The 57,671-nt window shown below is 43.8% G+C and carries 48 protein-coding genes (2 of these 48 cut by a window edge); 18 read left to right on the forward strand and 30 right to left on the reverse strand.

Going from position 1 to position 57,671, the window contains the following annotated elements; all coding sequences use genetic code 11:
* From ABD894_RS02835 to ABD894_RS02870, 8 genes are all read right to left on the reverse strand, one after another.
* A protein-coding gene (locus ABD894_RS02835) for a hypothetical protein (RefSeq protein WP_345209465.1) crosses the window boundary here: on the reverse strand, positions 1–1,622 show its 5' portion. It extends 565 nt beyond the left edge of the window; only the first 1,622 of its 2,187 coding nucleotides appear in the window; its start codon is at positions 1,620–1,622; its stop codon lies beyond the left edge, outside the window.
* 74 nt (positions 1,623–1,696) lie between these two features.
* Entirely contained in the window at positions 1,697–2,452 is a 756-nt protein-coding gene (locus ABD894_RS02840; RefSeq protein ID WP_345209466.1) for a DUF3823 domain-containing protein, read from the reverse strand.
* A gap of 22 nt (positions 2,453–2,474) precedes the next feature.
* Positions 2,475–4,379 carry a RagB/SusD family nutrient uptake outer membrane protein gene (locus ABD894_RS02845; protein WP_345209467.1) on the reverse strand — a complete coding sequence of 635 codons (1,905 nt, stop codon included), beginning with the start codon at positions 4,377–4,379 and terminating at the stop codon, positions 2,475–2,477.
* Between the two features lie 12 nt (positions 4,380–4,391).
* Positions 4,392–7,739, reverse strand: a complete 3,348-nt coding sequence (locus tag ABD894_RS02850; RefSeq protein WP_345209468.1) for a TonB-dependent receptor — start codon at positions 7,737–7,739, stop codon at positions 4,392–4,394.
* Between the two features lie 205 nt (positions 7,740–7,944).
* Positions 7,945–9,123, reverse strand: a complete 1,179-nt coding sequence (locus tag ABD894_RS02855; protein WP_345209469.1) for a FecR family protein — start codon at positions 9,121–9,123, stop codon at positions 7,945–7,947.
* Positions 9,124–9,232: 109 nt separating this feature from the next.
* Entirely contained in the window at positions 9,233–9,820 is a 588-nt protein-coding gene (locus tag ABD894_RS02860; RefSeq protein WP_345209470.1) for an RNA polymerase sigma factor, read from the reverse strand.
* 895 nt (positions 9,821–10,715) lie between these two features.
* Positions 10,716–12,218: a cryptochrome/photolyase family protein gene (locus ABD894_RS02865; RefSeq protein WP_345209471.1), complete on the reverse strand. Its 1,503-nt coding sequence runs from the start codon at positions 12,216–12,218 to the stop codon at positions 10,716–10,718.
* 174 nt (positions 12,219–12,392) lie between these two features.
* Positions 12,393–13,172, reverse strand: a complete 780-nt coding sequence (locus ABD894_RS02870; RefSeq protein WP_345209472.1) for an adenylate/guanylate cyclase domain-containing protein — start codon at positions 13,170–13,172, stop codon at positions 12,393–12,395.
* Between the two features lie 200 nt (positions 13,173–13,372).
* Between ABD894_RS02870 and rnhA the strand changes: the two genes are divergently transcribed.
* Complete coding sequence (rnhA, locus tag ABD894_RS02875) at positions 13,373–13,843, forward strand: ribonuclease HI (protein ID WP_345209473.1); 471 nt, start codon at positions 13,373–13,375, stop codon at positions 13,841–13,843.
* On the opposite strand, the gene ABD894_RS02880 is transcribed toward rnhA, so the two are convergent.
* From ABD894_RS02880 to ribD, 10 genes are all read right to left on the reverse strand, one after another.
* Positions 13,844–14,335, reverse strand: coding sequence for a metallophosphoesterase family protein (locus tag ABD894_RS02880; RefSeq protein ID WP_345209474.1), 492 nt, complete (start codon positions 14,333–14,335; stop codon positions 13,844–13,846). It lies immediately after the preceding gene.
* Positions 14,336–14,355: 20 nt separating this feature from the next.
* Complete coding sequence (locus ABD894_RS02885) at positions 14,356–15,060, reverse strand: tRNA1(Val) (adenine(37)-N6)-methyltransferase (protein WP_345209475.1); 705 nt, start codon at positions 15,058–15,060, stop codon at positions 14,356–14,358.
* 113 nt (positions 15,061–15,173) lie between these two features.
* Complete coding sequence (locus tag ABD894_RS02890; RefSeq protein WP_345209476.1) at positions 15,174–15,563, reverse strand: VOC family protein; 390 nt, start codon at positions 15,561–15,563, stop codon at positions 15,174–15,176.
* Between the two features lie 143 nt (positions 15,564–15,706).
* The gene (locus ABD894_RS02895) at positions 15,707–16,567 is read right to left on the reverse strand and encodes an energy transducer TonB (protein WP_345209477.1); all 861 of its coding nucleotides are present in this window, start codon (positions 16,565–16,567) and stop codon (positions 15,707–15,709) included.
* Between the two features lie 231 nt (positions 16,568–16,798).
* Positions 16,799–17,824 (reverse strand): biotin synthase BioB, encoded by a 1,026-nt coding sequence (bioB, locus tag ABD894_RS02900; RefSeq protein WP_345209478.1) that lies wholly within the window; start codon positions 17,822–17,824, stop codon positions 16,799–16,801.
* 26 nt (positions 17,825–17,850) lie between these two features.
* Positions 17,851–19,200, reverse strand: a complete 1,350-nt coding sequence (gene mgtE / locus ABD894_RS02905; RefSeq protein ID WP_345209479.1) for a magnesium transporter — start codon at positions 19,198–19,200, stop codon at positions 17,851–17,853.
* A 90-nt stretch (positions 19,201–19,290) separates the two neighbouring features.
* Positions 19,291–19,569: a hypothetical protein gene (locus ABD894_RS02910; RefSeq protein ID WP_345209480.1), complete on the reverse strand. Its 279-nt coding sequence runs from the start codon at positions 19,567–19,569 to the stop codon at positions 19,291–19,293.
* A 283-nt stretch (positions 19,570–19,852) separates the two neighbouring features.
* On the reverse strand, positions 19,853–20,467 hold the full coding sequence (locus tag ABD894_RS02915; protein ID WP_345209481.1) for an IMPACT family protein: 615 nt from the start codon (positions 20,465–20,467) through the stop codon (positions 19,853–19,855).
* The gene (locus ABD894_RS02920; protein WP_345209482.1) at positions 20,467–21,279 is read right to left on the reverse strand and encodes an EamA/RhaT family transporter; all 813 of its coding nucleotides are present in this window, start codon (positions 21,277–21,279) and stop codon (positions 20,467–20,469) included. The genes ABD894_RS02915 and ABD894_RS02920 overlap by 1 nt, the downstream gene beginning before the upstream one ends.
* A 47-nt stretch (positions 21,280–21,326) precedes the next feature.
* The gene (gene ribD, locus ABD894_RS02925) at positions 21,327–22,382 is read right to left on the reverse strand and encodes a bifunctional diaminohydroxyphosphoribosylaminopyrimidine deaminase/5-amino-6-(5-phosphoribosylamino)uracil reductase RibD (protein WP_345209483.1); all 1,056 of its coding nucleotides are present in this window, start codon (positions 22,380–22,382) and stop codon (positions 21,327–21,329) included.
* Positions 22,383–22,415: 33 nt separating this feature from the next.
* Between ribD and prmC the strand changes: the two genes are divergently transcribed.
* A complete protein-coding gene (prmC, locus tag ABD894_RS02930) occupies positions 22,416–23,315 on the forward strand; it encodes a peptide chain release factor N(5)-glutamine methyltransferase (protein WP_345209484.1) in 900 nt (299 codons plus the stop codon).
* A gap of 146 nt (positions 23,316–23,461) precedes the next feature.
* Here prmC and xerD read toward each other — a convergent pair whose 3' ends face one another.
* The gene (gene xerD / locus ABD894_RS02935; RefSeq protein WP_345209485.1) at positions 23,462–24,361 is read right to left on the reverse strand and encodes a site-specific tyrosine recombinase XerD; all 900 of its coding nucleotides are present in this window, start codon (positions 24,359–24,361) and stop codon (positions 23,462–23,464) included.
* Between the two features lie 42 nt (positions 24,362–24,403).
* Between xerD and aroQ the strand changes: the two genes are divergently transcribed.
* Positions 24,404–24,823 carry a type II 3-dehydroquinate dehydratase gene (gene aroQ / locus ABD894_RS02940; protein WP_345209486.1) on the forward strand — a complete coding sequence of 140 codons (420 nt, stop codon included), beginning with the start codon at positions 24,404–24,406 and terminating at the stop codon, positions 24,821–24,823.
* A gap of 437 nt (positions 24,824–25,260) precedes the next feature.
* On the opposite strand, the gene ABD894_RS02945 is transcribed toward aroQ, so the two are convergent.
* Both ABD894_RS02945 and ABD894_RS02950 read right to left on the reverse strand, forming a co-directional pair.
* Complete coding sequence (locus ABD894_RS02945) at positions 25,261–26,358, reverse strand: glycosyltransferase family 2 protein (RefSeq protein ID WP_345209487.1); 1,098 nt, start codon at positions 26,356–26,358, stop codon at positions 25,261–25,263.
* The gene (locus tag ABD894_RS02950) at positions 26,358–27,239 is read right to left on the reverse strand and encodes a lysophospholipid acyltransferase family protein (RefSeq protein ID WP_345209488.1); all 882 of its coding nucleotides are present in this window, start codon (positions 27,237–27,239) and stop codon (positions 26,358–26,360) included. Before ABD894_RS02950 ends, ABD894_RS02945 begins: the two co-directional genes overlap by 1 nt.
* 36 nt (positions 27,240–27,275) lie before the next feature.
* On the opposite strand from ABD894_RS02950, the gene ABD894_RS02955 reads away from it, so the two are divergent.
* The 4 genes from ABD894_RS02955 to ABD894_RS02970 all read left to right on the forward strand — a co-directional run bounded on the left by ABD894_RS02955 (position 27,276) and on the right by ABD894_RS02970 (position 32,013).
* A complete protein-coding gene (locus ABD894_RS02955) occupies positions 27,276–27,887 on the forward strand; it encodes a WbqC family protein (protein ID WP_345209489.1) in 612 nt (203 codons plus the stop codon).
* 131 nt (positions 27,888–28,018) lie between these two features.
* Positions 28,019–28,240, forward strand: coding sequence for a hypothetical protein (locus tag ABD894_RS02960; protein WP_345209490.1), 222 nt, complete (start codon positions 28,019–28,021; stop codon positions 28,238–28,240).
* A 63-nt stretch (positions 28,241–28,303) separates the two neighbouring features.
* Positions 28,304–30,478 (forward strand): TonB-dependent receptor, encoded by a 2,175-nt coding sequence (locus ABD894_RS02965; protein WP_345209491.1) that lies wholly within the window; start codon positions 28,304–28,306, stop codon positions 30,476–30,478.
* Positions 30,479–30,723: 245 nt separating this feature from the next.
* The gene (locus ABD894_RS02970; protein WP_345209492.1) at positions 30,724–32,013 is read left to right on the forward strand and encodes a DNA polymerase Y family protein; all 1,290 of its coding nucleotides are present in this window, start codon (positions 30,724–30,726) and stop codon (positions 32,011–32,013) included.
* 4 nt (positions 32,014–32,017) lie between these two features.
* On the opposite strand, the gene ABD894_RS02975 is transcribed toward ABD894_RS02970, so the two are convergent.
* Positions 32,018–32,884 carry a fructosamine kinase family protein gene (locus ABD894_RS02975; RefSeq protein ID WP_345209493.1) on the reverse strand — a complete coding sequence of 289 codons (867 nt, stop codon included), beginning with the start codon at positions 32,882–32,884 and terminating at the stop codon, positions 32,018–32,020.
* A gap of 118 nt (positions 32,885–33,002) precedes the next feature.
* Here ABD894_RS02975 and lepA point away from each other — a divergent pair, with 118 nt between their 5' ends.
* The 4 genes from lepA (at position 33,003) to ABD894_RS02995 (ending at position 37,164) form a co-directional block, all read left to right on the forward strand.
* Entirely contained in the window at positions 33,003–34,790 is a 1,788-nt protein-coding gene (gene lepA / locus ABD894_RS02980; protein ID WP_345209494.1) for a translation elongation factor 4, read from the forward strand.
* Positions 34,791–34,851: 61 nt separating this feature from the next.
* Positions 34,852–35,586, forward strand: coding sequence for a hypothetical protein (locus ABD894_RS02985; RefSeq protein WP_345209495.1), 735 nt, complete (start codon positions 34,852–34,854; stop codon positions 35,584–35,586).
* Positions 35,587–35,590: 4 nt separating this feature from the next.
* Entirely contained in the window at positions 35,591–36,472 is an 882-nt protein-coding gene (locus ABD894_RS02990) for a bifunctional 5,10-methylenetetrahydrofolate dehydrogenase/5,10-methenyltetrahydrofolate cyclohydrolase (protein ID WP_345209496.1), read from the forward strand.
* 23 nt (positions 36,473–36,495) lie between these two features.
* Complete coding sequence (locus ABD894_RS02995; RefSeq protein ID WP_345209497.1) at positions 36,496–37,164, forward strand: DUF6348 family protein; 669 nt, start codon at positions 36,496–36,498, stop codon at positions 37,162–37,164.
* On the opposite strand, the gene ABD894_RS03000 is transcribed toward ABD894_RS02995, so the two are convergent.
* Complete coding sequence (locus ABD894_RS03000) at positions 37,161–37,523, reverse strand: Rieske (2Fe-2S) protein (RefSeq protein ID WP_345209498.1); 363 nt, start codon at positions 37,521–37,523, stop codon at positions 37,161–37,163. The genes ABD894_RS02995 and ABD894_RS03000 overlap by 4 nt on opposite strands.
* 7 nt (positions 37,524–37,530) lie before the next feature.
* Complete coding sequence (locus ABD894_RS03005; RefSeq protein WP_345209499.1) at positions 37,531–38,295, reverse strand: hypothetical protein; 765 nt, start codon at positions 38,293–38,295, stop codon at positions 37,531–37,533.
* 95 nt (positions 38,296–38,390) lie between these two features.
* Here ABD894_RS03005 and ABD894_RS03010 point away from each other — a divergent pair, with 95 nt between their 5' ends.
* Together ABD894_RS03010 and ABD894_RS03015 are read left to right on the forward strand one after the other, a co-directional pair.
* The gene (locus tag ABD894_RS03010; protein WP_345209500.1) at positions 38,391–39,014 is read left to right on the forward strand and encodes a 7-carboxy-7-deazaguanine synthase QueE; all 624 of its coding nucleotides are present in this window, start codon (positions 38,391–38,393) and stop codon (positions 39,012–39,014) included.
* 41 nt (positions 39,015–39,055) lie between these two features.
* Positions 39,056–40,957 carry an OmpA family protein gene (locus ABD894_RS03015; RefSeq protein WP_345209501.1) on the forward strand — a complete coding sequence of 634 codons (1,902 nt, stop codon included), beginning with the start codon at positions 39,056–39,058 and terminating at the stop codon, positions 40,955–40,957.
* Between the two features lie 194 nt (positions 40,958–41,151).
* On the opposite strand, the gene dnaB is transcribed toward ABD894_RS03015, so the two are convergent.
* Entirely contained in the window at positions 41,152–42,711 is a 1,560-nt protein-coding gene (gene dnaB / locus ABD894_RS03020; RefSeq protein WP_345209592.1) for a replicative DNA helicase, read from the reverse strand.
* Positions 42,712–42,983: 272 nt separating this feature from the next.
* Here dnaB and rlmB point away from each other — a divergent pair, with 272 nt between their 5' ends.
* Positions 42,984–43,760: a 23S rRNA (guanosine(2251)-2'-O)-methyltransferase RlmB gene (gene rlmB, locus ABD894_RS03025; RefSeq protein WP_345209502.1), complete on the forward strand. Its 777-nt coding sequence runs from the start codon at positions 42,984–42,986 to the stop codon at positions 43,758–43,760.
* Positions 43,761–43,914: 154 nt separating this feature from the next.
* Here the strand turns inward: rlmB and ABD894_RS03030 are convergent, their stop codons facing one another.
* Positions 43,915–45,000, reverse strand: a complete 1,086-nt coding sequence (locus tag ABD894_RS03030; RefSeq protein ID WP_345209503.1) for a mannose-1-phosphate guanylyltransferase — start codon at positions 44,998–45,000, stop codon at positions 43,915–43,917.
* Positions 45,001–45,233: 233 nt separating this feature from the next.
* On the opposite strand from ABD894_RS03030, the gene recQ reads away from it, so the two are divergent.
* From recQ to ABD894_RS03045, 3 genes are all read left to right on the forward strand, one after another.
* Positions 45,234–47,426, forward strand: a complete 2,193-nt coding sequence (gene recQ / locus ABD894_RS03035; RefSeq protein WP_345209593.1) for a DNA helicase RecQ — start codon at positions 45,234–45,236, stop codon at positions 47,424–47,426.
* A 152-nt stretch (positions 47,427–47,578) separates the two neighbouring features.
* Positions 47,579–50,317, forward strand: a complete 2,739-nt coding sequence (locus ABD894_RS03040) for an outer membrane beta-barrel protein (protein WP_345209504.1) — start codon at positions 47,579–47,581, stop codon at positions 50,315–50,317.
* A 332-nt stretch (positions 50,318–50,649) separates the two neighbouring features.
* Positions 50,650–52,200 carry a DHA2 family efflux MFS transporter permease subunit gene (locus ABD894_RS03045; RefSeq protein WP_345209505.1) on the forward strand — a complete coding sequence of 517 codons (1,551 nt, stop codon included), beginning with the start codon at positions 50,650–50,652 and terminating at the stop codon, positions 52,198–52,200.
* Between the two features lie 21 nt (positions 52,201–52,221).
* Here ABD894_RS03045 and ABD894_RS03050 read toward each other — a convergent pair whose 3' ends face one another.
* The 4 genes from ABD894_RS03050 to ABD894_RS03065 form a co-directional block, all read right to left on the reverse strand.
* A complete protein-coding gene (locus tag ABD894_RS03050) occupies positions 52,222–53,031 on the reverse strand; it encodes a helix-turn-helix domain-containing protein (protein WP_345209506.1) in 810 nt (269 codons plus the stop codon).
* A gap of 88 nt (positions 53,032–53,119) precedes the next feature.
* Positions 53,120–53,959 (reverse strand): SDR family oxidoreductase, encoded by an 840-nt coding sequence (locus ABD894_RS03055; protein WP_345209507.1) that lies wholly within the window; start codon positions 53,957–53,959, stop codon positions 53,120–53,122.
* A gap of 185 nt (positions 53,960–54,144) precedes the next feature.
* Complete coding sequence (locus ABD894_RS03060) at positions 54,145–56,439, reverse strand: glycoside hydrolase family 2 protein (RefSeq protein WP_345209508.1); 2,295 nt, start codon at positions 56,437–56,439, stop codon at positions 54,145–54,147.
* Positions 56,440–57,107: 668 nt separating this feature from the next.
* On the reverse strand, positions 57,108–57,449 hold the full coding sequence (locus ABD894_RS03065) for a tetratricopeptide repeat protein (protein ID WP_345209509.1): 342 nt from the start codon (positions 57,447–57,449) through the stop codon (positions 57,108–57,110).
* A gap of 45 nt (positions 57,450–57,494) precedes the next feature.
* Between ABD894_RS03065 and ABD894_RS03070 the strand changes: the two genes are divergently transcribed.
* Positions 57,495–57,671: the beginning of an electron transfer flavoprotein subunit beta/FixA family protein gene (locus tag ABD894_RS03070; protein ID WP_345209510.1), read on the forward strand. Its footprint extends 561 nt past the window's final position; 177 of the gene's 738 nt are visible here — the first part of the coding sequence; its start codon is at positions 57,495–57,497; the stop codon falls past the right edge of the window.

The following is a 57,671-nucleotide window of genomic DNA, read 5'->3' on the forward strand; positions in this document are numbered from 1 at the left end:
TGCCTGATGATGTGTACCATACCGCTCCCAACCTTAAACTCGTTGTGTGCCGAATCGGGATGAATGGTTAATTGCCTGAACAAGTCTTCGGATGGTGCTTTATAGTTATTGCCTTTAATGTTCCACCATTCCATTACGGTTTGGTAAGGGTCATCATCGCGACCGCAATAAATTAATACTCCCCCTTTTTTTACCCAGGCAGCTATATGCTTATGCACGTCGGCCGTCATGGGTTTCATGTTCGAGTAACTCATTACCAGTACCTTTATATCCTTCAGGGTTTTCTCAAAGGCCAGGTTTTCCATGTGTACGGTTTGTACCGGTATGCCTAACTTAAGCAGCGGCATGGTTTGCCCGTAAAAATTAGAGAACTGCGGATCTTCAAACCCATTATGTGTTGGAAAACGCTGAAACATCAGCGAATTACCCATCAACACACCAATACCGCTCACACCCGATACCTTGTTATCTGATAAAGGCATATCGTTCAACGAATTTACCATCACCTGCATTTGGGTAGAGTAATATTTAGGGATAAGGATGCTGCTATCACTATTGGCAATTTTATACGGACGTGTGTATATACGCTCAGGCCAGGGCATTACCTCATAATCTGCCACCATTGGGTAAAGCAACTTAGCGGTAAATGTGGCCTCGTAATTGCGTTTGTAGTCACTCCAGTCGCGCGGCCAGTCTTCTATAGGGTCAGTCAGGAAAAACACTTTGCGGTTGGTAGGCGCGGTCATTGATACCATTGAACCGTACTCCAAAAAAGCGTTCTCAAATACCCGTTCTTTAGGTAAACCGTTGTAATACGTTGGTTCGCGCGAGGTGCCTGTCCAAACCTGTGCTATGTAACCATCAATACTCGGCAATGATGCCAGGCTGGCCTCGGGGCTCACTATCTTCCACGACGAATAATTTACCAGCGAGTGCGTAGGTATGTAGAACTTAATATGAAGCCCTTTACTTTTACCATAAGCCTTGCCATATATTGATACTTCTTTTATGGCATTATAGTATAAATTGTATTTCAGTTTGCTTGATAAATAAGTATTCTCGGGCGATAAATGTTGCGCCCGCCACGGGAACCCGTAAAATTTCTGCCACTCATCTTTAAAAGAGTTGCTATAACCGGCACGCGCCCAAAACTCAGGTTCTTCAAGGTAAATGGAGGTGATTCCCGCATCTATTACTTTTTTTATAATGGTGTTCTTAAACCATTCCACATAAGAGGGTACGGGCACTATGTAAGGTACGTTGCGGCCATGCCAAATGGTATCGCCGTTCATTTGCACCTGCCCTTCGCCAAGATGGTTTTTGCCGTCGTATTTTCCTAAAAAATAATCCTGGTATTCGCCCCAGGCAATACCTGTCATAAAATGGGTGATATAACCATGGTCGCGCCATGATTTTACACGCTGTTCAAAGGTTAAACCGGGCCGGTCGTTTGAGCCGTAAACAATGGCTATATCGCTGCGCACATCAATTTCGGGTCGCCATGCGCTGCTGGTTTGGAAAGCGGTTTTCTCTTTACCTGTTGTAACCGGCGCTTTTTTGGTTTGCGCGGCGGCAGTTAAGGCAATACAAAGACCGCCGAAAAATAATATACTTTTTTTCATGGCAGATAATTGGTTTATAAAAGTGTGATGGTACAAACAGGTGGGCGCGTAATGCCCCACCTGTTCAAGCCCGTTTAGGGGATGGTGATCTTTTTAACTGTAGAGTAGTTATAGTAGTTTTGGCCATAAGCTATCCTGGTGCCTACCCTCAAATAAAAATCGCGGTGCAGATCGAGCTTACCACTTGATTTAATGGTTACAGTTTGCCCTACCGGCGCCGAATTGCCCGAATAATCTATCCTGGTAGAAAATCTGTCAACCCGGTTATTGTTGGCCACATAAGGCAGGTAATTTACAAACAGGTAGGTATCAGATATATTTTGCTGAAAATTAGGGTTTGATGTTCCCCTGCTAAATTTTATCTGAACACTTACGGTGCTATCGGCACTATTAAAAGTTGGCTCGCCTACCCACTCTACATTTAAAAATGGTTCTACCTGGAAGTTAACGGTGGTAACACCGCTAATATCAACTTCTTTACGGTTATCGGCCACTACAGTCCCCGCTTCGTCTGTTTGCAATAAAGGCACAAACGGACCTTCAACCGAAACGCGGTAATGACCTTTAAAAACTTTAGTATTGTTAAAAGTACCATCCTGCATCGAGGCGAAGTAGGTTGGCGTAGGCGTAGCGCTGTAACTCAGTTCTTCCAGCTTTACGCGTGTGCCGCTGCTGGCACTGGCCTCGGTTTGTATGCCTGCGCCGGTCACCACATCGGTCACACTGCCTCTCAGTGTTTCGGCTGGTTCGGGACTATCATCGTATTTTTTTGAGCATGACGTAGCGGCAAATACCATTAAAGCCAGGCCTGTATATATTAGTTTTTTCATTGCTGTTATTCGTCTAATTAAATTAATAACCCGGATTTTGAATCAAGTTCGGACTTTTTGAAATAGCCGATGTAGGTATTCTCTGGTAATACCAGCGCACATCAAAAGTGTAGCGGCTGTTACGCTCATCCAAACGGGCATCCATAAAATACTTGCTCGCGTTGGCTGCATAAAACGGCATCAGCGTACGATACAATGTACCGTTTTGCTCCTTATCCAATATGCGCCAGCGTTTTAAATCCCACCATATCTTGTTTTCAAAGGCCAGTTCTTTTCTGCGCTCTTTACGTACAATATTGATACTGTTCAGGTCTGCAGCGCTGTTAAGCATGGTAGCGCCCGCCCTTTCGCGAATCTGGTTAATACAAGTAAAAGCATCCTGCTGATAGTTCTCCCCAGTTTCACCCGCGGCATACAGTTCGTAAGCGGCTTCGGCGCGATTAAGCAAAACTTCGGCATAGCGCATCTCTATCCAGGTTTGATCTGAACGGTTTTCCAGCACTTCGGCAGTAGTTCTGTCCGGGTCGATATATTTTCTTACCGAAAAACCCGATACCGCACAGGTGCCGTCACCTGTAAAATAACCGCTTCTGCCTGCCGGGTTCATAGTACTTCCGTCGGGCAAAGTATAAGGTGTTTGGCTGGCGTTTGCAGATGATACGATATTGGCTGTAGGGTAGTTTGACGTAGAGTTTTCGGGCAATAACCTGCTGATACCCCCTGCCACGCTACCGGTATAAATACCCCGGCGAATCTCAATGCTTTCGCCCTTCATAATATCGCCGGGCAACACTACCGATGCACGTAAGCGTGGTTCGGCATCGGCAAAAATATCCATGGTATTATCATACAATACATATTTGCCATTGGCATCAAGTGTTTGTATGGTACCATCGGCATTTTTAGGGAAGCCATCAAACATCTCCACAAAATTAAGTGTAGGGTTTACCTCAGCCGAGTATCCGTTACCCCCCATTAACTGACGCGGCACGTTATAAGCATCATAACCATGCGCCGAGTTCGGATACATGTATTGACGTACCAATATATTTTCAGAGCTGGCATCATCAAAAAACAAGTCGACAAAATTTTGGTACTGCGCTTCTTTATCATTGGCAACCCAGGTCTTTTTATAAAGGGTGTATATGCCATCCAGGCTTTTAGCGGCATCATATGCGGCTTTAAAGTAAGTGGTAGCTTTGGCAGTGGGCACACCACACACCCTTGTTTGCCCATCAAATAAACTTACCTGGTTGTATTTAGCAATAGAGCCTGCATAAAGCATAGCGCGCGATTTAAATGCAGCAGCTACGTATTTATTTGCCCTCCCTACCTGACTTTTAATAGTCATATTGTTAATGGCATAATCAAAATCAACTGCCAGTGAATCCCAAACGGCTTCTTCAGATGCTCGCGGAATCTTCAAATCTTCTATACTCTCATCAGGATAATTAAGCACCCTGTTAACAATAGGTACACCACCGTACCTTTTAACCAGCGCCAGGTAAGTTACCGCACGTACAAAATGCGCTTCGCCCAACCAGTTCTTTACCTGCTCAGGGGTATAATTACTGGCATATTGAGGCAGTGTTTGTATAAAGTAATTTGCCTCGCGCAATAATGGGTAAGCATTATTCCAATAATCGAAGTTCTCGCTTGTAGCATTATTTAAATCGCGGCTAAGTGCTTCACCTGTGTTTGCAGGCATGGGGTTAACCAACCAAAAATCATTAATACCACGCGGTGAGTACCTAAAATCTTCTAAAGGCAATTCGCTGTACATGCGTGCCATATAAATCTGGATACCATTTTCGGTAGGGAAAACATCTTTATCCTGCACCACATTTACAGGAGGGACATCAAGTTTTCGGCAAGCAGAAAACCCAAGGGCTAACGTTGCCAATAAGATATATATTTTGAATTTCATGATGTTTAACGATTAAAATTTAACATTCAAACCAACAGAATACGTTTTATTAAGCGGGTACAAATAGCCATAAGTATCTGAAGGATGCTCAGGGTCAACGTACTTAATATCAGAAAGCGTCCACAAATTGTAGCCGTTCACATATATCCTCGCTCCCTTTATACCCAATTTCGACATCCATCCTGTTGGGAAAGTATAGCCGAACTCGGCGCTTTTTAAACGCAGATATTTAGAGTTCTGCAAGTTGAATGTTGAGTTTTCGTATGGTGTAGTACCTGTATAGGCAAAATGGCCGGGTACCCAAACAGTATTCGGGCTGTAGATATCTGCACTTGGATCTACCGGATGCCAGCGATCAAGAAACTGTGCTAAACCACTACCGCCGCCAAATTGCGCTTCGCGTAGCTGCTCAATGTATGATACGTTAGCCATTGAACTACCCTGAAACAATAAATTAACATCAAAACCTTTATATGAACCGCCAAGGGTTAAACCAAAGTTCATCAGTGGGGCGCCGGTATAGCCTATAGGGTGTATGTCGTTATCATCTATAACACCATCGCCATTCCAGTCTTCATAAGCATAATCGCCAACTATGGTACCGCGGTCAACATATACCGGGCTGTTTACAATAGCATCGTAATTTTGGAATTGCCCGTTTCCGGTGTATCCCCAGTAGGTATTATTGTAACGATTGTTTGAATTATTGCGCCAGTTAGCATAAGAGTTACCCTCCTGCGCACGCTCAACGTACAGGTTTTTAATACGTGTGTAAGATAATATGGCTTTTACAAAATAATTGAAGTTGCCAATTTTATTACGGTGATTAATCTCCAGATCGAAACCACGGGCCAGATCGCTGTTCAGGTTTTCCTGTGGTAAATTAACACCAATTACATCGGGCAAACTTAAAACTCGGGTTGACGGCATACCTGTACGTTCGCGTCTGAAATAGTCAAATGTAAATCCTAACAATCCTCTCCAGCCTTCAAAATCAATACCCGCGTCAAATGTTTTCGATTTCATCCAGGTAAAGTAAGGGTTTGGAATACCTCTGCTCTCCAAAGCGTTGATATACTTACCATCAAACACGTAACCACCAGGGCGCTTGTTGTATTCGCCACTTGCAGGATAAGTATAGCCTGTTACGTATTGATAGGCAAGATTAGCATCATCACCCAACAAACCGTATGATGCCCTAACTTTCAGGTTATCGATAAAAGACAGCGATTTATTATTTTTAATAAAACCTTCTTCAGATACGCGCCAGCCCACAGATCCACCCGGGAAGAAACCATACCTGGAAAGCGGAGAGTTCTTTGATGATCCATCTCTGCGGAAACTGAACTCGGCAAGATATTTGCCTTTATAAGCGTAATTAAACTTACCTACAAAACCTACGGTTGAATAATTATACAACTGATCGACAGACATATTAGCTATTTGTCCATCTGCGTCACCGGCGAAAATATTATCAATAGGTAACGATACGTTACGCTGCGCATTGAAGTTATCACTTTTACGGTTTACATTTTCAAGCAATACCAAACCCGAAATGCTGTGATCGTTACCGATAACCCTATCGTAGTTTAACGACATTTGAGTTAGTATGGTAGGCCGGGTAAAATAATCGCGGTATACACTGCTTGGCGAAGCCTGCATAACAGGGTTATAAACATTCGCGGAAGCATCATAAGTATACTGTGTATACTCTTTCTGATAAGCCTTACCTTCTGCTGTGTTATAATCATAGCTAAATAAGCCTTTTGCTTTTAAGCCCGTTATGCCCGGTACATCGTAAGTTAAGTTGATAGATGACTGGAACCACCTGTTGATGTAGTTTTTGTATCCGGAAATACTCTCATTAGAAAGTGCAATAGGGTTTGTACCGTCAACCGATGGGTTGAACAGGTAATCGCCATTGTTATTGGCATAAATATTATCCAGCGGGTTTTGACGCCAGAATGAGCGGATGATCCACCAGGCATCATTATATGGCTGATGTTTTTGATCGAGGATACCACTGATATTTAAATCGAGCGATAGCCTTTTTGTAAGCTGGCTGCTCAGATTTGAACGCACGTTATAACGCCTGTAATTCAAATCGCCGCTGCGTAAAAAGCCGTCTTGCGCGGTGTAACCCAAACTGGCAAAAAATTTGGTAGTTTCGTTACCACCGCTTGCACTAAGGTTATGTTGCGATTGAGGTACCGAACCTTTTATTACCGGCGTGTACCAATCGGTACTTGTTTTTGCACCGCTTAAATATGGTGCGAAATCAGCATCACTAAAAGCAACCGTTCCACCGTTAACATTATGTTTTGCCGCTTCGTTGCGCAAGGTCATATAACCTATAGCATCCTGTGAACGCGGCAAACCTGACGGTTTTTGTACGGTGAAGGTACCTGTGTAGTTAAACTCAGTACCCTTTTTACCTTTTTTGGTGGTTACCAGCACCACGCCATTAGCTGCCCTTACACCATATACCGCTGCCGATGCATCTTTAAGTACAGATATACTTTCAACATCGTTCATATCAAGGCGGGTAACATTATCGCGCGGCACACCATCAATCACTATTAGTGGCGTTCCAAGTCCCCTGATATCAAAGGTGTTGGTAAATGTACCCGGCTCGGCAGTGTTTTGTACTACACGCACACCGGCAATTTTACCGGTTAGCGCGTTTTGTATATTCTCGTTTTTAGTAGTGGTGATCTCATCACTTTTTATGGATGATACCGCACCGGTTAAGGTCACCTTTTTTTGCGTACCATAACCTACCACCACTACTTCGCTAAGCGATTGATTTTCAACCGCCAGCTGAATATTAATACTGGTACGGTTATTTACGGCTACCTCCTGCGATACGTAACCTATAAAGGTGAACACCAATGTTTCGTTGCCCGTTGGTACATTAATAGTGTATTTACCGTTAATATCGGTAACTATACCGGTTTGCGTACCTTTTATTAATACGCTTACGCCGGGCAGTGCAACTCCTTTTTCATCAACCACAGTACCGGTTACGGTGATGGCTTGTTGTTTTGGAGCATTTACAGCTACAGGTGCTTTACGCTTAATTACAATGGTTTTGTTTTTAACAGTATAATCGAGCGGCTGGCCGGCAAAGGCCATTTTCAATACATCCTCAACAGGTGTGTTCACCACGTTAATGGTAACGGGCTTAGCCTCATCAAGCATTGGAGTGTTGTATAAAAAATTGTAGCCGCTTTGTTGTCTCAATTCGGTAAGTATCTTCTCAAAAGGCGCATCTTTTTCAGACAAGGTGATTTTTTGTCCGAAACTGGCAGCGCTTACTTGCATAAAAGCTACTAATAAAATAGCAAAAGTGATTTTCATAATCAGCAAGAATTTTAATGGGATGCTGTAACCGCGCCCACTATTAAAATTTAGGTATAATTGCATACATTTGATTTGTTTGGGTTTAATAATAGATGGTTAGTAATAAGATGCTCCCTCTGGTTGCCCAGACATTTATCCGGGGGCGCTGCAACGCTCCCGGTGTCTTTCTTTTTTCAACCCGCGGAATTTAAAAGATGTAAACTCACGGCATAACTTTTATCCTCCTTCCTTCCAGGTTGAAATGTACACTTCCCGTTAGTTCAAGCATATCCAGCACTTCGGTTACGTTCTCGAATTTTGATACTGAGCCCGAAAACTCTTTGCCCTTCATATTGCCTGTGTAAACGGCTTCAATATTGTACCAGCGCGCCAGCTTGCGCATAATGCTCTGTATGTTCTCGTCTTCAAATAAAAAGTAACCGTTCTTCCAGGCCACAGCCGCTTCCAGGTTAGCCTTGCGGGTGGTTATCGCGCTGTGCTCATCAGTAACCAGCGCCTGCATACCGGGCTTCAGCATGGCGCTGCCCGCGGTGTTGCTCAGTTTAACGGATCCTTCCAACAGGGTCACTTTGCTTTTCGCCTCTTCCGCATAAGCGTTTACGTTGAAATGCGTACCTAAAACACTTATTTTGTTGCCGTTAAATGTTACATTAAATGGCTTAGCGACATTTTTAGCCACTTCAAAATATACTTCGCCCGTCACCTCCACATTGCGCTCTTTGCCATTAAATACCGTAGGGAATTTTAACGATGATGCCGCGTTGAGCCAAACTTTGGTACCATCCTCTAAAATAACCTGGTATTGCCCGCCTATTGGCGTAGTGATGGTGTTCATTACGGCTGCTAATTCTTCTTCCTTGATCTTTTTACCACCGGTATTGTCTTTGCCTTTTTTGCCTCGCAGATCGTATACCAGTTGGCCGTTAGTGTTTTGTTTTACAGGTACGCCATCCTTATCGGTAACCAAACCTTTTTTATCGTTATCAAGCGGAATCTTTGTACCATCGGCAAGGGTGAGCACAGCTTTGTTACCGCCGGGTTTTACGATGTGTACACGGGCAGCTATATTTTGTCGGGGAATTACATCCTGCCCCTGGCGATATTTATAAAACACCACGCTAACCAGTACCAGCAAGACCGATGCCGCTGCCGACCACCATAAACGTTTTGATGAGGTCGATTTTTTAACAGGTTGTACTTGCGTGGCAAGCCTGTCGTATATTTCATGCTTAATAGCTTCACGGTCGCCCATGGTATCCTCCCAAGGGTGTTCTTTCAGTTCAAAGCCGTCAATATATTTCAGCAAGAGTTCTTTCTCTGCTTCAGTACATTGCCCTGCAAGGAACTTTTCGTAAAGTAAAATATATTGATCCTGATTCATTGTTGTGGTGGAATGATTGGCTATTTACAGAGAGCACTTTTTTATGCCGTACACACATACGAATAATAAAAAAATGCCGAAATGAGATCAAAACAATGTTCGTGCGGTATTATTTATAGAAAACAAACAATAGTATGAGTATAGCCGAGAGGTCTTTCAATGATAAACGCAAGTGGTGGAGGGCATGCGTTAACTGGTTTTCAACCGTACGTTTTGATATACCAAGCATATCGGCAATTTGATCGTTACTTAACTGCTGTTTGCGGCTGAGTATAAATATATCGCGGCAACGCTTAGGCAAAACCTTCAGCTGATTGTCGAGGGTGTCTTCCAGTTCGAGGTGGCGAATATTGGTTTCGCCCGTGTTTATGCTGGTAGCGGTGCTAAAATCTTCCCAATTGTCCACATAATCAACAGGTACAGCACGTATGGCCTTAATTTGCTTATATACATGGTAACGGGCCGAAGCACGCAGATAAGCCGAAAAATTACTAATATCCAATTGCTTGCGTTTGAGCCATATATTCAGAAAAATATCATGCGCAATTTCTTTACAGGCATCCTCATTTTTTAAATAATGATGCGCGGTAGTATACAGCTTATACCAGTACTTATCAAAAAGTACCGAAAAAGCAGCATGGTCATCGTTAACTATGGCTTGCCACAATTCGATGTCAGATAATTGACTCAACGACATAATTAATTGGTTAAAATTATGTATCGTAAAAATATTAAATAAATAGTGGCCGGGTTATCCCGGCGTGTTAATTGGTTCGTTTTTCAACAGCACCCTGCTCGATGTTTAATTGAGTTATTCAGGTATAGAGTAGCATTTCACAATATTTATTTTCACAGGTAAACGGTATATTAAATTCGTTTTTATTATGGCGATGTACCGGTTGATTAAACCTGATACATAAGCGTATCCATCCTATGTATTAACATCTTTAGATAACGCTAATAAAGGATGAACCCCGCCCGTGGGCCGTTTACACAAAAAATTAATATAAGCTAAAGAATTACCCCACCAACTAATGCCGGCCGGGTTGCTGATTTGCTGTGCTTGAATATTTAGCGCCGCGAACAAAATTCGACTTGCGTATACCTTCTTCATAGAAACAGGTAAATGTGGTTTAACTATTGCAAATATATTTTTATAAAGCATAATTACCCATCCCTGTTAACAGATCGTTCTTTGTAAAAAGCATCATGTAAGGTGTGTAATATACGGTTCAGTATCATAGAGACATTTTTGAACATGCACACACATACTTTTTAATGTTTTTTTTATTTTATTGTAAAAAACTAACAAACAGAATGTTACGACTAATTCCAACAGTTACACTTAGTTTCTTTGGTAATATTACGTGTAGTTATCAAAAAAGAATGCTTTCGAACATGATGATTAGAAAGCAAATTGAGCTTTAAGGATAGCTTAAATATAGTTTGTAATATTTTTAATGCAAAGCATGCCCGCACGTACAATTCATGTTTAGAGTGTGTTTCAACCCCATATCCTTCATTATACTGTGACCGTTCTGATAATAATTGATGCTTAATTTTAAGAGTGGTTAAGCTATAAGTGAGGTTTGTTAGCTAAGATCCAACTGACTTAAAAAACTTTCCGCAGCTCGTAAATGGTTCTCCCTTTTTTCATGATCCATTTTATCGAATGTTTTAACCAGCATTCCAAGGCGGGGATTTTGTAAAAAGAAGTTCCGGTGCACATGCATAAACCGCCAGAATAATCCGTCCCATATTTGCTGCCAGTCGCCTTTTGACCAGTCGCCCATTTTCAGTAAATAATTGCTGCCGCTGATGTAAGGTTTGGTCATCATCAAACCGCCGTCGGCAAATTGAGTCATGCCATAGGTATTAGGCACCATTACCCAATCGTAAGCATCAACGTACATTTCCATAAACCAGCGATACACATCGTGCGGATCAAATTCGCACAGCAACATGAAGTTGCCCATAACCATTAACCTTTCAATGTGGTGGCTGTAACCAGTAGCAAGTACTCTTTTTATAACCGTATCAACCGGTAAAACACCTGTTTCGCCCTTCCAAAAACTGTGTGGAATTTTACGGGAGAAGCCCCAGTAATTTTTAGTACGCTGCTTAACCCCTTCGCGTTCATACACAATATGGATAAATTCGCGCCAGCCCATCACCTGCCTTATAAACCCTTCCACCGAATTCAATGGCACTTCATTTTCTGCCGCATAAGCAAGCGCCGCATCGATAACCTGTTTGGGGTTAAGCAGGCCGATATTTAGCATAGGTGTGAGTACCGAATGATACAGGAAGCTTTCTGTTGACAACATCGCGTCTTCATATACACCAAACTGATTAAACCGCTGTCGCAAAAAATCAGTAAACCATTGCCGGGCATCTGCAAAATTAATTGGGTAAAAGCCATTACCTTCTTTAAAGGGCGAAGCTGTAGTACCGTAATTATTGGCATAGTGTTCATCAACCCAATTTCGGGCATGTGTTACATACTCATTTTCGGTAGGAATATCCAAAGCGGGTATAGGCGTATTTTTGGGTATCTTCTTACGGTTTTCGCTATCGTATGTCCACTTGTTCCCTATAGGTTTACCATCGGCCTCCAGCAATATTTTGCGTTGCTTACGCTGCTGAATATAAAAATCTGTTTGAAAGTATGATTGCTTTTCATCAAAAAAATCAACCACGTCGCCTGCACTGTTAAGCCAGTTGGGGCTTCGGTATTCGGCCAGTTGTACACCCAACTTGGCGCATGTTGCATCAAGCCGCTTTTCAAGCCAATCGTCGGCTAAATGAGCATAATGTATTTGCCTGATACCTGCGGCAGCCAGGTGAGGTATCAGATTCCTGATATCGCAAAGCGGATCAGTCGCCTCAATATAATTAACCTCAAAATTTTCACTGCGAAGATGATCTGCATAGCACTGCATTGATGCCCGGTGCAATACAAGCTTTTGTTTATTAAACTTATATTGGTTAAAAAACAATTCTTCCTCTACCAGGTAAACCGGTCGTAACGGCTTCACCGCCGGATGTTCTTCGAATAACTGGTGCGGAAAAATGAGGGTAATGGCAACGTGCATATTATTGCCAACATGCAAGGGCAAAAGCTTGTTTGCACCGTGATAAAAAAGAGTCGCGTAACTACCGGCTATTATAAATTTTACATGATGCCTTTATATACAACCAAAAAAATAATATGATCTTTCTGATCTCATCGGCACGTTTTATATCTCTGTGCTTATAAAGTATATTAATTATCCTGATATGGCCAGTAACCAGTCCAGTTCGGGGCCGCTGGTTTGAGGCGGCAAAGCTTTAGCATAAGGCTTACCTACTAAACGTATGTTTTGTGTTGAAGACAGACCGTGCAAACTAACTGTTCTTCTTTCGTGGCCTGATTCATCAGTACCTAAAAGACTGTATGCTTCTTCAGATATCACCATATCGTTATTATACTGTTTGGTTGCGGCCTGTAAGCGCGCGGCTATATTTACCGGCAAACCCATTACAGTTAAACGCTCCCTTTCATCCAGTCCGAATTGCCCTACCACCACATTACCGGCATGCATGCCTATACCAATCTCTAACGGATTGTTATAATACGGCACGGCATAAGCCTCGTTAAACATGTTGAGGGTTTCAAACATCAGCTTTGCTGATTGAAAGGCATGTGCCGCGGCATCGCGGATACTGGTTTGCAGACCGAAAACAGCATAAAGGCTATCCCCTGCCGTTTCAACCACTTTGCCTTTAAATTTACCTACAATGCCGTTAAACACGGTAAATAAGCGGCGTACAACCTGTATCACCTCCATTGCAGGCCTCGATTCCATCAGGCTGCTAAAGTTGCGGATGTCTAAAAACAGTATAGCAAGTTCTTCTTCGCGATCGGCTACGCGCAGTTGTTTATTATCCTGAGAATTATCAAGCAGGCCCTCTATCAATTGTGGGCAGCAGTTGGCTAATGACTCGTTTTCAACAGGTTGACCGTTTGAAACGATGCCCTGGTTATCTGTGGTGTAATTATTTTCCATGCGGTTAAAATCGTGAGTGTTTAGTTAGATAGACGCAAAGCTCATCAAAACATTTTATTAAAAATGCAGATAATAATTACCTGATGTTTCTATGACGCGAATTGGATTTTCGGGTGACAAAAGACTTATTAGAAGCTTCGATGAGGCCCTACTTATACACAATTTATTTACCCCACGGCGTTTTTTGCTATACTTGCAGCATGATCGAGTTATTTACAGATGGTGCTTCGAGCGGCAACCCGGGTCCGGGTGGCTACGGAGCAATTTTACGTTCGGGCAAGCATTATAAAGAACTCTCTGCCGGGTATCGTAAAACCACCAATAACCGTATGGAACTGATGGCTGTTATTAAAGGGCTTGAAGCCTTAAAAAGTCCTAACCAAACGGTAACCGTCTACTCCGATTCAAAATACGTTATCGACTCTATCGAAAAAAAATGGGTATACGGCTGGGTACAAAAAGGCTTTAAAGATAAAAAGAACAAAGATCTTTGGCTGCGTTACCTCGAACTAAGCAAGCTCCACAATATCCGTTTTGTGTGGGTAAAAGGCCATGCCGGTCACCCCGAGAATGAGCGCTGCGATCAGCTTGCCGTAGCAGCGGGCAAACAAAAAGACCTCCTTATCGACAGTGTATTTGAGGTAGAAAACGCCAAGGTAAACTTGTTGTAGTTATTTGGCCAGTTCGATAATTTGTAAATCTTTTATCTTATCGGCATCTATATTAAACCTTACCAGCGTACGCACCTTTTGCCAGCCGTGTTTACCGGCCGCTCCAGGGTTAATGTGCAGGCAATTGATCTTTTTATCGTAGATAACCTTTAGTATATGCGAGTGGCCGCAGATGAATAATTGCGGCGGGTTAGTATAAATTTCGTTACGGATAGCAGGGTTATATTTATCCGGATAACCGCCAATGTGCGTCATCCAAACATCTATATCCTCACATTTAAAGCGCAGGTGCTCGGGGCAAACCTGCCTTACATCTTTACCATCAATATTGCCATAAACGCCTTTAAAAGGTTTAAATGCGGCCAGTTTATCCACCACTTCAATATTACCAAAATCACCGGCATGCCATATCTCGTCGCAATTTTCAAAATGTTTAAATACCGCGTCGTCAAGGTAGCTATGTGTGTCTGATAGTAAGCCGATAGATGTCATTATTAATAAAGATAGTAACGTTAAAATATGGTAAAAAAGTCTTTTAACAAATGTTGATATTCAGTAGTATACTGTTTTGGTTCACTGTAAATTATAAAATCTTTCTCAATAAATACTTGAGTGCTTTTACTCAATACAATTATCTGGCGGTGCGGTGTATCTTCCGCAAACGACCGGATGTTGATCTGCTCTTGTAAATGCAGTTTATTTTCAGCCGCAAGCGCCTTTACCAATGCAGCTGTTTGCAATGGCAATATCAGCCAAAAGGCACCATCATCACTTAAATGATCAGCTACATGTGCCAGCAAACGTTCAAAAAACGAAGCATCGGCATGTTTGGCTAAATTCTTTTTTTCACCGGGCGATGCCAGCGAGTCGATGTAAAAAGGCGGGTTTGATACGATGAGGTCAAACTTCTGTTGCGGATTTGATTTAAAAAAATCTTCAAAATCGCCGGGGAACAAATTCAACCTGTTGGCAAATGGAGAACCTTCAAAGTTTTTCTTCGCGGTAGCTGCGGCATCACCGTCAATTTCAACAGCATCAATGCGGGCCTCGTTAAAGCGCTGTGCCAACATTAGGGCAATAACACCTGTACCGGTGCCAATATCCAATACACGGCCTGCCTTGCCTGTTGCCATTGCCCCTATCAATACGCCGTCGGTATTGATCTTCATGGCGCAACCGCTTTGGTCAACGTTAAACTGTTTAAACTTAAATATCATGTTTTAGCTGCTGCCAAAGTACAAAGGCACTAAGCGGCAAAAGCAAAGGTAACATTGAAATCGCTTTAAAGCATGGTAATAACGGCTGTAAAATACAAGCGGTTTATCTTCAATTACTTCTCGTAAAATTCTATCGGAAGGCCGTCCGGATCGGCAAAGAAAGTAAAACGTTTCCCGGTGTATTCATCTATGCGGATAGCTTCGGTTATTACACCGTGCGCGTTTACATGGGCAACCGCCGCGTCAATATCATCTACCTCGAAAGCCAGATGCCTTAAACCGGCAGCCTCCGGGCGCGACGGACGAGCGGGCGGATTCGGAAAAGAGAACAGTTCAATCTGGTATAAACCGTCAACTTCCAGATCGAGCTTGTACGACTGCCTTTCGGCACGATAAGCCTCCTGTACAATTGTAAAACCCAATATCCCGGTATAAAAATGTTTTGACAGCGCGTAGTCGGTACAAATAATAGCGATATGGTGTACACGGTTTATTTTAAGCATGAGCAATTATTAGTAAATGTTGATTGTAAAATTATACAAATAGCTCAAATACCAAGCAAATGCCCGGCATCTTAAACAAACAAAGGTCAGGAACTTTCGCTCCTAACCTTTGCCATCTACTCACTCTACTAAAACAGAAACGCCTATTGCGGCGCCTGGAAGTTGATAGGTATCAGATACCTAACACGTACAGGTCTGCCGTTTTGCATACCCGGTTTCCAGGCCGCGGCATTTTTAAGTACACGCAAAGCTTCTTCATCCAAACCATATCCTACACCACGCTCTACTTTTATACTTGATAATTTTCCGTCTTTTTCAATCACAAAACTCAACAGCACCTTTCCGCCTATACCCTGATCTTCTGCCATGCTGGTATAGCGCAGGTTGTTTTGCAAATACTTTTGCCATGCTTTTGCGCCACCTACAGGTTCGGGCATTACGTCTAAGCCATTTAGGCCCACAGGTTCACTACTTGTGCCCTCACCAGGAATTGTACCGCCGCCTTTATCATTGCCATTAGCAACACCCGGAGCCACATTCTCGCCAGGCTTACCTGTACCTTTTATATCTATCGGACCTATAGCAACATTATCCAGTTCTTTTATCGTTGGCGGATTCTCATCTTCTGTGGGCGAAACCGTTATAGGAAGGAATCTTTTAGTATCAACTGGTTCTGACTTTGCAGCTGGCTTAGGATCAGCTCTTTTCACGGCTGGTAATGCTGCCTCAACTTTTTTAGGTGGTGTTACCGGAGGTTTGATTGTTTTAAATTCAACAGGCGTTTCTTTCTCAATAAACGGTGTCACAATTTTGGGTTCAACCCGCATTAAAATACTGCTAACTACAAAAATAGCACCTACTCCTAAAAAAGTAACGCCCATTGCCCTTATCATGTTTCCGGCATAATGTTGCCTTAACTCATAAGCGCCATAATTTTTGTTCCTGTCGGTGAATACAAGGTCGAGCCACTCGGACTTGTACAAATCAAATTTGGTGATAAGCATGATTTATGGTATATAATTTCTTTAATAACGCATAAAGCCTTTTATATATTTTACATGTTCTAACATTTTTTTATAATTAACAATGTGTCAAATACACTTTATTCTGATTGATTTTGTTGCAATAAAACCCATCAAAAACCACCAAAATTACAGGCAAAATAAAAGCCGTATAAAACGGCTCAATATTATAATTCCATAAAAAAGGCCTGCTTATTCGGCAGGCCTGTATTTTTAAAGGTTTACCACCTCGTTTATGCTCATTTCTTTAACGGCCTTGGCTTCGTTATTCGGCCTGCCATTCTTAAATGCCTTGCGTGGTTTAAGGCCTAACAATTCAAACATCGCCATATCCGTATCAAATGATGGATTAGGCGTAGTCAATAGTTTTTCGCCCGCGAATAATGAGTTGGCGCCTGCCATAAAGCAGAAGGCCTGCTCCAATGTACTCATCTCGGTACGGCCTGCCGAAAGGCGTACTACCGTTTTAGGCATAATAATACGTGTGGTAGCAATCATACGCACCATTTCCCATACCGAAACACGTGGCTGATCGGCCAGTGGCGTACCTTTTACAGGCACCAGCGCGTTAATAGGCACCGATTCGGGATGTTTAGGCAGGTTTGATAATGTTTTAAGCATCGATATCCTGTCGGCCTCAGTTTCGCCCAAGCCGATGATACCACCGCTGCATACCGTAATTTTAGCCTTGCGTACGTGTTCAAGCGTTTGCAAACGATCATCGTAGCTACGGGTAGTGATAATACGTTTGTAATCGTCTTCAGATGTATCTAAGTTGTGGTTGTAGGCATATAAACCGGCATCGGCCAGGCGTTGTGCCTGCGCTTCGGTAAGCATACCCAGCGTGCAGCATACTTCCATATCCATTTGGTTAACGGCTTTCACCATATCTATCACCTTATCGAAATCACGGTTATCACGAACTTCGCGCCACGCGGCACCCATGCAAAGCCTCGATGCGCCACCGTCTTTGGCTTTTTGAGCAGCCATAATCACTTCGTGCATCGGCATCATGGCGTGTACATCAACACCGGTGTTATAGCGGGCCGCTTGCGGACAATACGCACAATCTTCGGGACAACCGCCTGTTTTAATTGATATAAGTGAGCTTATTTGTACCTCTGAGTAGTCTTCGTTTTCGCGGTGAATAGTGGCCGCACGGTAAACAAGATCTAACAACGGTGAATGATATATTTCTGCTATCTCTTCCTGTGTCCAGTTATTTCTTACCTCTGTCATCTGTTCAATATTTTGATGGGTCAAATTTATAATAAAAGCTTGGATGCTAACCAAAGTGGCAGCAAAAAGCCGAAGCAATCAGTAAAAGTAGTAATTATTATAGACGATGCCACGGCAGGATCAATCCCTACACGCTTCAAAATCAAAGGGATAGAAGCGCCTGTTATACCGGCTATCAACAAGTTACACGTCATGGCTAAAAACAGCACAAGGCCAAGTTTTGGGTTACCATCGTAAAATAATGCCACACCGAAAACAATCAAACCGTTGCAAGCACCGTTAATCATCCCCACTAAAAACTCTTTTATTACGGTATTATAGGCCTGCCTGTCGGTAAGATCGCTCAACGAAATACGGCGTACGGTAACCGCCAAAGCCTGCGTAGCCGCGTTACCGCCCATACCTGCAATAATGGTCATATAGGCCGATATAATAGAGAGCTTAGCCACCGTTGAATCAAACCCGCGAATAATGGATGCCGCCAAAAATGCCGTAGCCAGGTTGATCACCAGCCAGGGCAGGCGGCTTTTTATCGCGTCCTGCCAGTTACCGCTTAGTTCTTCATCTTCTGATACACCGGAGATCTTCAATATATCCTCGGTATTCTCTTCTTCCATTACGTCGATAATGTCATCAACCGTAATGCGGCCCAGCAATTTCATGTGGCTATCAACCACCGGTACGCTGGTAACATTGTACTGCGATATCAGGCGGGCAACCTCCTCCTGGTCAAGATCGGCGGCTACGTATACAAAATCTGTCACCACCAAATCGCTCACCCTCGCATCGGCACGGGCCTTTATCAGGTTTTTGATAGATACCAGACCTTTCAGCGTATCGGCATCATCAATCACAAAAATGGTATAGAACTCCTCCATCTCTTCCGACTGGCGGATGATCTCGTCTAAGGCTTCTTTTTTATTGAGGTTGATATTTACCTTAATTACCTCGGTGTTCATCAAACCACCGGCGGTATCTTCGGCATAGTTAAGCAGGTTACGGATGTTGCTGGCATCCTCCTGGTCAATATCCCTTAATATTTCATGCTGCTCGTCCTCATCCAGCTGAGAAATGATGTCGGTAGCAACGTCATAGTCGAGCTCTTCAACAATTTCAGAACGTTTTTCGGGATCGAGGCTGATAAGGATATCTTCGGGGTGATGCTCCTCATCCATTTCGGCAATAACATCCGATGCCATAACGGTAGGCAATACGTTGATGATACGCTCTTTAGCTTCCTGCGGCAGCCGCTCAAAAATTATGGCAATCTCCGAAGCATGATACTCTTTCAGAACCTTCTCTAACTCAGCATCATCCCCCTCCAACGCGGTTTTAATGCGCAGCAGATCTGATTTATCAATTTCAAATGATTGCATATCCGACTAAAATAAGCAATTATGCCACAATCAGGAACAAAAAAAGGGTGATTTGTTGTCACCCCGGCATTAAAAATTGCAATACTTTAGTTAAGCCACTTTTTTAAGCTTGTAAGAGGTATTCTCATGATTGATCACCAGTTCGTCTTGTCCGAATGATTCAACCATAATTTTTCGCTCGCCCGATCTGTCGTAATTATGGATAAGCAAATACAAGTGCTCCTCGTTTTTTATCAGCCTGAAAGGCGATACGATGGTACTTGATAATTTAGCGTCCTTAAAATAACTGATTTTTAAAAGATGTTTAACAAAGTCAAACTCGAACCGTTTCTCGTTTTCGAGATAGATTCCCAAAGGCAGGCTGTTCATGATATTAAGGCAGATTTGATGTTTATAATAGTAGCAACATCATTGTTGAGTGATTGTTTTGGGAAATATTTGTTTTGAGATGTTTTTTTTGAATCCTCTCCTTGGAGGGGGCGCGTGAGGCATTGTGTAAAGGCGGGGTGGGTTTCTAAAACATGTTATCTACCGAGAATATCGCATAAACCCACCCCTGCCACCGCTCTGATCCCGCCCGCCCCCTCCGAGGAGGGGATTTGAATAATTGCCTTATCTCACAACCTTCAACTCACAACTCACAACATAAAGCCTACCTGCTATACAAATACTTCACCTTCACCCCATCTACCCCGTTTACTTTGCCTAAAGCCCGGTTTACAGCCGATTGGCGGATGGAGAGCGTTATGGTGCAATCATTATCAAATTGTTGTTCTATGATGGTCAGGTCATCTTCTTTGATGATACGCATGATGTCGTTCATTTGCAGGTAATCGAAGCCTATTGTATAGAAATCGTTTACCGTTTTTTCGATGATGGCGGCTTCCTTAATGGCCTCTTCAGTTGCTGCTTTGTAGGCATTAATTAAACCCGGCACGCCTAATAACGTACCGCCGAAATAACGCACCACTACTACCAGTATATTGGTAAGGTTATGCGACAGCAGAGTGTTTAGTATTGGCCGGCCTGCGGTACCCGATGGTTCGCCATCGTCGTTAACCCTGAAAACGGAACGGTCGGGACTTAAGCGCATGGCCCAGCAATGGTGGTTGGCTTTTGGATGTGCCGATTTCAGAGCGGCTACAAGGTCTTTAATCTCCTTATCAGATGTAATGGGATAAGCAAAAGCCAGGAACTTGCTGCCGCGATCTCTGAATATGCCTTCGGCAGGCTTTTGTATAGTTAAATAAGTATCTTCAAAAAGCATTACACAACGTAGTAAATCGCCACTATGGCTACAATAGCCACTCCTATCCCAATCTTGTTCAGCAGGCTCAGTTTTTCTTTAAACACGAACAAGCCTACCAGCGAACCCAGCACAATTACGCCGATATTCATGGCCGCGAACACGGCCGATGGAGTTACCGATAATGCCCTGTGCGCTTTAAGGTAAAACAGGATATTACCAAAATTGGCTACGCCCAGTATCCAACCGAACATAATGTGCGGCCACGAAAACACAGACCTTTTGGTAGCAAACCTGTACACTAAGCCGATTATGGCAAACACGAACGATACAATGTACACGAGCAACAGCGAGGTGGTGTAAGGCACTTCCTTAAATGCGGCGATTTGCTTGAACAGGATATCGATCACCCCCATCCCCGCGAAAACGAGTAGCAGGTACAGCCAGCCTTTTGCCGGTGTGCGGTGGTAATTATTTTTATCCTGCTGAGGTATGGAAAAGCCAATAGCCGTAAACGCCAATACAATGCCTGCTATTTTACCGGCACTTAACTGCTCGCTGAATAATAAAAACGAAGCTACAACGGGTATGAACAGTGAAAGCCGCTGGGCAATATCCGTACGTACAATGCCCGTTATACGCACTGAAAAGGCGATAATAACAAACAGGAACGGCAACAGTACACCTAATACCAAATAGTTAACATAAGGCGCGTTTTGCAGGCCTTGCAGTTGGGGCTTAAAAAAGAACCAGGTTAACAGTATAGCTATCGAATAATTCCAGGTGATGGCCTGGTAAATATCTATCTGGTAACGCCGGGCAAGCTTCAGCATAACAGATACTATTACGCTGCAGCAAATACTTAAAAAAACGTAAAGCATTAATGGTTAGGCTTATTATATAAAACTCTTAAACGATCATCTCCTATCGCGTCTTCAGCTGCAAGTATACCGTAAATTTTCGGTGCTTTTATACCGTTCAGCAAGTCGGCACCGCCGGTAAAAATACGTGCTTCGTCCCACAAACCGGCCTCAATAAATGAGTTAAGCGTATGCACGCCCCCTTCAATAATTACCGATTGAATATCTTGCAGATAAAGCTGGAACAAAATATACTGCGGCACAAACCGATCAAAATCTTCCAATGCAATATACGTTGTTTTGCCCACCAAATCGGTTTTAATTTCGTTAAACACCAGTGTTTCAATCGAATTATCAAACACATTTAAAGTAGCAGGCAGCTCCAACCTTCTGTCGATAATTACCCGCTTTGGCGATTTGCCTGCCCAGTAACGGTTGTTTAACTGCGGGTTATCAATGGCAACGGTATTTTTACCTGCCAGTATCGCGTCTTCTTCACTGCGCCACTTATGCACCAGTTTGCGGGCTTCTGTACCTGTTATCCAGTACTGGCATTTATCTGCCGGGGCAAAAAAGCCGTCCTGGGTTTGCGCCCATTTTAAAATAATGTATGGGCGATGTTTTTGCACCCTCGTAAAAAAACGACGGTTGAGCCATTGGCACTCGGCCTCTAATATCCCGGTTATTACCTCTGTGCCTGCGGCGATGAGTTTCTCTATCCCCTTGCCGTCAACCTGCGCGAACGGATCGCGGCAGCCTACTACCACTGTGGGGATATGATGTTTAATGATCAGATCGGCACAGGGCGGTGTTTTACCGTGATGCGCGCAGGGCTCTAACGATACATAAATGGTTGATTGAGCCAGCAGGTCGGCGTGGTTCGGGTATTTGGCAATCACCACGTTAATAGCGTTCACCTCTGCATGTGCTTCACCGTATTTATGATGATAGCCCTCGCCTATTATTTTACCTTCATGCACTATAACAGCGCCCACCATTGGGTTAGGGCTAACGCTGCCTATGCCAATTTCGGCCAATTGCAGGCAGCGCTGCATATATTTTTCGTGTTGGGGCATGGTGCAAAAGTAGCTTTTATGTTACTTTGTTGCATGGAAACTGTAAAGGATGTATTTAATAATTTCAGGGAAGCGCTAAACGGACTGTACGACCCGCATGAAACGGAGGCTATTACGCTTACCGTGCTTACCGAAATGCTGGATACATCAAAAGCCCATATCAAAGCTTTCCCCGAAAAGGAACTTGACGCCGCCAATACCCACGAATTAAGCCGCATTTTAAGTGAATTGCAAACCGGCAAACCTTTACAATATGTTTTGGGCGAAACTGAATTTTATGGCTTAAAATTCAAGGTTAACCCTGCCGTACTCATCCCACGACTGGAAACGGAGGAACTGGTGGAGTGGATCTTGGGGTCAGTGGCCGGGCTTGAGGTTTCAGGTTCCGGTGGTGAAGTTAAGATACTGGATATTGGTACCGGGAGCGGCTGCATCGCTATCAGCCTGAAAAAGTACTTGCATGTTGCCGATGTGTCGGCTATGGATATATCACCCGCGGCACTGGCAACGGCTAAAGCAAACGCGGTGTTGAACGAGGTTGAAGTTCATTTTATGGAGGATGATATACTGAACCCTGCGTTTAAGATGGATGCTTTGGGTGTAGATGAAGATCAGTCAAAATTCAGCATTATTGTAAGTAATCCGCCTTATGTTACTTTGGAAGACAAATTGCAGATGCACACTAACGTAACAGATTTTGAACCGCATACAGCCCTGTTTGTGCCCGAACATGACCCGCTGATATTTTACCGGGCCATAGCCGAATTTGCTAATGAAAACCTTGCTGCTAATGGGTTACTTTTCTTCGAGATAAATGAAAGCTATGGTGAACAAACAGTTGATCTGCTCAAACAAAATAACTTCATCAATATCGAGTTAAAGAAAGATATGAGCGGTAGGGACAGGATGATAAAAGCTATTTTGAATATTTAAGTTATCTGCTTTATATTTTAACCACAAAGTACACAGAGATTGACACGGAGTTACACAAAGTAACTTACAACGTAGAAGAGTTATTGTATTCGATATATTGATTTCTTTCACCCGAACCTCGCCCACGAACCTGAAACCTCAACTCATCAATTTCTCGGGTGATACTGAATTATGGTACTTTTCAGGTACTCCCTGTCCAGGTGGGTATAAATTTCGGTGGTGGTTATGCTTTCATGGCCGAGCATTTCCTGTACGGCACGGAGGTCGGCGCCGCCTTCTACCAAGTGGGTAGCAAACGAATGCCTGAACGTATGCGGACCGATGGTTTTATTTATTCCGGCAAGTATGGCCAGCTCCTTGATAATCATAAAGATAAAAACCCGGCTTATCCTTGTCCCCCTGCGGTTCAGGAAAACGATATCGTCCTCCCCCTTTTTCGGGGCAACGTGTACCCGTAGTTCTTTAATGTATATTTTGAGTGCCTTTACAGCGGATTCGCCGATAGGCACCAGTCGTTCTTTATTGCCTTTGCCGGTTACTTTTATAAATTCAATATCGAGATAAAGGTTAGAAAGCCGTAGCTCGGTCAGTTCAGATACCCGCAAGCCGCAGCCGTACAGCACCTCTATGATGGCTTTGTTACGAGGTCCTTCAGGTTTGGAAAGATCAATAGCGGCAATAATTTTATCGATATCTTCAAAGCTCAGCGTATCTGGCAGTTTGCGCTGTATGCGTGGCGATTCCAGCAGTTCCGACGGATCAATGGTAATCATATCCTCCATCAGCAAATACTTGTAAAAAGATTTGATTCCCGACAGTATCCGTGCCTGCGAGGAAGGGATCATGCCCAGCTCAACCACCCATTGTATAAATCGCCGCAGATCGGCCAGGGTAACGGTTTCAGGCTTTAGCTTAAGCTCATTGCTGTCGGCAAATTGGGCCAGTTTTTCTATATCCCTGCTGTAGGCTTCGATAGAATTGGGCGATAAAGACCGCTCCAATTTTAAATACGCCTGAAACCCCTTTATTGCCGATTGCCAGTTCAATTTGATTTTACTTTTAATGTTTTATAGCTAAGTTTGGGCACAATGAATATACAAATAATCAACGGCCCCAATTTAAACCTGCTTGGCGTTCGCGAAAAATCAATTTACGGCGACACCAGTTTTGAAGCCTACCTTGAACAATTACGCACCCGCTTTGCAAACATCACCATTAATTACTACCAAAGTAATGTTGAGGGCGAAATTATTAATAAACTGCACGAAGTTGGCTTTAGTGCCGATGGTATTGTGATCAATGCCGGAGCTTATACTCATACGTCAGTTGCCATTGGCGATGCCATTGCAGGCATTAACACACCCGTTATTGAAGTGCATATATCAAACGTTTACAAGCGCGAAGAGTTCAGGCATTCATCATTACTGGCACGTAACTGCAAAGGTGTAATTGCGGGTTTCGGAATGGATTCGTACCGTTTGGCTATTGAGAATTTGATTAACGGTTGATATATCGCTCCAAAATATTTGTAATTGCTCTAAAGGTTACTAAGTGCGTGAATGTATAAAAGGAGAACAAGCTGAAAGAATACGATTAATAATCAATGATTTATAAATTATCGTCATTGCGAGGCACGAAGCAATCTCTACTTAGGATGTGCTTGTGCTGTAATTAACGTCAGCCTGCTCTTGGGCGCAGTACCCCATTACTTTTGAGGGCAAAAGTAACAAAACCCTTGTCCAGCAAAAGGCTTCTTTGCCGCACTTGGCCATTCCCTGCAAACCGTGCAGAACTTGGGGCTGGAACTTTTGCCCCGCCGCTCATTTCCACCCCACATGCAACAAGTTCAAATGTCCGCCTTTGCGCTCTCTTGGCCACCACAGTTCTGCCCGCTTTCGCCCGAAGCTGTTTGTTGACGGAAAAGCATACCCGCCAATCAACGCCCCTATTTAAAAAAGCGTTCCGCAGGCAAATCGGTAAACTTCGTTTTTTTCCTGACAAAAAACTCGGCTACAATGCTGCCGTTAAACATGCCCGTTAGCGAGCGGTGGTTATCCGGTTTGGCATGGCCGTTTTCGTGCGAGGTACCGTCGGCCAGTTTTTTAATATGTGGTTTACCCGAGCGGCATACCTGTGGACTACGCTTAAACAGGTTGCGGACAAAGTTTTGATGGGCACGGCTTACCGCCCAGGCATCCTTGCGCTTGCCTTCGCTCAGGAAGCGTAAAAGCGCCATTAAATCGAGCATAAAACGCATGCCAATTACAAAAGTCGCCCTGCCAAAGGGCAGGTTCTTTTTAAGCAGCAGCAGATTATTGCGGAAGTTGAGGTATGTTTTAAACGGATTTTCGGTATTCAGCGTGCCGCCGCCTACGTGGAATATGGTTGATTCGGCACAGTACATTATTTTATAGCCCAGGTTCTTTAAGCGCCAGCACAGGTCAATTTCTTCCATGTGTGCAAAAAAACGGTCGTCGAAGCCACCTGCTTCATCCCAGCAATGCTTTTTGATAAACAGGGACGCGCCCGATGCCCAAAATACCTCGCCCGATTGATCATATTGCCCGTGATCCTGCTCTATCTGGTAAAACATACGGCCGCGGCAAAACGGGTAACCAAAACTATCTATAAAGCCGCCTGCCGCCCCGGCATGCTCAAAGCTGTCCTTTTGAGCATAAGAGCGTATTTTTGGCGCGGCGGCAGCCACCTGCGGGTCGGCCTCCATCATGGCTATAACGGGTTCAATCCATCCGGGCTGCACTTCAACATCCGAATTAAGGAGGATAAAGTAGTCGGCCTCTACCTGCTCCAGTACACGGTTGTAACCGCCCGTAAAGCCATAGTTATCGGCATTCTCTATTATTTTTATTGAGGGATACAGGCTTTTTACCATAGCTACCGAACCATCGGTAGAGGCATTATCGCCCATTACAATATCCAGGTTTGGCCAGGTTGATGCTAATACCGACGGAAGAAATTGCTGAAGGTACTTCATGCCGTTCCAGTTTAATATTACTACGGCAACTTTAGGTGTATTACTCATTAATGTTTATCCTCCGGCTTAAACTTCCACCGCCTGTGCGACCATAGCCAGTATTGCGGTTCCCGCCTTATCATGCTTTCTAAATATTTTACGTGCAGCTCTGTTATCTCGTATTCAGCGGTAGCCTTAGGAGTTTCTGTAAGCGGCACAAAGGTACAAGTATAATAGCCTCTTTTCACCCGCTTTATATCACAAAATATCACTACGGCATCCAGCATTTTCGATACCTTTTCAACCCCCAAAAAAACAGCGGTTGGCTGGTTTAAAAACGTGGTAAAGTAATGCGCCTCGTGCTTCACAGGTGTCTGGTCTGCCACGAGTACGCTTATCGATAAGTTTTTACGATACTCGGCCATTTTACGCAGCGTATTACGCATAGCCACCAACGTAGCGCCGAAGCGCGACCGTATCCTGATAAAAAAATCATCATATATCTTATTACTCAAAGGCTTATAGATGATCATCCTGCGCTCTCCGGTTATAAAACTAAACCGTTGCGCCGCTATTTCCCAGTTGCCATAATGCCCTACCGCGCCAATAACGCTCTTACCTTTACCAAAATACTCATCCAGCAATTCGGTATTGAGCACGTTCATACGTGTTAAAATGGTCTTTTCACTTATACTGATGCACTTCACAGTTTCCACCACGAGGTCGGCAAAGTAGCGGAAAAATTTTCGTTCAATCTCCCGGCGTTCGGCTTCACTTTTTTCGGGGAAGGAGTTGGCCAGGTTCTCGCGCACAACGCCTCTGCGATAGCCAATTACATGATATACCAAAACGAATATCACATCGCTAATGAGGTATAAAAACCAAAAAGGCAATAACGATACGAGGTACAAAAAGAAGATACCTATATATGAAAGCCCTTTATTTATCATTTATTTCTGCGAAATTTGACCACAAACATAAAAGATATGATTGATAAAGGCGCAGTGCTTCCATTGTTTTATCTGCCACCGGTAGAGTATTTCACACAATTTAACACTTACAAGCCCCATATATTTATTGAGCAGGAAGAACACTTCCCGAAACAAACTTACCGCAACCGGGCCAACATCTACTCGCCCGATGGCGTGCTAACGCTTGTTGTTCCTGTAATAAAAGGTTCAAAAAATCATACCAAGATAAAGGATGTACGCATCAGTTACGATTTCAGGTGGCAACGCCTGCACTGGATGAGCCTGCAAACCTGCTACCGCCGATCGGCTTACTTTGAATATTACGAGGATGATTTCGTGCCGTTTTACGAAAAAAAGATTGATTTCCTTTTTGATTATAATCAGCAATTGTTTGAACTGCTGCTTAAGCTGTTGAAGATAAAAACAGAGCTCAACTTCACTCCCACTTACGAGGCCGGATATGAGGGTGTAATTGACCTGCGTTCGGCATTCAACGCTAAAAAATCTTACACAGAAGGCCACAAACCCTATTTTCAGGTATTTGATGAACGCAGTGGCTTCATACCCAATTTAAGTATTGTCGATTTGTTGTTTAACCAGGGGCCGCAGGCTTTAAGTTATATTTAACACCGCCATTCCGTTTATTCTGATATTTTTGCGTAGTGAAGTTATTGTGTATCATATTATCTGTTTACGTGTTTTTGCTGTCGGCAAGGCCATGCTGTGCGGATAATGATTGCAATGTAACCTCGTCCATCGTGAAAAAAGAAGCGGCAAACAAACCTACCCAAGATAAAGAATGCCATGCCTGCTCCCCTTTTTTCACCTGTGGCACCTGTACAGGGTTTGTCGCGGTAAAACCATTGGTGCATCAGGCCATCCGTTTGGTTCTATCACCTGTTAAGGCCAATACGGTTTACAGGCAAGCTCATCTTCAGGAGATCAGTCTTTCCATCTGGCAGCCGCCAAAATTAAGTTAACCCTTTTCCTCATCGGACACATTACAGTCCGCATTTACATTGGTTAACTTTATATTCATTCACATGAAAAAATTGATAGTGCTTTTAATGGCACTGCTATATACTGCCGCGGCCTATTCGCAAAATACATTTAAGGCTATTATTAAAGATGCCGAAACCGGCGAAAAACTGACCGGCGCGACTGCTCAGCTGCAAGGCAGCGATAAAGGCGCATCAACCGATACATCGGGTATGCTTACTTTAGTTAACATACCTAATGGGCTACAAATTATACAATTCAGCTTCGTAGGCTATGCCACACGCATTGATACGCTGACATTTCCGCTGGTGCAAACTACGCCTTTAATTATACAACTGAACGCCGAAGGCGAAACCCTTACCGAGGTTACCATTGGCGCTACACGGAGTAGCCGTACCATTGCCAATATACCTACCCGAGTTGAGGTAATATCGGGCGAGGAAATGGACGAGAAAGCCAATATGAAACCCGGCGATATCCGTATGCTACTGGCCGAAAGTACCGGCATACAAACACAGCAAACATCGGCCACCAGCGGCAACTCCAGCATACGCATACAAGGGCTTGATGGTAAATACACGCAGATCATCCGCGATGGCTTTCCGTTGTATTCAGGCTTTTCGGGCGGACTGGGCTTATTGCAGGTAGCACCGCTTGATCTGAAACAGGTGGAAGTTATAAAAGGATCATCATCAACATTATATGGCGGCGGCGCTATCGCGGGTTTGGTTAACCTGGTATCGAAAACACCCGAAGAGCAGCGGCAGCTTAACTTTTTACTTAACGGCACATCGGCCAAAGGCCTTGATGCCAGCGCGTTTTACAGCGAAAAGTATGGCAAGCTTGGGGCTACGGTTTACGCGGCTTATAACCATGGTTCACCTTATGATCCATCAGATATCGATCTGACGGCTATCCCCAAATTCAACCGGGTCACTGTAAATCCTAAACTGTTTGTTTACTTCGATACCAACACCACACTTACGGCGGGCATCAACGCAACTATTGAAGACCGTACGGGCGGTGATCTCCACTTTATTGAAGGCAATGGCGATGCCCTGCACTCCTACTTTGAGCAGAACAATACACAGCGTTACAGTACACAGCTACAGCTCGATCATAACATCAATCCTAATCAAAAGCTGTCTGTTAAAAACAGCGTGAGTTACTATAAACGCGGCATCCGTCTGCCCGATTACCTGTTTTCGGGTAGCCAGACATCTACCTATAGCGAAGCCAATTACACCAGTCACGGCGAAACTACCGATTGGGTGGCCGGGCTCAATTACCTTACCGATAATTTCACCGAGAACCGCAACAGCAATTTCCCGCTGCGCAGTTACCGGCAGAATACCATAGGCGGCTTTGTGCAAAACACCTGGGATGTAAGCAAGGTTTTCATATTAGAATCGGGCTTAAGGGGCGATTATCACAATAACTATGGCTTTTTTGTGTTGCCCCGCATTTCAGGCTTGTGGAAGATCAGTCCGCAGGTATCTACCCGCTTAGGCGGTGGTTTAGGTTATAAAGCGCCTAACGTATTTACTGAAGATGCCGAACGCATCCAATTCAGAAATGTGTTGCCCGTTAACGTATCCGAAACCCGAGCCGAGCGCTCTTATGGCGCCAATTACGATATCAACTACCGCACAGGGCTGTTTAACAACTCGGTTAGCTTTAGCGTTAACCAGTTATTCTTTTATACACGGATAGAAAATCCGCTGCTGCTTAACGCCTTGCCTAACGGTAACCTGCAATATCAACAACCCGGCGGCGATTTAAATACCAAAGGGATAGAAACCAATGTAAAGCTTACTTATGGCGATTTCAAGCTGTTTTTAGGCTATACTTATGCTGATGTAAGCAGGCATATTGGTAATAGCATTGATGCTTATCCGCTGGTATCGCCGCACAGGTTAAATAATGTATTGATGTTTGAGGTAGAAAATCAATGGAAAATTGGTGCCGAGGCCTATTTTTTCAGCAAACAAAAACTTAACGACGGCAGCACCGGCAACAGCTACTGGACAGCCGGTTTAATGGCAGAACGAATATGGGAACGCTTCTCAATATTCATCAACTTTGAAAACCTTACCGATACCCGCCAAACCAAATTTGGCAGCATATATACCGGCAGTATCAGCAACCCTACCTTTAAAGATATTTATGCCCCGCTGGATGGTTTTGTGGTGAATGGTGGTGTGAAATTCAGGTTGTGATTGCCAATAAAGCTATTTTAAGTTCACCAATAAAACGGCTACGAATCTCTATAACCTTTGTGCAAACCTTTGTAACCTTTGTGGTAAAATAAACCACAAAGGTTACAAAGGCGAACCACGAAGAGAGCAAAGTCAAATTTCAGGTTGACGATTATTGAATCTAACTTTTGTAGCTTTCAAACTGATCTAAAAAAACTTATTCACAATACACTTAAATTACTAATATTTTTAGCAATTTTGTTTTTGTGAATCAAAACTCCGTAAATAAAAAAACCGAACCACGGGTACTGTTTGTTGATATGAACAGCTTTTTTGCCCGTTGCGAGCAGCAGGTAAATTTCTGGCTGCGTGGCCGGCCTTGCGGGGTTTGTGTGTACACTGGTAAGTTTGGCTGCGTAATTTCATTATCTACCGAAGCCAAAGAACGTGGCTTAAAGGCGGGCATGCGCCTGAATGATGTAATAGAGCAATGCCCCGATTTTATCCCGATTGAAAGTAACCCGGAACGCTACCGCGAATACCATAAAAGGATAATCAATGTAATTAAGCAGTATTGTAATGATGTGGTGCCTAAAAGTATTGACGAAGCGATCATTAACCTGACCAATTATCCTTATGCCGATCCCTTTACGGTGGCCAAAAACATACAGCGCGATATTTTACAAAAGGTGGGCGACTGGCTTACCTGCTCTATCGGTATGGCGCCTAATGCCTTTTTGGCCAAACTGGGTTCGGTTTATGGTAAAAAGCGAGGCGGATTAATTATGATCACCGAGCAGAACATTGATGATATATTGAAGACACTGCGGCTTGGCGATCTGCCGGGAATTGGGTCGAACATGTCGTACCGGCTGGAACGCAATGGCATTACTACCCCGCTGGAAATGCGGTATGCTACTCCGCAAAAACTGAAAGCTGTATTTAAGAGTATAGAGGGCGTTTACTGGCATTACCGGCTCAACTTTATTGAAACCAATATTGTAGCGCACGATTACCGCGGTATGCAGGCCATGCGGCAGATCTCGGCCGAAAAGCGCAAGAATATTGACTATATAGATCAACTATTCATGACGCTGTGCCTCACCCTCGAAAAGCGGATGGTACACCATAAGTTCTACTGTAAATCAATAGGTTTTACTGCCCGGTACGAGGATAATACCCGCTGGGACGATGCCTTTACCATCAGCACCCCGGTGCAGGATGCCGTAAGCCTGATGCGCATGATCCGTATCCGCATTGATAAATTTGAAGAAGCCACGGGTTCGGCTCCCGTTATGAATACCCAAATTACCCAAATGCGGGTGGCCGTAACCAACTTTATTGGCAATGGCGATAAAATGTACAGTCTGTTTGAAGACATGGACCGCCAGGAAACCGCCCTTAAAGCCATGCATGCCATAAAAGGTAAGTTCGGCAGCGAAAAACTGGTACGTGCCGTTGAACTAACCGATGGCAAGGTGATAAAAGATGTTATTGGCTTTGGTTCGGTAAAAGACCTGACGGATCAGGATTATATGATTACTGATAAACAGTAACGTGTTAAACAAACTGCCTTAAAGCATCGCGTGTTTGACCTACATAACTACCGCCGAATATATTTACGTGTACCAGCAACGGGTATAAATTCCAAAGGTCAATGCGTTGTTGCCAGTTTTTGGCCAGCGGATAGGCTTCGTTATAACTAATATAAAACTCGTTGGCAAAACCACCGAATAAGGTGGTCATGGCCATATCGAATTCGCGGTGACCGTAGCTTACGGCCGGGTCAATCAGGTAGGGTTTATTATTGGCACCCATAATGTAATTGCCTCCCCAAAGATCACCGTGGATAAGTGCGGGCGGTTCTTCATCGAACAGTTCTGGCAGGTGTTTATATAGCGTGTCGAAGTGTTTAACATCTGTTTGATCGAGCATCTGTAAATCAACTCCGAGTTTTACCATAGGTATCAATCGCTTATTAATAAAGAAATCGCCCCAGGTGTTGTGTTGTTTATTCGATTGATTTAGCGAACCCATGTAATTATCATGATCGAGCCCGAATGTGAGCGAGCTGAGCCTGTGCATGGCAGCCAGTTCTGTCCCCAATAATTGTGACGTTTTCTTGTCCGGTCGTTTGGTATCTATCCATTCCAGTAGCAAAAAGTATTCGCTATCGGTTTCATCCTGCAAAACAACTTCGGGGGTAGCAATAGTTTGGGTATCTGCTATCAGGTGCAATCCTCTTGCCTCTGCCTCAAACATTCCTTTAAAGCGGGGCTTACTGTTCGTTTTTACAAAGTATCTTCCTTTATCGGTAAGCAGGCTGTAGGTGCTGTTTATACTGCCGCCACCTATTGGCTCAAACCCCTTAAATTTCAAGGCGAGCCGCTCTTCTACTATTTTTACTAAAGCACGTGATATTGGCATCGTTTATAAATATTAACCTTTAAATATCATCAGATATTATTATCGGCAATCAACTAAAAATACTTTAAAAAACAGCATACCGAAATATCCGGTTAAAAAGTTATTTTTGCGATTCTGTATGGAGCACATTCGTAACTTTTGTATTATAGCACACATTGACCACGGTAAGAGTACACTTGCTGATAGGTTGCTTGAATATACTAACACTATTACCCAACGCGAGTCGCAGGCACAATTGCTTGACGATATGGATCTTGAACGCGAACGCGGTATTACCATTAAAAGCCACGCCATTCAAATGGATTACGTGCTTAATGGTCAAAAATATGTACTGAACCTTATTGACACCCCAGGCCACGTGGATTTCTCGTACGAGGTTTCGCGCTCAATTGCAGCCTGCGAAGGCGCGCTGCTGATTGTTGATGCCGCCCAAGGTATACAGGCGCAAACAATATCAAACCTTTACCTGGCGCTTGAAAACGACCTAGAGATCATCCCGATATTAAACAAAATGGACCTGCCCGGCGCTATGCCCGAGGAAGTTAAAGACCAGATTGTTGAACTGATAGGTTGCAAACGCGAGGAGATCATCGCCGCGTCGGGTAAAACCGGTATGGGTGTGCATGATATACTGGAGGCTATTGTTGCCCGTGTGCCTGCCCCGGTAGGCGATCCGACCGCGCCATTGCAGGCATTGATCTTCGACTCTGTTTTCAACTCGTTCCGTGGTATTATCGCTTACTTTAAAGTAATAAACGGCGAAATACGCAAAGGCGAAAAAGTAAAGTTTGTGGCTACCGAAAAGCAATACCTTGCTGATGAAGTAGGCACGTTGAAGCTACGTCCGTTTGCTAAAGACGTTATAAAAACCGGTGATGTAGGTTACATCATTTCGGGTATAAAAGAATCAAAAGAGGTAAAGGTGGGTGACACCATTACTCACGTTGACCGCCCTTGTGCCGAAGGTATACAAGGTTTTGAGGAAGTAAAACCGATGGTATTCGCGGGTATTTACCCAGTTGATACCGAGGATTACGAAGAACTGCGCGAATCAATGGCCAAACTGCAACTGAACGATGCATCACTGGTTTTTGAGCCGGAATCATCTGCTGCGTTAGGCTTCGGTTTCCGTTGCGGTTTCCTGGGTATGCTGCACATGGAGATCATCCAGGAGCGTTTAGAGCGTGAGTTTGATATGACGGTGATCACTACCGTACCCAACGTATCGTACATAGCCTACACAACCAAGGGTGAAAGCATGATCGTTAATAACCCATCGGACCTACCAGACCCAAGTAAGATTGATTTTGTTGAGGAACCATATATTAAGGCTACCATCATCACCAAATCCGACTTTGTTGGCCCGGTAATGTCCTTATGTATTCAAAAACGTGGTACCATCACCAATCAGTCGTATTTAACGTCTGACCGTGTGGAACTTACCTTTGAGTTGCCAATGGGCGAAATTGTATTCGACTTTTACGATAAATTGAAAACCATATCAAAAGGTTACGCGTCGTTTGATTATCACCAGATAGGTTACCGCCAGTCGGATCTGGTACGTTTGGATATCAAACTAAATTCGGAACCGGTAGACGCATTGTCGTCGTTGATCTTCCGTGGCAACTCTTACGATTTTGGTAAAAAGATCTGCGAAAAACTGAAAGAGCTATTGCCCCGTCAGCAATTCGAGATCATTATACAGGCATCTATCGGTGCCAAGATCATCGCCCGCGAAACCGTAAAAGCCTTACGTAAAGACGTTACCGCCAAATGTTATGGTGGTGATATATCGCGTAAGCGTAAACTGTTAGAGAAACAGAAAAAAGGTAAAAAACGCATGCGCCAGGTAGGTAACGTAGAGATACCTCAATCGGCATTTATGGCGGTATTAAAACTGGATTAACCCTTGATGGCTCCCCTTTCGGGGAGCTAATTAAAGGGCCTATATATTTGGTACATATAACATGAAGTTATCTCCGGGTAAACCTAAAATTGCATTAGCCGTAAGGGCTGCTAAATTATTCTGTACTGCTCTTATCATCCTGCTGTCGGCATGCAAAAGCAGTACCCCAATAGCTACCGTTTTAAAAACGGATTACTACATGGTGGCTGTTGACGATACCAAAATGTTCAGGCAGAGCAAGGATACGCTGTTGCTTTACAAGGTTTCACCAGATTATAAAACCAACTTTAAGCAGTCGCCGGGGCATTATAAAATATTAAATACCGAGCAACGGAACAGCTACGCTATTCTAAAACTCGAAGCGCTGGATTCTATCCCTCTTACTACAGATCCGCACCCGGCCAAAAGGTATTCGGTTTTGATATTTAAAGATATTAACGATAAAACAGCCGGTCAGCTATGGTTACCAAAAGGGATCAGCAAAGAGCAACTGGATAATATCAAGGTTCCGGATGACCTGTCGAACAAATTCTTCGGCACTTTGGTTACCAATGAGCAACTTGCCGCGCTGGCTAAACTAAAGCCGGTACAAACCCGCAAAGATGCCGAAGCAATCATCGATCCGCTAAAGAAAAACAAATACAAAACACTGATAGACCAATACGAGGCCACTAAATTGAACGACATGTATGGCGCGGCTGTACGTGCCGAGTTGACTTACAGGGCCAGTGTGGATAATGGCTTCAACCCTATCGGCGCGAGCCACAAAATAGATTCTTTACTTAAAGCGTTTTAAAAGCATGCAGTTACTCGACGGAAAATACGTATCAGAAAAGTTGAAGGTTGAAATAGCCGAAGAAGCAGCGAAAATATTAGAAAGAACCGGCCGCAAGCCACACCTGGTGGCTGTACTGGTTGGGCACGATGGCGGCAGCGAAACCTACGTGGCCAGCAAAATGAAAAATTGCGAAAAGGTAGGTTTTAAATCGACCCTGGTGCGTTATGAAGATGATGTAACCGAGGAAGACCTGCTGGTAAAAGTAGCCGAACTAAATGCAGACGAGGATATCGACGGTATTATTGTTCAACTACCGCTCCCTAAACATATCGACCCTGAAAAAGTAACCGAAAAGATAGATCACCGCAAGGATGTGGATGGCTTTCACCCGGTTAACCTGGGCCGTATGCAACGCAACCTGCCATCTTTTATACCGGCTACCCCTTATGGCATCACCCTTATGCTGAAGGAATACGGTATTGAAACCGCAGGCAAGCATTGCGTAGTAGTTGGCCGCAGTAATATAGTAGGTTCGCCGATGAGCATTTTAATGGCGCGCAACACCCAACCTGGTAACTGCACCGTAACTATTTGCCACAGCCGTACACCCGATATTAAAAAGTTTACGCTTGATGCCGATATACTAATTGTAGCCATTGGTAAAAAGAACTTTATTACTGCCGATATGGTGAAAGAAGGTGTTGTAATTGTTGACGTAGGCATGAACCGCGAAACATCAGCCACTACCAAATCGGGCTATAAATTATATGGCGACGTTGATTTTGATAACGTAGCCCCTAAAGCGTCGTGGATTACCCCGGTACCGGGCGGTGTTGGCTTAATGACCATTGTTGGCTTATTGAAAAACACTTTAGCGTCGGCTAACAAAGAAGTATATCAATAAAATATTCGTGCGGGGCTATATCGATGAAAGAGATAATTTTAAACGATCATTTAGCCAAGATTTTACGTCATCATGGTATCAATGTAAATCATGATGACGATTTTATTTATACCGATCTTAACATCAAATTACGGGCAAAGAGTTTTTATCAACCAATTGGAAATTATATCAGCTCACAATTGGATGTTAATGTTGTGACCACTGCCGGTGAAACAATTACCGAATCGCTTGGAGATATAGGCGTTGATTTGGAATCGGCTATTAACAAAAACTTCGACAATTTCGGGTCAGGTAGTCTGCATGTTTTATTGGCTGCTTTCGGTTGCAAAATCCCGGAAGTCCTCTATTATGCTGGCGTTGAGGATTGGAATATTAACGGAACGATATGGAAAGCTTATGTTGGACTGTTAACGCCTAAAATGATGGGCGAAAATACAACAGATGTAAATCCTGCAAATTCATTTTTTGCCGCCTTTGAAGCAGCTGTTAAATCTCAATCACTTAATAAGAACCTGCATTGGTTCAGAGGTTTTTACACCCAGCAGAAAGATCAGATATCAAGTACGGAATTTTTAATGGATAACCATTCCGTAGATAATGCAGGTTTGATATTCGCATCAGTTCCGATAATACCCGGAGTTGAATTTTACAGTTGCAGAAACTTTATGATATTGAGGCGGCAAGAACGTTAATCGTCATAATCCATTTCTTCTCTTTTAAACAAGCTCTTTATCTTCCCCCAAAAAGAGTTTATACCCACATACACTTCATTATTCTTTATTTTTACGGGAAAGGTATTCACGTAATCGTTTTGGCCGGTGCTGCCTCTGCCAGTTTCCAAATCGTATGAGAAACGATGTATGGGGCATACCAGCTTGCCTTCTTTACACCAGCCGCGGCTCAGGTCTTCACCGGCATGCGGGCAGCGGGCACTTAACGCAAATATTTCGCCCTCATATCCTACCAGGCAAATATTCTTGCCATCCGGTTTTATTTTTTTAATAAAGGGTTGTCCGTTAGGCTCTACATCAGGTACACGGTACCACTTCATAATCAGCTTAAAAATCTATTTGCAGGTTCATTACCGCCGGGTTTCTGATCACCTCGTCCATATCGGTTTCAAGGGTAACACGTTTACGGTCGGCAGAAAGTACGGCTTTGGGGTTATTAACACGTTTAACAGGCTTGGCGAAGTTGAGCACCAGCTTGTAAGGCATATCAATCAGCATGGCCTTAGCCATTACCAGGGTTGATTGTGTGCGTTTCAAAAATGCGTTAAACTTTATCTTATCAATGATGCGCGAAAACCGGCTTGGCGTAATTTCATAGGTATAGTAATCCTGCCCGGTGATCAGTTGCTGTGCATCGTTGGTTTTAGTTTGGCCGGTATTTTTGGTAATAGCCGCCAGTTGACTGTTCATGGATATTTTTGAAATGTTCTTGAGGTAATATTCCAGGTCGGCTGTGTTTTTGGCCACATGGTTAACGCTCACCCTCATCAAATTCTTTTTCAGGTCCATTTTAACCGAAAGATCGCTGGTTTTAGCCAGCTTAACCTCGCTGCTATCCATTGTTTGCTGAATGCTATCGGGCATGGCACTGTAAAAATTTAGCGTGGTATCTTTTTTGGCGGCAAAATCGGGAGTGGCCTTTATCGAATCGGTCATGAGGTTCATTAAAACCGAAACAGCCCGGCTCATGTCAAATCCGTAAACTACATTGCATGAGCCATCTACCTTAAAATCATAACGTTCTTCCACATCTACACATGATGTAAACGTAAGCAGAAGAAAAACTATGACAGGCAGATAAAATTTCTTCATTAAAGTAAATTTTAAGTAATAATAGCGAATATACTTTACAAATAGAAGGCCCAAATAAATCTGCATTAATTGAATGCGTATATTTGCAAAATATTATGGCACACCAAATTCCGGATGACGGCACGCTGCTTCCTTTAATGGAAGAATTTTATACGATACAGGGCGAAGGATACAATACAGGCAAAGCAGCATACTTTATACGTTTAGGCGGATGCGATGTGGGCTGCCACTGGTGCGATGTTAAAGAAAGCTGGGATGCCGAACTGCACGCCCTTACCGCTGCCGATACCATTGTTGACCATGCCATTGTACACCCGGCTAAAAACGTGGTGGTAACAGGCGGCGAGCCGTTAATATACAATCTTGATTATCTTACTACGCAACTGCAGCAACGCGGTATCAAAACTTTTATCGAAACATCGGGCGCTTATCCGTTATCGGGTAACTGGGACTGGATATGCCTTTCACCAAAGAAATTCAAGGCCCCTACCCTTAACGTCGCTGCCGCTGCACACGAATTAAAGGTGATCGTATTCAATAAATCAGACTTTGAATTTGCCGAGCAGAACGCCAAACTGGTTGGGCCCGATTGTAAGCTTTTCCTGCAACCCGAATGGTCAAAAGCCAAAGAAATGACCCCATTGATTGTTGATTACGTGATGAATAACCCACAATGGGAAATATCTTTACAAACACATAAATATTTGAATATTCCGTAGGTTTTGTAACTTACGGTGAAATTACCGTAATAAACCTAATTATGCGTACTGCTTTACTTTTAGTTTTTATGCTAATGGTGTGCCTCAATAGCAGCGCGCAGAACGGACGGTATAGCACAACCGATAAACAGGCCCTCAAATATTTCACTGCCGCCAGCCAGGATCTCGACAAATCATTGTATGATGAAGCCATGGCCAAGCTAACCAAGGCCATTGAAGAAGATCCGAAATTTATTGAGGCGCATTTTCAACTGGCAGATATATCAAGGCAGCGTCGCCTTTACAAACAGGCTGTTGAACATTACCGGCAGGTAGTAGCCATTAACCCCGAATTTACACGGTTTGTGTACCTTAAACTTGGCGAAGTTGAAATAGGCGACGGCCAGTATGCTCAGGCACAACAGCACCTCGAAAAGTATTTAGCTTATCCGAATAATACACCACAAAATATTGCCTATTCGCAAAAGCTGATAATTGATTGCAAGTTTGGCATACAAGCTTTGCAGCACCCGGTTAAATTCGATCCGCAGAATATTGGGCCGGAAATAAATACGGCGGATGACGAGTATCTTCCGGTTGCTACCGCTGATGAAAGCACGCTGATATTTACCCGTAAGATCAACAACAACGAAGATTTTTACAAGAGCGTTAAACCTGACAATAAATGGCAAACGGCCACTTATTTAAGTAACCAGATCAACACGCCTACTTATAACGAGGGAGCGCAATCTATTTCGCAGGATGGGCGGTACCTGTTCTTTACAGGCTGCAACCGCCCCGAAGGATTAGGACGTTGCGATATTTACATTGCGCAAAAACGTGGTGACGACTGGGGGAAACCTATCGGGCTTAATCCGCCTGTAAATACGGCCGCTTGGGAGTCGCAGCCTTCTATCAGTGCCGATGGTCGTACTTTATATTTTGTGAGCAACAAGGCCGGTGGTTTGGGCGGATACGATATATGGAAGACCGTACTAACAGATAACGGCTGGGCCGAACCGGAAAACCTCGGCCCAAACATTAATACGCCTTATGATGAGCAATCGCCGTTTATTCACCCTGATGATAATACCCTCTATTTTTGCTCGAACGGATGGCCGGGCATGGGCAATAAAGATCTTTTTATAAGCCGCTTGGGCAAGGATGAAAAATGGCAGAAGCCCGAGAACCTGGGTTATCCTATTAATTCTGGCGGAGATGAAAACGGGCTTACACTTACCGCTAATGGAAGGTATGCCTTCTTTTCATCAAACAAGCTGAAAGGTCTGGGTGGCTTCGATATTTACACCTTCGAGATGCCGCAAAACATCAGGCCTAAGCTGGTAACTTACGTAAAAGGTATAGTTAGAGATGCCCTAAGCAACGAGCCTTTAGAAGCCGACATTGAGATTGTCGATCTTGAACGCAACAAGGCGGCCTATGAAGATTCGAGTTCGCCCGAGAAGGGTGATTTTTTGGCCACGCTGACTTCCGGTAAAAACTATGGTATCAATATATCGAAGAAGGGCTACCTGTTCTACTCCGAAAACTTTTCGCTGTTGGGTCGCGAACCTAAAGAGCCGTTCATCATCAATGTATCGTTATCGCCTATCGATATAGGTAAAAAAGTGGTACTAAAAAACATCTTTTTCGACACCAATAAATTCGACCTGAAACCCGAATCAAAAACTGAGCTGCAAAAGCTGATCCAGTTTTTGGGCGATAACCCGAACGTGAACATCGAAATATCTGGGCATACTGATAACGTGGGTAACGATCAGCAAAACCAAACACTATCAGAAAATCGTGCCAAGGCGGTCTACCAATACCTTATCGGCCACAAGCTCGAAACCTTCCGCCTGGTATTCAAAGGCTACGGCAAAAGCCAACCCATAGCCGATAACGCCACCGAACAAGGCCGCAAACTTAACCGGAGAACGGAGTTTAAAATTATATCTAAATAATCGGGGGAATGGTTTGTAATAGTACGGGAGTTTGGTGGTAATTGGAAGGCGTAGTTTCATTATAATTCAAATCAAAGCGAAACGAACAGAGGTTTAGTCCTCCCAACAAAAAAGGTTACAAAGAGCAAACTCCCTGTAACCTCCACATATCTTCGTGAAAAACTCTGCTAACTCCGCTGTTAAATAAAATCTGATTAAAATGGTGCCTCATCATCCATATCATCCATACGCGATGGGCGGATAATGAAGTTGCTTGGGTTAGGGTTTTCAAAGCCCTGGCCCGGTGCAAGACCAGCAAAGGCGTTGTTGCCGGCGCTGAAATCGTCCATTTGCTCAAGGTCGGTAAACTTAACGTATTTACCCACGAATTTGAGCCTTACACGGCCGGTTTCACCATTACGGTGTTTGGCTATAATTACCTCACCCACGCCTTGTGTAGGGTTGTTATCTTCATCCACTTCCAAGCCGTAGTATTCGGGGCGGTAAAGGAACAATACCATATCCGCATCCTGCTCAATTGATCCCGATTCACGTAAATCCGATAGCATCGGCCTTTTGGCACCACCCGGGCGACTCTCCACCGCACGACTTAACTGCGACAGCGCGATCACTGGTACGTTCAGCTCTTTAGCTACCGATTTTAAAGCACGCGATATACTACCAATTTCCTGTTCTCGGTTACCGCCTTTACCATCGCTCTTACCATGCATCAGCTGCAAGTAGTCAATGATGATCAGCTGGATATCGTGTTGCGATTTTAGCCTACGGCATTTAGCACGGAACTCGAATATATTAAGCGCGGGGGTATCGTCAATAATTAACGGCGCTTGTTCCAGGCGACCGATTTTGGTGTGGATCTGTTGCCATTCCCACTCTTCAAGGTTACCCTTACGGATCTTTTCCTGTTCAATTTGCGCCTCACCGGATATCAAACGATTAACCAACTGAACCGACGACATCTCCAGCGAGAACACCACTACTGGCTTAGCAAAATCAACCGCCGCGTTACGGGCGCAGGTAAGTACGAATGCCGTTTTACCCATCGCCGGACGAGCCGCGATAATTACCAGATCGGATTTTTGCCAGCCCGAGGTCATACGGTCAAGCTCGGTAAAGCCGGATGCCACACCTGTTAAACCGTCTTTTTTATCTTTCAGCGATTCGATGTCGCGTAGAGCCTCGGTCATCAGGTCGTCCATCTTACGCGAATCGCGGCGAAGGTTGTTCTGTGCTATATCGAAAAGGTTTTTCTCGGCTTTATCCAAAAGGTCGAATACATCGGTAGTATCTTCATACGCGTTGCTGATCACCTCTGTTGATATGCGGATCAGCTCGCGCTGGATGAACTTTTGGATAATGATACGCGCGTGGTATTCAATGTTAGCTGCCGAGGCTACACGGTTGGTAAGCTCGGTAATATAATATGCGCCACCAACCATCTCCAGGTCGCCTTGCGAGCGTAACTGGGCGGTTACGGTAAGTATATCCACCGGGGATGTTTTTTCAAACAGCAGGCGTATGGCGTTGAATATCTTTTTATGATTTTCTTTATAAAATACATCGGGCTGCAAAATGTCTATCACCGTTGATAGCGCGTCTTTTTCAAGCATTAAGGCACCCAATACAGCTTCTTCAAGGTCAATAGCTTGTGGCGGAAGTTTCCCTGCCCCGCTGTACTGACTGATGGTAGGAAACCGGTTTCGTCGTTCGTTAGTGTTCGGCTTGTTCTGCTGGTTATCGTTCTCGAAAATCATAGCCACAAAAATATACAAAAAATTTTCGTATTCGCTAACATCCTGTTCAAACAGTTAAAAATAAACGTTGATTATATAAGGCTTAACGCTTTAAGAAATCAACACGTTTTCCACACGAGTTGTTAATAACGGCCTTAAGATGCTGTAAATCATACTATGTTGATAAAAGTAAGCCGGTGTTAATTACTTCAAAAAAACCGAAATGGCACTTGAGTTCAATAACTGCTTAATCAATAAATATAGCTACTTTTGTCAGTTCAAACAGATGTTATATGGCTTTTAATTCCAGACCTCAACGCGGCGAGAGTAACCAGATTATCTTTGGTATCCGCGCGGTGATAGAGGCGATCCGCTCAGACAAAGAAATAGAATCACTTTATATTCAGCGCGGCCTGGGCGGCGCTTTGCTAAGCGAGTTAAAAGGACTGCTGGGCGAGTACAATATTACCGCGCAGCAAGTACCGGTAGAAAAGCTGAACCGCCTCACCATGAAAAATCACCAGGGTGTGGTGGCATTTATTTCGCCCATTGTATACCAAAAAATAGAGAACATCATCCCCGAAATATTTGAAAAAGGCGAAGTGCCGCTAATATTAGTATTGGATAGCATAACCGACGTACGCAACATGGGCGCGATTGCCCGTACGGCCGAATGTACAGGCGTACATGCCATTGTAGTGCCCGCGAAGGGCTCGGCGCAGATCAATCCGGACGCTATTAAAACCTCGGCAGGTGCATTATACAAAATTCCTGTTTGCAGGCACGATAACTTTATGCAAACGGTGAAGTTTCTGCAAGAATCGGGCTTGCAACTGGTTTGCTGTACCGAAAAAACAAACGACTACATCTACAAACCCGACTATACCGCCCCAACAGCCATCATCATGGGCTCAGAAGAAGACGGTATCCGTAACGACATTATCCGCATAGCCGATCACCTGGCCAAAATACCCATGTTCGGCGAAATAGAATCACTCAACGTATCGGTATCAACAGGTGTGATATTGTATGAAGCGGTGAGGCAGCGAAATTACCCCCCGGCCCCCTGAAGGGGGAGTGAAAGAATCAAGAGTAAAGATTCAGGAATCAGGGAGAAATTATTAAGAAAGCCGATCAGTTTGTCACTGATCGGCTTTCTTTTGTCTTGTATCCTTAATCTTTACTCTTGCTTCTCAAAAGCTCCCCCTTCAGGGGGCCGGGGGGTTAAATATACTTCGTGCCGAAATTCTGTTTAACATCGGCTACTACTTGTTTTACATTCTGCTCCTGGTCGCGGGGGCAAATGAGGAGGGTGTTGTTTGATTCTACCACGATAAAATCGTGCAGACCCTGTAAAATTACCAGCTTGTCTTCGGGTACATTTACCATACAGTTTGATGAATCGTACATGATCACTTTTTCCGACGGAATAACGGCGTTCCCCACGTAATCTTTTTCGGTAAGATCGTAAATAGAGGCCCAGGTACCCAGGTCAGACCATCCGAATTCCGATGGTAGCACGTATACATTTTCTGCCTTTTCCATAATGCCGTAATCTATCGAGATATTGGTGCATTGCTGGTAGGCTTTGTGTATGTGGCTCTTTTCATTTTCGGTATTGTAAACGGCACGGGCATCGGCGAAGATCTCGTGCATATCGGGCAGGTAATTGCTGAACGCGTTTACGATGTTACTTGCCGACCATACAAATATTCCGGCGTTCCACAAAAAATCGCCGCTTTGTATAAAAGTGCGCGCCAGTTCAATATTGGGTTTTTCGGTAAATGTTTTTACTTTATGAAATTCCTCTTTAATGGTTTGATCGGTATACTGAATATAACCATAACCGGTATCAGGTCTCGATGGCTTAATACCAAGGGTGATGAGGCACTTATTTTCGGTGGCTGTTTGTAGCGATTTTTCAATGGCGGTGATGAAAGCCGCTTCATCCAGTATCAGGTGATCTGATGGTGCTACCACAATAGCGGCATCGGGGTTTTGGCTTTCAATTTTGAAACAACCGTAGGCCACACAAGGGGCGGTATTACGCATAACCGGCTCGGTAAGTATTTGGTTGTCGGCCATGTCGGGCAGTTGCGCTTTTACCAGTTGGGTATAGTTCTCGTTGGTTACTACAAAAATATTTTCTTTCGGACAGATCTTTAAAAAGCGATCGTAAGTGTTTTGAATGAGGGTTTTACCGGTGCCCAGTATATCGATAAATTGTTTAGGATGCGACGTACGGCTGATAGGCCAAAAGCGGCTTCCTATACCACCTGCCATAATAATGGCGTAATAATTTTTATTCATGAAAAAGTAGAAATATTTTAAAACTGGTATGCTCCGGCAAAGGTGTGCATTAATTTGTAAAATACACATTAAATCGCCCCGGCAATGGTACCGCAATTTATAATGTTTAAATCAATAAATTGTTTTTCATTATTTAATCATTTTTGTATAAAATTTTAATGTAAACATATCGTTTATTTAAAAAAAAATGTTACTTTGAACTTTTAATTTTCAAGCACACACACTAAGTAATGATAGAGACTAAAAAGTCGCTTTTTGATAATCTCCAAAATTTTTTCGGTTTTGATAATTTTAAGGGGGAACAAGAATCGATTATAACAAATATTCTTGCCGGTAATGATACCTTTGTTATCATGCCAACAGGCGGGGGTAAATCCATGTGTTATCAACTGCCTGCGCTGATGAGCGAAGGTACCGCCATTGTAATTTCTCCTCTTATTGCTTTGATGAAAAACCAGGTTGACCAGTTAAGGGCATTCGGCGGATCTGACAGCATAGCACACTTCTTAAATTCATCGCTAACAAAATCTGAAGCCGCAAGGGTAAAAGAGGATGTTTTAAGCGGAAAAACTAAATTGCTTTACGTAGCGCCCGAGTCGCTTACGAAGCAGGAAAATGTTGACTTTTTACGTCTTAACCAGGTGTCGTTTGTGGCGGTGGATGAGGCGCACTGTATATCAGAGTGGGGGCACGATTTTCGCCCCGAATACCGTAAAATACGCCAGGTGATCAGCAATATCGGCGAAAATATCCCGATCATAGCGCTTACCGCAACTGCTACCCCGAAAGTGCAGCACGATATTCAAAAGAACTTACAAATGAACAACGCAACGGTGTACAAATCATCGTTCAACCGTTCAAACCTGTTTTACGAGGTGCGTGCAAAACGTACCGTAATTAAAGAAATTGTAAAGTTTGTAAAACAAAACCAGGGTAAATCGGGCATTATTTATTGCCTTAGCCGCAAAAAGGTTGAGGAAGTGGCCGAAGCGCTTAACCTCAACGGTGTACGTGCTTTACCTTACCATGCCGGTTTAGACCCTAAAGTACGTGCCGATACGCAGGACAAGTTCCTGATGGAAGATGTGGAAGTAATTGTTGCTACCATAGCTTTCGGTATGGGGATCGATAAACCCGATGTTCGTTACGTAATACACCACGATGTGCCTAAAAGCATGGAGGGTTATTACCAGGAAACAGGCCGTGCCGGTCGTGATGGCGGCGAGGGTGTTTGTGTGGCTTTCTATTCGCAAAAGGATATTGATAAGCTGCAAAAGTTTATGAAAGATAAACCGGTTTCCGAACGTGAAATTGGTACCCAGATACTAAAAGAAGTTATTGATTACGCCGAATCATCGGTATGCCGCCGTAAGCAGATATTGCATTACTTTGGCGAAAACTTTGAAGAGGCTACCTGTGCATGCATGTGCGATAATTGCAGCGCGCCAAGAACTTACTTCGACGGCGAATCGCATCTACATAAGGCTTTAAGCCTGATCAAGCAGATAGGCGAAAAGTTTGACGACCGTTACATTATCGATATTCTTATCGGTGCCGATAATCCGCAGGTGCGTAATTACGAGCACGATACGCTGCCTTACTTTGCATCGGGCAAAGAAGATGGTGAAAACCTTTGGAACTCGCTGTTAAGACAAGCATTACTGGATAATTTCTTGTCGAAAGATATTGACCAATACGGACTGTTACGCCTTACCGAAAAAGGTAACGATTTTATTGAGAACCCTTACAGCATCCGCTTCATCCTGAACAGGATAATTGAGGCTGCCGACGATGATGACAGCGAAGATGGCCCTAAACAAGGCGGCGGCGCTTTAGATGCGCAGTTACTGCAAATGCTGAAAGATCTGCGTAAAAAGATAGCCAAGCAAAAAGGTCTTCCTCCGTTCGTAATCTTCCAGGATCCATCGTTGGAAGAGATGTGCACGCATTACCCGGTATCAACCGACGAGCTGAAACAAATCTCTGGCGTAGGCGCGGGTAAAGCCTCGAAATTCGGCGCGCCGTTTATCGAGCTGATTAAGAAATACGTAGAGGATAACGATATTGACCGCCCTATTGATATGGTGATCAAAAGTGCCGCTAACAAATCGGCCCTTAAGGTATACATTATCCAAAATATCGACAGGCATTTAAACCTGGATGATATTGCCGCTTCAAAAGGCTTATCGTACGAAGAGATACTACGCGAGGTTGAATCGATAGTAAACTCGGGTACCAAACTTAACCTTAATTATTTTATTGACGAGGTAATTGATGAGGATAAGCAGGACGAAGTATTCGATTACTTTAAAACCGCCGATAACGACTCGATAGACCAGGCTTTAATTGATTTGGGCGCTGATGATTACACCCGCGAAGAAGTACAGTTAATGCGCATCAAATTCATGTCTGAATTGGGTAATTAATCCCATATCAATATATAATATTAAGCGGCCGGTAAATTTTTTACCGGCCGCTTTTATTTAACAATTTTTAGCATTTACATAGCGTTTAATATTGTATAATTGCTGTCAGTGTTACATTTAAACACTTGCAATTTCTTATCACAAAAGCCTGGATGAAAAAACTTATACTATTGATGCTGCTTACCACCAGTGTATCAATATGCCTTGCACAAAACCGCGTAACCATAAAAGGTAAAATTGTAGATTCGGTAGAGAAAACCCCACTCGAATTTGCAACCGTAGCCGTTTTAAACGTTAGCGATTCCTCACTTATATCATACACCCTTACTAAAAAAACAGGCGAGTTTGAACTGCATAATTTGCCTTTACAGCGCGAAATAAAGCTGTTGGTATCCTTTGTATCCTACAAAAGCTATCGTAAAATATTCAATTTTAAGGAGGGCGGTACTAACGATCTGGGGGATATAGCGCTAAGTACCAAAATGATGGACGAGGTAACCATTAAGGGCGAACGCATACCTGTAATGATGAATAAGGATACCATCGAGTTTAATGCCGAGGCCTTTAAAACCCGGCCGAATGCGGTGGTGGAAGAACTGCTTAAAAAGTTGCCCGGTGTACAGGTAAACAAAGACGGCAGCATTACCGTTAACGGCAAAACGGTAAGTAAGCTGTTGATTGATGGTAAGGAGTTTTTTGGCAACGACCCTAAAGTGGCTACCCGCAACCTTGATGCCGAAGTAGTGGCCCAAATACAGGTGTACGATGACAGGCAGAACGATCCCGATCACCTGGTCAGTGAAACTAAGGTGCCTAAGATTATCAATATCAAACTGAAAAAGGCCATCAAGCGAAGCATATTCGGTAAAGTATTCGCCGGCGGCGGTACCCGCGACAGGTACGAAACCGGGGGCTTGTTCAATATGTTTCGGGATACTTTGCAATTGAGTGTTATCGGGCTAAGCAATAACCTGAACCGCACCGCCTTTTCAAATGAAGAACTGTACTCACAAGGCGGCTTTAACCGCAGCGGCGGCGACGCGTTGTATAACGGCTCCGTCAATACAGGCGGGCGAAACTGGGGTGGGGGTATCGAGAAGATCACTTCCGGCGGCTTCAACCTGAATACCGACTACGGCAAAAAGCTAAAGATGAACCTGCTCTACTTTATAACCGAGCGCAGCAGCGTTGGCGAAACTTCAAACTTCGGGCAGCAGTTCCTGAAAAACGATACCACCTTGCTGTCTTCGTCGCGCTATAGCAGTCGCGATAAAAACTATTCGCACAGTGTTAGCGGACTGGTGGAGTGGAATCCCGATACCTTGCGCAGCCTGCGTTATACGCCTAAATTTACCCTCAATTCGGGCAATAGTGTTTATGATTCTTTTGGCAGCACCGATCTCACTGTTCGGGATACCAGCATGCGCGAACGGGCAAACGAAAGCCGGGGTAATAATGTAAACAGCACGAATTCGAAGAGCTTTTCACAGGATTTTTACTTCAATAAAAGATCGCGTACTAATAAGGGTGGGTCGTTCACGATATCGCACAACCTGCAAATAAATCCAAGCAACGATAGGGGATATAATAATAACGATGTAATATCTTATTTGCCCACCACACCATCCGAATCGCAACGGCAATTGGCGGTCAACAACAGGAATGGTATAGCCGCCAGTATTAATTTGAGCTACCGCTATCCGATAACAAAGAAGTTGACGGTTGATATTGTAACCTGGGGAAACTATAACCGCAACAAGGAGCAACTGCTCAACTTCAAGCGTAATGACAGTACTGAGCGCTACGATATTTTGCTGCCCCTGCAAAGCAGCGACCTTACCCGCAAACAATGGAACGAAGGCGTTAAACCGGGCATAACCTATCAGCTTACCAAAAAGATATCGATAATTGCCGGACTTAATCACCAATGGCAGCAAATAGAGAACAATTTTAGTTACAGCAAGCTTAATCAGCGTTATTTTTTCCTGCTGCCAACTTTTAGGATAGAGGCGGGAAGTTTCTCTTTGAGTTACGATAAAGGGATCGAGCAGCCCTGGATCTCGGCTTTACAGCCGGTTACTATTGTGTATAGTCCATTGTATAGTTATACCGGTAACCCCGATTTGAAACCTACCACCAATACCAACGCGAGCTTAAGTTATTGGGCTTACAATAACGAAAAGCAGATTAGCTTTAATGCCTACCTCTCGTACTCCATGGCTAAAAATACTACTGTTAGCAAGCAAACCATAAAAAGTGATGGCGCGCAAACCAGTACTATGGTAAACCGCGATGGCAGGCCAAATATCAACGGTTATTTGAGTGTTGGTAAGCAATTTAAAAAGACTAAAGACTGGCAGGCCGGTGTTTCTACATCAGCCTACGCGTATTATGGCCAAAACCTCAACCTGCTGAACGATGTGGAAGGCTGGCAGAAGAACCTTACCATGGGTATCAGCGAAAACTTTAATGTGAACTGGAAGGATAAGGTAGAACTGAACGTTGGCGCGGGCTTTAGGGAGGCCGATACCAGGTACGATTATGACGATTTTAAAAAGGTATACACCCGTAACTTCAATCTGAACAACAGTCTGCTGGTGCGCTTCCCGAAAAAGATAATATGGGAAACCAAGCAGGATTATAATTACAGCTCGCAAATAACCGATGGTTTCCGCAAAGGAGTAAACGTGGTAAGTTCATCACTTGCCCTGCAAATGCTGGCAAAAGACCGCGGCGAAATTAAACTGACCGTATACGACGTATTCGACCAAAACATTAGCGTTTACCGCTACACCGGCACCAACTCCGTATACGATACCCAAAACAATACCCTCAAAAGGTATTTCATGCTAACGTATACTTATAAGTTTAATAAGTTGAGCACGAAATAGGTTGTAAGTTGTGTGTTGTAAGTTGTAGGGGATTGAGGTTTCAGGGGTGAAATCTGGCAGTTCCAGTAGCGGAGCATTATAGATGTATTATTAGCGGCAATCTCCCCTGTCGTCGCTTCGCTCGACTTCTCTCTCTGCTGCGCAAAGAGCGAGCTTTTCTGCTTCCTCCTCTTACCTTTCAGCTTTCTCCTTTTAGCTTTCACCTCTCCTCCCCCTTTTATGACAAACAATCGACTTTAATTTAATACCAATTGGTATTTTTGTAAACTTTTAATCTTTTAATAAAAAAGCACAAATAGTTATATTATAAAATATACCGATAAGTATTATTTATGAATCCTGTAAAACGCCAGATCTTGCTCATTACTGTAATTGCCGCCGCTATTATGGAACTGATAGATACCTCTATTGTAAACGTTGCCCTTAATTATATGAGCGGCAATTTGGGTGCCACGCTCGAAGATACATCGTGGGTGATTACCTCCTACGCTATTGCCAATGTGATCATCATCCCTATGACCAGCTTTTTGGTGAACAACCTTGGGCGGCGCAATTATTATATCGGTTCTATCATTTTATTTACCATTTGCTCCTTTATGTGCGGTAACGCTACCAACATTTGGGAACTGGTGGCCTTTCGTTTTATGCAGGGTTTGGGTGGCGGAGCTTTGCTTTCGGTATCGGCAACGGTGGTGTATGAGTTATTTCCGAAAGAAAAGCAAGCCACAGCCAGCGCCTTGTTTGGTATAGGTGTATTCATCGGGCCAACAATTGGCCCTACATTGGGCGGTTATATTACAGAGAACTATTCATGGCCATGGATCTTTTACATCAACGTTCCCATTGGCATTGCTACCGCTATTTTATGCTATTTCCTGCTGTTTGAACCTGCTGTTAAACCCAAAGCAAACAGTATCGACTGGCTCGGCATTATCTTGCTTACCATAGGCATCGGCTCGCTGCAAACGGTACTGGAACGCGGCGAAACCGACGATTGGTTTTCCGCGGGTTATATCGTATTTCTTTCTATACTGGCAGTTGTATCGCTATCCATATTTGTTTGGTGGGAATTGGTAACACCCAACCCGGTGGTTAACCTGCGGATATTACGAAGCCGGTCTTTAAGTATAGCAGCCGTGCTCACCTTTATTACCGGCATCGGCATGTATACTTCCATTTACCTCACTCCTGTTGTGGCGCAAAGGCTGCTGGGCTTCACTCCTACGCAATCCGGCGAGTTGCTGTTGCCCGGCTCTATTATTGCCGTACTGGCGCTTATAGTTACGGGGAAGCTGCTGCAAAAGGGTGTATCACCTGCCCTCATTGTGCTGTTCGGCTTTCTGTGTTTTATTTATTTTAATTGGGCCATGTCGGGCATTAATATGGACACACCGGGTTCGTCCATTTCACTTAACCTCATTTTCAGGGCTATTGGCATGGCCTTGCTTACTGTACCGCTGGGTACGCTTGCCGTATCGTCGCTGGAACCGAAGGATATGCCACAGGGAACAGCGCTTAATAATATGATGCGGCAATTGGGCGGTTCGTTCGGTATATCTGTAATTAATACTTACGTGGCACGCCGGGTTGCATCGCATCGTACCGATATGATCAGTAACATCTCCGCCTTTAATACCGAAACTACCAACCGTATAAATACCTACACGCATGCCTTTCAGCAAAAGGGAGCCAGCTTGCTCGACGCGCACCAGAAAGCGCTGCAATTGTTGGAAAAGGTAGTGGTAAAACAATCCTCCTTTTCCAGTTATCTCGACGCTTATTTACTCATCGGTTTATTTTTTGTGGTGGTGCTGCCATTGCTGTTATTTGTTGCTAAACGCGACAAAAAGCGGGCGTTGGTGATACCATCATCCGATCACTAATTGGATGGACAAAGCCGCCTGTCAGGCGCTTTTTTTAAGCTGACTGGGCGATACACCGTACTTCTTTTTAAACGCGTACGAAAAATGGGTAATGTCTTCAAAACCGACCTGCAAATACACTTCTGATGGTTTTTGATGCTCTTCCGTAATAAGGTGGTGCGCTTCAGTCAATCGTTTATCAAGCAGCCACCTGCCGGGTGAACTATGGAATATCCGCTCAAAATCGCGCTTAAAGGTGGTTAGGCTTCGCCCGGCGAGGTAGCCGAACCGCTCCATACTTACATTGAATCTGAAATTACGGTTCATGAATTGTTCAAGATCAATTTTTCCCGGGTCGCTAAAATCAAACAGGATGTTTTTCAAAGCCGGGTTTTGCTTCAATAGGATTAGTGTGACCTCACTCATTTTCAGTGAAAGAAAGCTGTTATAATCATCTCTTTTAAGATGCAGGTATGGTTGTACCGATTGCACAAAGTTAGCCAATAAGGGCTCGGGATTCAATTTGATAACGGTAGGCTTATCCACCACACCATCGGCTACATAACCATACTCCTTACTAAAGCCACGCAGAAATTCCTGGTTCAAAAAAATAGAGATGGTCTTAAAATCGCCGCCGGGCGGCGGTGATTTTATATAACGGCCAAAACTGTTACGGGTGTAAATAATGTATTCGCCGGCTTGTATATCCCACGAGCCATTGCTGTCAAAAACAGTCATGGTGCCCGCTACCAGGTAACTAAAAACATGTTCGGGAATAAACTGCTCTTTAGATATCTGGGGCGATGTATGGCAGGCGTAATTATCGCTGCTGTTGTTTGAATCCATAACCATAAGGCAAATATCGGTAAGCGAATGTTAAACAGCTGCAATAATTAAAGTTCATCATTACAAGTGTTTAACATGATATTATAATTTAATGTTATTCGGCCTGCATGTATTTCAAGTAACCATTTTTAACCGAATTGATATAATCCTGATCGGGCATGGTTAAGCGGTTGGCCAGGCGCTGTTTAAAATCATCGTTGCCTACTACATAACGCAGGGTATCGGTACCATCGGTAGCGGCGTTGTAAATTACTTCGGCAACTTCTTCGGCAGTGGCCAATTGCATCTCTTTCAAACTATCGAACATTTGGCTTGCCGCGGCTAAAAAATTATCGTACTCGCCCAAGCCTTCTTTACATGCGAAACGCTGCGCGCTTTCGGCAATAAAATTGGTACTGGTACCGCCCGGTTCAATAATTTTAACGCCGATATTTAAAGCCGCCAACTCGAACGATAAAGCTTCCGAAAAACCTTCCAGCGCGAATTTTGAAGCGCAATACATCGATATGATGGGCAATGTGAAACGCCCCGCCCCCGAACTAATATTTAATATAGTACCGGCTTTACGCTCACGAAAATGAGGCAGCACTTCGCGTATGGTATTCATTACCCCAAATACGTTTACATCAAACTGCTCCTGTATTATTGCCGGTGTTAACGATTCAAACACTCCATATTGGCCATAGCCCGCGTTGTTTACCAAGGCATCGATACTGCCAAACCTGGCAATACCTGCCTCTACCGCTGCCTTAATGGTATCGGGCTTTTGCACATCTAAACGTGTTATCAAAAAGTTATCCTGATCCTGTAATTCCGTTTCCTTTTCGGGCGAACGCATGGTGGCTATTACATTCCAGCCTTTTTGATGAAAAAATTTGGCTGCCGCCTTACCTATACCTGATGACGATCCTGTTATTAAAACTGTTTTGCTCATTTTATTTGATTTTGTATAATACAAAGTTGCATGCAAAACAGCCCGGATACTTTGTTGACAAGACCGAATTTACTTTATTGAGAAGCCCATAATATAACCCTTACAATTACATGATAAACCAAACAAGGCCAAGCGATATGATCACTTAGCCTTGTTTAACTGAATATTATTTTATCGCTTGTATATTATCTATCCGACTTATAATTAACCTTGAACAAGCCTACATCAATATACTGCCCACCTCCATTTTGATGGCAGTGTACCGCTATTGTGTTAATGGCATTAGGCTTCAACACTTTCTTAGCATCGGCAGACAGTGGCACCGTGACGTAGTTAGATGTATAGCCCTTAGCCGAGGCCACCAAAATGCCATTCAAATAGATCTCATAATCCTCATCGTGATAAATATGGAAGGATATATTATCTAAATCGCTTGCGGTTAATTTGCCCGTTTTAAACTCTTTACGAAGCCAAATATCGCCTGTATTCCATTCGGTATTTACAATACTGTTAGGCGGCGAACCTGCCCCGAATCCACCCTTACCGCTTTTCCAGCCTGCGGTTTTAAAATCGGGTTTAAACCAGTCGGCTGATGGCTGCGTAACAGTATACTTCCAAACCTGCGCGGTAGTTGTAGCATCGGGCAGTAACTGCTGTGTGTCAGCGATGGTTTGGTTGATCAGCCGCTCGTTCATCGCCCTAACTTTAGGGATGTTCACTTTCGAAACACGATCGTAACTTAAGAAGCCGTTGATCTCCTGTTCCACATCGGCCAATTGCGTAAATACAGCGCCACTCATGCCATTTTTCGCCTTAAATTCGGCCAGCATATTAATGTATGTTTCGTAGGTATCTTCCAGTTCTTTAGCGGTTTTCACCATAATGCCGCTTACACCTTTTCCGGCCAGCCATTCGTGCCCGTTTAGCACCAAGCCAACACTGCCAAATTCGCCGCAGGCCGTAGCCATGGTTTTACTATCAACCGCTTTAGGGCCGGGGTATGAGTGATAATCAAGTATATCGCCTATATAATCTTTATAAATATTATCGCTGGCAGGGTTAACAAGCCGGTTTGGATCTTTCGCTTTTACAACATCGTACATACGCTGTGTTAAATTGCTGCCATCACTTGCTTTTTGGCCTTGAGTTTCGTTAAACAGCACCCAGGTAACAATAGCCGGACTGTTAAACCTGCCGTCAACCATACGCTCCAATTCTTTTCGGTATTGTACCGTATCTACCGGCGGCGGGTTATGCCTGTACGAATTAGCCGATGGCATGTCCTGCCAAACCATTAAACCCAGTTTATCGGCCCAGTAATACCAGCGCTGCGGCTCTACCTTTATGTGCTTACGCACCATATTATAGCCAAAATCTTTCTGAACCTGCACATCAAACTTTAACGCTTCATCTGTAGGTGCGGTGTAAATACCATCGGGCCAAAAACCCTGATCTAAAAAACCAAGGTTATACAGCGGTTTATTATTCAGGAAGATCTTTTTAACATTGCCCACCTGCTCAACGCTGATCTTGCGCATACCAAAATAGCTGTCCACTTTATCAACGATGATGTTGCCGCTTTTTACCTCCACAGTTAAATCGTACAAAAACGGATTATCAGGCGACCACAATTTGGCATTTTTAACGGGGATAGACAGTTCGGCACCTGCATTACCCGACACCGTACCGATCACTTTGCCCCCATCTTTCACGGTAGCCACCATTTGAATATTATTACCGGTTCCGGCGGTATCTACCTTTATTTTTAAACGGTTTCCATCCACATCGGGCACCAGTTTTAAATGTTTTATGCTGATGTTTTGCACAGGTTCAATCCAAACCGTTTGCCAAATACCGGTTACCGGGGTATACATAATGAGATTGCCATGCGGTGGATTTTCCTGCTTGCCACGTGGCTGACCGTATCCCTCGGTTGGGTCGTAAACCCTTACTAACACTTCCTGCTCTTTATTTTTTGTGAGGTAAGGAGTAACATCCAGGCTAATCTCATCATAACCTCCTTTGTGTACACCCAGGCTTTTGCCGTTAATATATACTTCGGCTTCCCAGTCAGTAGCGCCAAAGTGCATCAGTACACGTTTATTACCCCATGCCTGCGGAACAGTAAATGTGCGGCGGTACCATAGCCTATCGTGGTGTTCCATTACACCCGAAAGTGCCGACTCTACCGGGTACGGCACCAGTATTTTACCGGGCAGTTTATCACCTACAGGCACTGCATCACTGGCCTTGCCGCTTTTAAACTCCCAAAGTCCGTTGAGGTTCAGCCAGTCTTTACGTACCATTTGCGGGCGCGGATACTCGGGCAGCGGGCTGTTTACATTGATATCGGCTGCCCATTTGGTCATGAGGGGAGCCTTTTTCATGGTCCAGTCCTGCGCGTGCGATACACAACCGGCTAAGAGGCTGGCGAATAGGCAGCAAATACGAATAATCCGCGATCTGAATTTATTGGTCATGGTGTGGTGGTGATTGAAATGATTTTTCAAGATAACATTTTACAGATGCAGTTACGCCATCAGCTATATGCCCTTTGCAGATAACTACACTATTCATAATAAAGATTTATTTACAATGCCGAAAATAGGCAATAGGCAAAATTTAAGTTCGGCTTAAATTCTCAATTATTCGCTGTATAGTATCAAAATGAAATCGAGATAGGTTGTGTTATCCGTCAACAAACTGCTTCGGGCGAAAACGGTCGGAAATTTGGAGGCCAAGAGTGCAAAGGACATGGGCTGTGTTCTCCGTCAGCGAACAGCTTCGGGCGAAAGCGGGAAGAACTGCGGTAGCCACAAGCGCAAAGGCGGGCATAGAGAACTTATTGCATGTGAGCTGGGAAATGAGCGTCGGGGCAAAAGTCCCAGCCCTAAGTTCTGCACGGTTTGCAGGGCAATGGCCTCGTGCGGCAAAGAAGCCTTTTGCTGGACAAGGGTTTTTGTTACCTTTTGTGGCGACAAAAGTAATAGCCCCTGCGGCAATGAGCAGACCAACGTTAATCACAGCACAAACCAAACCTAAGTAGAGATTGCTTCGTTCCTCGCAATGACGTAATTTGTATAGGAAGCACACAATGCGAAGAGCTTGCTTCGTACCTCCAAATGACTATGGATGCGTTTTTCCTAAATTAATAATCGTCATCATCTTCCTCAATACCGGCAGCCTGTACGTAAGCGGCTTTCAGTTCGGAGAAGGCGTGCATATCACGTTTTTGCTTGGTAATCTCCATACCGGTTTCGTAAGTACGTATAGCATCATCAGTTCGGTTAAGCGCTTCGTAGAGCTTACCCAGATGGTAATATGTACCGGTATAGCCGGGATGATTGGTCACCAGGTCTTCATAATAAAACAAGGCCTTTTCAACATCGTTTAAATTAAGGTATTCTGTAGCCAGCGCGTATTTCAAAAATTCGTCGTTAGGCTCGTTCTTTATAAATTCTAATAGCTTCTCTAATCTGCTTCCCTGCATTTTAAACTCTGTCTTTTTTAACTAAATTTGCAAAAACCTATTTCTATGAAGATCCTGGTATGTATAAGTAATGTTCCTGATACCACCACAAAAATAACTTTTACTGATAACAACACGCAATTTAATACAAACGGCGTTCAGTTTATTATAAATCCTTACGATGAGATAGCACTTGCACGCGCCATTGAGCTTACCGAAGGCAATGGCGGCACCGTAACCGTT

Source organism: Mucilaginibacter gynuensis (assembly GCF_039541195.1).
GTDB lineage: Bacteria > Bacteroidota > Bacteroidia > Sphingobacteriales > Sphingobacteriaceae > Mucilaginibacter > Mucilaginibacter gynuensis.

Coding starts and splice junctions, on each gene's coding strand:
- ABD894_RS02840 (WP_345209466.1), bottom strand. CDS start 2,452: ATGAAAAAACTAATATATACAGGCCTGGCTTTAATGGTATTTGCCGCT.
- ABD894_RS02845 (WP_345209467.1), bottom strand. CDS start 4,379: ATGAAATTCAAAATATATATCTTATTGGCAACGTTAGCCCTTGGGTTT.
- ABD894_RS02850 (WP_345209468.1), bottom strand. CDS start 7,739: ATGAAAATCACTTTTGCTATTTTATTAGTAGCTTTTATGCAAGTAAGC.
- ABD894_RS02855 (WP_345209469.1), bottom strand. CDS start 9,123: ATGAATCAGGATCAATATATTTTACTTTACGAAAAGTTCCTTGCAGGG.
- ABD894_RS02860 (WP_345209470.1), bottom strand. CDS start 9,820: ATGTCGTTGAGTCAATTATCTGACATCGAATTGTGGCAAGCCATAGTT.
- ABD894_RS02865 (WP_345209471.1), bottom strand. CDS start 12,218: ATGCACGTTGCCATTACCCTCATTTTTCCGCACCAGTTATTCGAAGAA.
- ABD894_RS02870 (WP_345209472.1), bottom strand. CDS start 13,172: ATGGAAAATAATTACACCACAGATAACCAGGGCATCGTTTCAAACGGT.
- rnhA (WP_345209473.1), top strand. CDS start 13,373: ATGATCGAGTTATTTACAGATGGTGCTTCGAGCGGCAACCCGGGTCCG.
- ABD894_RS02880 (WP_345209474.1), bottom strand. CDS start 14,335: ATGACATCTATCGGCTTACTATCAGACACACATAGCTACCTTGACGAC.
- ABD894_RS02885 (WP_345209475.1), bottom strand. CDS start 15,060: ATGATATTTAAGTTTAAACAGTTTAACGTTGACCAAAGCGGTTGCGCC.
- ABD894_RS02890 (WP_345209476.1), bottom strand. CDS start 15,563: ATGCTTAAAATAAACCGTGTACACCATATCGCTATTATTTGTACCGAC.
- ABD894_RS02895 (WP_345209477.1), bottom strand. CDS start 16,567: ATGCTTATCACCAAATTTGATTTGTACAAGTCCGAGTGGCTCGACCTT.
- bioB (WP_345209478.1), bottom strand. CDS start 17,824: ATGACAGAGGTAAGAAATAACTGGACACAGGAAGAGATAGCAGAAATA.
- mgtE (WP_345209479.1), bottom strand. CDS start 19,200: ATGCAATCATTTGAAATTGATAAATCAGATCTGCTGCGCATTAAAACC.
- ABD894_RS02910 (WP_345209480.1), bottom strand. CDS start 19,569: ATGAACAGCCTGCCTTTGGGAATCTATCTCGAAAACGAGAAACGGTTC.
- ABD894_RS02915 (WP_345209481.1), bottom strand. CDS start 20,467: ATGCTTTTTGAAGATACTTATTTAACTATACAAAAGCCTGCCGAAGGC.
- ABD894_RS02920 (WP_345209482.1), bottom strand. CDS start 21,279: ATGCTGAAGCTTGCCCGGCGTTACCAGATAGATATTTACCAGGCCATC.
- ribD (WP_345209483.1), bottom strand. CDS start 22,382: ATGCCCCAACACGAAAAATATATGCAGCGCTGCCTGCAATTGGCCGAA.
- prmC (WP_345209484.1), top strand. CDS start 22,416: ATGGAAACTGTAAAGGATGTATTTAATAATTTCAGGGAAGCGCTAAAC.
- aroQ (WP_345209486.1), top strand. CDS start 24,404: ATGAATATACAAATAATCAACGGCCCCAATTTAAACCTGCTTGGCGTT.
- ABD894_RS02945 (WP_345209487.1), bottom strand. CDS start 26,358: ATGAGTAATACACCTAAAGTTGCCGTAGTAATATTAAACTGGAACGGC.
- ABD894_RS02950 (WP_345209488.1), bottom strand. CDS start 27,239: ATGATAAATAAAGGGCTTTCATATATAGGTATCTTCTTTTTGTACCTC.
- ABD894_RS02955 (WP_345209489.1), top strand. CDS start 27,276: ATGATTGATAAAGGCGCAGTGCTTCCATTGTTTTATCTGCCACCGGTA.
- ABD894_RS02965 (WP_345209491.1), top strand. CDS start 28,304: ATGAAAAAATTGATAGTGCTTTTAATGGCACTGCTATATACTGCCGCG.
- ABD894_RS02975 (WP_345209493.1), bottom strand. CDS start 32,884: ATGCCAATATCACGTGCTTTAGTAAAAATAGTAGAAGAGCGGCTCGCC.
- lepA (WP_345209494.1), top strand. CDS start 33,003: ATGGAGCACATTCGTAACTTTTGTATTATAGCACACATTGACCACGGT.
- ABD894_RS02985 (WP_345209495.1), top strand. CDS start 34,852: ATGAAGTTATCTCCGGGTAAACCTAAAATTGCATTAGCCGTAAGGGCT.
- ABD894_RS02990 (WP_345209496.1), top strand. CDS start 35,591: ATGCAGTTACTCGACGGAAAATACGTATCAGAAAAGTTGAAGGTTGAA.
- ABD894_RS02995 (WP_345209497.1), top strand. CDS start 36,496: ATGAAAGAGATAATTTTAAACGATCATTTAGCCAAGATTTTACGTCAT.
- ABD894_RS03000 (WP_345209498.1), bottom strand. CDS start 37,523: ATGAAGTGGTACCGTGTACCTGATGTAGAGCCTAACGGACAACCCTTT.
- ABD894_RS03005 (WP_345209499.1), bottom strand. CDS start 38,295: ATGAAGAAATTTTATCTGCCTGTCATAGTTTTTCTTCTGCTTACGTTT.
- ABD894_RS03010 (WP_345209500.1), top strand. CDS start 38,391: ATGGCACACCAAATTCCGGATGACGGCACGCTGCTTCCTTTAATGGAA.
- ABD894_RS03015 (WP_345209501.1), top strand. CDS start 39,056: ATGCGTACTGCTTTACTTTTAGTTTTTATGCTAATGGTGTGCCTCAAT.
- dnaB (WP_345209592.1), bottom strand. CDS start 42,711: ATGATTTTCGAGAACGATAACCAGCAGAACAAGCCGAACACTAACGAA.
- rlmB (WP_345209502.1), top strand. CDS start 42,984: ATGGCTTTTAATTCCAGACCTCAACGCGGCGAGAGTAACCAGATTATC.
- ABD894_RS03030 (WP_345209503.1), bottom strand. CDS start 45,000: ATGAATAAAAATTATTACGCCATTATTATGGCAGGTGGTATAGGAAGC.
- ABD894_RS03040 (WP_345209504.1), top strand. CDS start 47,579: ATGAAAAAACTTATACTATTGATGCTGCTTACCACCAGTGTATCAATA.
- ABD894_RS03045 (WP_345209505.1), top strand. CDS start 50,650: ATGAATCCTGTAAAACGCCAGATCTTGCTCATTACTGTAATTGCCGCC.
- ABD894_RS03050 (WP_345209506.1), bottom strand. CDS start 53,031: ATGGTTATGGATTCAAACAACAGCAGCGATAATTACGCCTGCCATACA.
- ABD894_RS03055 (WP_345209507.1), bottom strand. CDS start 53,959: ATGAGCAAAACAGTTTTAATAACAGGATCGTCATCAGGTATAGGTAAG.
- ABD894_RS03060 (WP_345209508.1), bottom strand. CDS start 56,439: ATGACCAATAAATTCAGATCGCGGATTATTCGTATTTGCTGCCTATTC.
- ABD894_RS03065 (WP_345209509.1), bottom strand. CDS start 57,449: ATGCAGGGAAGCAGATTAGAGAAGCTATTAGAATTTATAAAGAACGAG.